This window comes from Flavobacterium sp. UBA7663 (genome assembly GCF_002483315.1).
Taxonomy (GTDB): domain Bacteria; phylum Bacteroidota; class Bacteroidia; order Flavobacteriales; family Flavobacteriaceae; genus Flavobacterium.
On the sequence record NZ_DLHR01000024.1, the window covers coordinates 100966 to 158636 of the forward strand.

The window sequence follows — 57671 nt, forward strand, 5'->3', positions numbered from 1 at the left end:
GTGTTAAATCGTAAAATTTATCACGAGTCACACCCGAAACATTGAAACGTTTGATGAAAGTCGAACCGTTTTTACCATCACGATACATCATGTTGTAAATGGTTCGTTTGTCGTTTTTATCAAAAACAGCGATGTGAATAATGTCTTTTCCAACGAATTTTTTATCATCTACTTTGGAAACCATCATTTTTCCATCGCGAAGGAATACAATTACATCGTCGATATCTGAACAATCAGCAACGTATTCATCTTTCTTTAAACCGGTTCCGAAGAAACCTTCTTCTTTGTTCACATATAGTTTTGTATTTCTCAAAACTACTTTCGTAGCTTCAATATTATCAAAACTTCTTAATTCGGTTTGACGTTCGCGCCCTTTTCCGTATTTATCTTTTAGTTTTTGGAAGAAATCAATTGTATAATCAATAATATGGTCTAAATGATACTTCACTTGTTCCATTTCGGCTTCCAATTTCGAAATCACTTCATCCGCTTTATCCGAGTCGAAACGTGTAATACGAATCATTGGAATTTGCGTCAATTTTTGCAAATCATCGTCGTTAATTTCACGAACAAATGATTTTAAAAACGGCTCAAATCGGTCATACATATATTTGTACAACGATTCTCTGTCGGAATACAATTTGAAGTCAATATACATTTCTTCACGAATGAAAATCTTTTCTAACGTTGAGAAATGCCATTTATTTTCTAATTCGTCCAACTGAATTTCCAATTCGCGTTTGAGCAAATCAACTGTTCTATTGGTCGAAATTTTCAACATATCAGAAACCCCAATAAACAACGGTTTATGATTTGCAATCACACAGCCTAAAGGCGCCACCGAAGTTTCGCAAGCTGTGAATGCATACAACGCATCAATAGTTTTATCGGGTGAAACACCAGCTGGTAAATGAATTAAAATTTCAACCTCAGCAGCCGTATTGTCCTCAATTTTCTTGATTTTGATTTTCCCTTTTTCGTTGGCTTTCAAAATACTATCAATCAACGTAGACGTATTGGTTGAAAACGGAATTTGGGTAATCACCAACGTTTGTTTGTCTAACTGCCCAATTTTTGCACGCACACGCACACGTCCACCACGTAATCCATCATTATAATTGGAAACATCAGCAATACCTGCGGTTGGAAAATCAGGAAATAAGGTAAAAGGTTTCCCTTTTAATATTTTGATAGACGAATCTATTAATTCGTTAAAATTGTGTGGCAACACTTTGGTCGATAAACCTACGGCAATACCTTCAGCACCTTGAGCTAACAGCAATGGAAACTTTACTGGAAGATTAATTGGTTCGGCACGACGACCATCATATGACATTCCCCATTCGGTGATTTTTGGCGAATACAACACATCGTGACCAAATTTTGAAATTCGGGCTTCGATGTATCGGGAAGCAGCGGCACTATCTCCTGTTAAGATATTTCCCCAGTTTCCTTGCATGTCGATGATTAGGTCTTTTTGACCAATTTGCACCATGGCGTCACCAATACTTGCATCTCCGTGAGGGTGATACTGCATGGTGTGCCCAACGATATTGGCTACTTTATTGTAACGACCATCATCTAACTCTTTCATGGAGTGCATAATACGACGTTGCACCGGTTTAAAACCGTCTTCAATCGCTGGAACTGCACGTTCTAGAATTACATAAGAAGCATAGTCCAAAAACCAATCTTTGTACATTCCTGTAACTTTGGTAATGGTGTCTTCTGGGTTTTCGTTGTTTTCGTAAAAATGATGTCCCGTTGAAACACGAATATCGTCAAAACCTTCCTCGTTAGTAGAATTGTCTTGATTGTCGAAATTTTCGTCTTCGTTTGGAATGATGTTATCTTCTTCTTCGTCTTTCATATTTTTGTAGCACTATGTTACTCAAAGTTTTTCACTAAGTTTCACAATGTTATAATATTAATCTTTTAATTCCGTCTTTTAATGATTTTTTATAAAAATTTAAAAGTAAACCTAATCTACATTCCGAAAGTCTCATATAAGTTAAACATTGCGCTGTATGCTCTAATGTAAACTCTTCAACTACTTTCAATTCAACAATAACTTTATTATTTACAATTATATCAACCCTGTAACCACAATCCATTTTAATATCTTCATAAACAACTGGAAATGCTTTCTCTTGTTTAACTTCTAATCCGCACTTCGTTAATTCATAGGCTAAACATTCTCTATACACTTTTTCCAACAATCCTGAACCTAACTTTGTATGAACTTTGTAGGCACAATCCAAAATGATTCGGCTAATTTCATTTTCTTCAGTCATATCTTTTTCTATCACAATGTTTAATATATCTTGGTGTGACTTTGTGTTAAACTTTGAGAAACTTTGTGCTCCAAATAACTACTTCTCCACTACATCCAACTCCACTTTCAAATTGTTAATGATAAACTCTTGTCGGTCTGGGGTATTTTTACCCATGTAGAACTCTAACAAGGTTTCAATAGAAGTGGCTTTATCTAACATCACAGGATCTAATCGAATGTCTTGCCCGATGAAGTGCTTGAACTCATCTGGCGAAATTTCTCCTAATCCTTTGAATCGGGTGATTTCTGGTTTTGGCTTTAGTTTTTCAATGGCGTTTACGCGTTCTTCTTCGCTGTAGCAATAAATCGTTTCTTTTTTATTTCGCACACGGAACAAAGGCGTTTGTAAAATATACAAATGTCCGTCTTTAATCAACTCAGGGAAAAACTGTAAGAAAAACGTAATCAACAACAAGCGAATGTGCATTCCATCGACATCGGCATCGGTTGCAATTACGATATTGTTGTAACGCAAATCGCCCATGTCTTCTTCGATGTTTAATGCTGCTTGCAATAAATTGAATTCTTCGTTTTCGTACACAATTTTCTTAGTCATTCCATACGAGTTCAAAGGCTTACCACGTAAACTGAACACTGCTTGTGTATTCACATCACGACTCTTTGTAATCGAACCCGAAGCCGAATCTCCCTCAGTAATAAAAAGCGTACTTTCTAAACTTCTTGGGTTTTTAGCATCGGTTAAATGCACACGACAATCGCGTAATTTTTTATTATGCAGACTGGCTTTTTTTGCGCGGTCTTTGGCTAATTTTCTAATTCCTGAAAGTTCCTTACGTTCGCGCTCCGCTTGTAAAATCTTTCGCAATAAGGCATCGGCAACTTCTGGATTTTTATGTAAAAAATTATCTAACTTCGTTTTGATGAAATCATTCACAAACGAACGAACCGATGGCCCATTCGGACCAATATCGGTAGAACCTAATTTGGTTTTGGTTTGCGATTCGAAAACCGGTTCTTCTACTTTAACCGAAACTGCAGAAACAATCGATTTACGAATATCGGAAGCTTCAAAAGGCTTGTTGTAAAACTCTTTGATGGTTTTTACAATTGCTTCACGAAAAGCACCTAAATGCGTTCCTCCTTGCGTAGTATTTTGTCCGTTGACAAACGAATGATATTCTTCTGAATATTGTGATTTACTATGAGTGATAGCTACTTCAATATCGTCGCCCAACAAATGAATCGTTGGATACACCATATCGTCTTCGTGAATGGCTTCTTCTAATAAATCTTTTAAACCGTTATCAGAAAAATACTTTTCGCCATTGTAATAAATGGTTAATCCCGTATTTAGATAACAGTAATTTTTGAGCATCTTGATGATGTACTCATTTCGATATTTGTAGTTCTTGAAAATCGCCTCATCAGCAATAAACGAAACTTTGGTTCCTTTACGCTTGGTTGTTTCTTGAACATCTTCTTCTAAGGTTAGATTTCCGGCAGAGAATTCCGCTGCTTTTTGTTGGTTATCACGTACCGATTCTACTCGGAAATAATTGGAAAGTGCATTTACAGCTTTTGTTCCGACACCATTTAAACCTACTGATTTTTTGAAGGCTTTGGAATCGTATTTTCCACCCGTATTCATCTTGGAAACTACATCAACGACTTTTCCTAACGGAATACCTCGACCATAATCGCGCACCGTAACGAGTTTGTCTTTGATGGTAACCTCGATGGTTTTTCCGGCACCCATGACAAATTCATCGATACAGTTATCCAATACTTCTTTTAATAAAATATAAATACCATCATCGGGCGAAGAACCATCACCTAGTTTTCCGATATACATACCGGGACGCATACGAATGTGTTCTTTCCAATCGAGGGAACGTATATTGTCTTCGGTATATTGATTTTGCTCTAACATAGACAGAATTTGGATTTTGTGCAATATAGCACATATCTCCAAAGATTGGAAGCCAGAAACCGAGAAGTTATTGACAAATTGTGGTTGACAAGGGCAAGTTCAAGAACAAAAGAGGAAAGAGAAAAGATAAATTATTTATCAATCTTTAATTTCCTGAAATGACGGAAAAGGTAAAAATTTGTAATTAATAATAAATAAAAACCAATTTTTATTTGACCGATTCTATCAATAAAAACATAACAATTAGCAAACAAAATTAATACAACGAAGAAAGTGTTTAATAGATATAATTTCGATAAAAATCTATCTCTACTTAAGAATATTAAAAAAACACCCAAAAATGAAAATATTACTAAAAAAATTGACAAAAAAATTGATGAGATTATCAAAAACTCCATAAAATTGAATGCTTTTTTGGGCGATTCTGATTCAAAAATAAACCTAGATTGAAAACACAAATCAATTACACTTTCACTTTCTTCAGTAAAGTAAAATTCCAAATCAGATAAACTATCATAGATTATTTCCATTTTATTCACTTCTACAAAGCGCTCAACAAATTCAGTCTCTTCAGGAGCATTATCATTCATTTCACATTGCTTTACGAATGGCAAAAACAAGAATAAAAGAGATAGAATTGAAAGAATTCTTAACTTATATTTTTTGATGATTTTCATAACCTTTTATTTAAACAAGTAATTGCTTTCGTACTCAAAACCTTCTTTTCGTAATAGCTTTCTAAAATCGGCACGAGTAGGTGTTAAAACTACGTGAAGCGTGTCGTTTTCTTTCATTTCGGTTACAAAGGGAATTTTTAATTCAGCCTTTAACTTTGTAAAATCTTTTTTGGTTCCGAGTTGGATGTGTTTTGCTCCAATAGTGGATAATTTTAAAATACTCGTTTGATATTTACCATCTACTTCCTTATTTAAAACTAACGAAGATTTATATTCTTTAGCGATTTCGTTTTCGGCAAAAGAAAAAATAGTATCCAAACGTTCTATTTCAAAAGCAATCGTATCACCTTTAATAAACGTTTTATAGGCTTTATTTTCTGATTTATCGTAAACTTGATTGTTTCGCAATTCAAAATCTGGAATAGAATCTAATTCTGATTTTAAAGCGGTTAAAGTTTCTATTTCTAGAATATAAGCGCATTTGGGTTGCACTACTAAACGATGTGAATAATCCATTGTATACGTTCTAACAAACTTTTTTGGAAATGCTGTTATCTCATCCACATTTGTGGGTTGGGCTTCAGAAAAATAAATAAAACTGTTGTTCAATCCTGAATCTTTACAGGAAACCATAGCCAAAGCAAATGAGGCTAGAATAAGATGTTTTTTCATGATAGTTTGTTTTGTTTTGCAAATACAAATGTTGTGCCACAAAAAAACCGCTGAATTGCTTCAGCGGTTTTTGTTTATTTTCTTTAGCTCGGTTCTGAATATTAGTTATAAATTGAAATTCCAATTTAAAATTAAATTAAGTGAATTTGTTTTTATTGTTCCATCGCCATAAACATCAACATCGCTTGTATTTACCAAACCCAAATTTTCTCTAATCTCTAATTTTAATTCATTTTTGTCATTCAGTTTAAATAATTTTCCAAATCCAAAAACCAATCCTGCATCAATTTTCTTATTCATATCTGTTGTATTTGTACTATCATTAAACTTTTTGGAAGTAAGCTTAGAATTTAACAAATAACCTAAAAACACACCTCCATTAACATAGAAATCGTCTTTTTTACCAAAATAATAATTCACATAAACGGGCAACACTAAATAGTTGTATATAGATTTAGAATCACTTTTAATCATTGAAGGAAATCCATATTCATCAAGAAGATAAATATTTCCATTATCTTTAGCCGTCTTATTTTCATAGTTTAAATTAGCTGAAATTGACAAGTTTTCTTTTATGAAATATTCAGCGGAAACTCCCAGTAAATAAGAAATCCCTGGATCTAAATCTTCAGCCAAATCATTTCCTCGAAGACTAGCATAATTTAAACCTCCATTAACTCCAAATTTAATTTTATCTTGAGCTACTAATAATAATGGAAAGCAAATAAAAATAATTACAAAAAATAATTTCTTCATATTTACACATTAAATCTAAAGTGCATTACATCGCCATCTTTTACAATGTATTCTTTACCTTCTACTCTTAATTTTCCTGCTTCTTTTACTTTAGCTTCTGAACCGTAGTTTGAGAAATCTTCAAATGCAATAACTTCTGCACGGATGAATCCTTTTTCAAAATCGGTGTGGATTACTCCAGCTGCTTTTGGTGCTGTATCTCCGATGTTGATAGTCCAAGCACGAACTTCTTTAACACCTGCTGTAAAATACGTTTGTAATTTTAATAATTTGTAAGCTGCACGAATTAACACTGCCGAACCTGGCTCAGTTAATCCCATATCTTCTAAGAATACTTGACGCTCTTCGTAGCTTTCTAATTCGGTAATATCGGCTTCTGCTCCTACTGAAAGAATGATTACTTCTGCTTGTTCGTCTTTTACTAATTCACGAACTTGGTCTACATATTTGTTTCCATTTACTGCCGAAGCTTCGTCAACATTACAAACATATAAAACTGGTTTTGTAGTGATTAATTGGAATTCTTCCATCATATCAACTTCATCTTGATTTTGAGGAATTACTGTACGAGCCGATTTTCCAGCTAATAATGTTTCACGAATTCTATCTAACAACGCTTTTTCAGCTTGTGCTTCTTTATTTCCAGTTTTTGCTGCACGATTGGTTTTTTCCAAACGTTTTTCAACTGTTTCTAAGTCTTTTAATTGCAATTCGATATCGATTGTTTCTTTATCGCGAATTGGATTTACATTACCATCAACGTGTACGATATTATCGTTATCAAAACAACGTAAAACGTGAATAATTGCGTTACATTCTCTAATGTTTCCTAAGAATTGATTTCCTAAACCTTCTCCTTTACTTGCTCCTTTTACTAAACCTGCAATATCTACGATATCAACAGTTGCCATTTGAACACGCTCTGGTTTAACCAATTCCTCTAAACGAGCAATACGTGGATCTGGAACGTTTACTACACCAATATTTGGCTCAATAGTACAAAACGGAAAGTTTGCACTTTGCGCTTTAGCGTTTGACAAACAATTAAATAAAGTTGATTTTCCAACATTTGGCAATCCTACAATTCCTGCTTTCATTATGAATGTATTTTTAAAAGTGTGCAAATATAGTTTAAAAGTTGGAAAGCCACAAAGTTTGAGCCCAAGCAAAATTAACTTTAAAGCACTGAAACTGAATAAAGATAAAAGTGGAAAATATATAACATTATCAATTTCAGATGTAACACAAGAGAGAAGAAGAAATTTATCTTTATAACTTATTAATTTTTAACATTATACATTATGAAATCAATCCTATTTGGAATTTTATTTATATGCGCAACAGGCACTATAAACAGTCAGAACAAAAACGTAAAAGACGAAACGAAAACTACAACTACAACAGTTGTAGATTCTAAAGGCGAAAAAACGTATGTAAAAAAAGAAAACACTCGCGAAGTTCAAAATATTGAATTGAAAGAACAAAATCCAAAAAATATTAATATGGATTTAAAAGATTCTGCTGTCATGGTTAAATCTACAACTACAATAACTAATCCTGATGGTTCTACTAGAACTGTAGATATTGATCGTTCTTCTTATTATTTATTGAATGGCAAAAAATATAATGTTGCTTTAGACAGTAGAGGTTACCGAATTTTATCTGAAGATAAAAAAGAAGAAGCTTTTTTGCGTAAAACATCAACTAATAGTTTTATTTATCGCAATAAAAACAAAATTGCAATTGGCTATTTTGATGTAGAGGGAAATTTAATTTTAGAAACTTATGATCCAAAAACGGATACTGTTTCTTACGAAAAATATAATGTAAGTAAATAAATTTAAAGTTTTTACTTCAAAAAAGTCCTAGAGAAATTTAGGGCTTTTTTTATTCTTCGGTTTCATCTTTATCAGATTCATCACCTTTCGATAACCTTTCAATTATCATTTTTTCTTCATCTGTTGAAACGAAACCCGATTCTACATCCCAATAATTCGTAAAAAATAAAGTCTTTTTATTAATCAATGACTTGTCTTTGAAAACATTTCTATCGCTGTATTCAAATGTTTTTTTATCAAAATCAGTAACAACCATATGATTTTTAACTTCAATTCTTCTTGATTTCTTTTTATAGTATTTTTCAAAACCAATTACTTCTTTCGAATTCGCTAAATAATAGAAATCACCTACTAATCGAAATGTATTTTTAAACTCTAATTTATACACTTTTCTACTAGCAAACATGCTTTCTTTATAAGCCAAAAGTCGATCTGGAGTTACATAAGAACTTACTTCTAATATTATTTTTTTATTACTATCATACACTACTAAAAAATCAGATAGAATTCCTTTAGATTCAGAAAACGGAACAATTTTAATTACCAAATAATCTTCATTAGAAGGATAGGTTTTTACAGAAAAATCATAAAGTTTTTTTGCCTTTGAATCCAATACTTCATCTAAATATTTGAATTGGTAATAATTTTCGATAATATTATTCAAATCATATCCTAAAACATCAGCATCAATATCACCATCTAAAACACCTATTGCTCTGTTTTGTTCTATTAAAATATCCGTTTTAATGCTTTTCGAATTGCCTAAAATTTGAAAATTAATTAATCCGTCATTAAAAAAAACAATTTGATTATCTCGCTTGTAAAACTCATGTAAATAAACTTTTAAATTGACAGGAATTGTCATTTTGTTACGCGAATTTTCAATTAATCGCTTTAAAATTTCTTGCGGATGATCTTTAGTAATGATATATTCTTCTAATTGCTGCGTATTAGGTTCCATATACACTACATTTTCCTTTTTGTTTAATGTAGAAAATTTTACAACAATCGTTTTATAAGTGGAGTGAACTAATTCTAAATCAGAAGATCTGGTAAGACTTACTATTACTTTACCTTCTTTATTTGTTAAAAAACCTTGACGAGTTCTGAGAGCTGTGATGGTTACTTCATCAATAGGCAAATCGGTATCGAAATCTTTTACAATTACCGTAAATTCAAGGTTTTGCGAAAAGACTATAGTAGTGAAAAAACATAATAAAAAAGTAAGTTTTTTTATCATAAATTTCAGATTATCAATCAAATATAGCAAAAAAATAATTATAAAACTCTTATTTAGTGAAGTTTCTAAAGCTTTTAAAAACAAAAAAGAGAACCTTCAAATGAAAATTCTCTTTTTTATATTACTTGAAAATTATTTATTCGTTATGTAAAAACGATTGTCTGTTCAACAAAGTTTCTTCGCTTTCCACATGATTATCATCTGGCACACAACAATCTACTGGACAAACGGCAGCACATTGTGGCTCTTCATGAAAACCTTTACATTCAGTACATTTTCCTGGCACAATGTAATAAATATCATCAGAAATTGGTGTTTGAGCAGCATCTGAATCCACTTCTGTTCCATCAGGTAAAATTACTTTACCACTTAATTTTGTACCATCTTTCCATCTCCAATCATCAGCACCTTCATAAATTGCTGTATTCGGACATTCTGGCTCGCAAGCCCCGCAGTTGATACATTCGTCTGTTATTATAATTGCCATGTTTGCTTTTGTATTTAGAAATTAGAATTCAGAAAAACTTGATATTCTAATATAATGATTAATTTTGCGCTACAAAAATACAATGTAAACCAAATATAAACAAGTTACAAATGTTACAAATTGAAATAAAATCGAGTTTTGTTGAATTAGGGAATTTCTTACGTCAATTTTCTGAAGAAGGAAACGTTAAAGCGGCATCGGTTTTACAAAACGATTTGTTCTTTGATGACTTTGCCTCTTTGATTGTACTTTCTCAATCTCACAACGGTTGGTTTACACCTGAGCAAGTACAATTTAGTGTTCAATCTTGGGCGAAAGCCTTAACCGAAGACAACCTAAATCAGTGGCTTTCTAACTACGATTTCTCGAAAATTGAAACCAAAAAAGTAGGATTGATTTTAGCTGGAAATATTCCGTTAGTGGGTTTTCATGATTTTCTTTCGGTATTAATTTCGGGGCATAATGTATTGGTAAAAACCTCATCTAATGACCAACACTTATTAAAATTTTTAGCAAAATATTTAATTTCGATTCAACCAGAACTTAACTCAAAAATAACGTTTGTTGAAGGAAAATTAGAAGGTTTTGATGCTGTAATTGCTACAGGAAGCAACAATACATCTCGCTATTTTGAATATTATTTCAAAGACAAACCGAGTATCATTCGTAAAAACAGAAATTCAATTGCCGTTTTAGACGGAACTGAAACTTTTGAAGATTTAGTGGGTCTAGGCGAAGATATTTTTAGATATTTTGGTTTAGGATGTCGCAATGTTTCCAAACTTTTTGTTCCAAAAGGGTATAATTTTGATAATTTCTTTAAAGCGATGTACGAATATCGTGATGTGATTCAATATGAAAAATATGCGAACAATTACGATTACAACAAAGCGGTTTTCTTGATGAGTAATTTCCAATTATTGGATAACGAGTTTTTAACGATTAAAGAAGATGTTAGTTATGCCTCGCCTATTTCATCAGTTTTCTATGAATTTTATGAAAACTTGGAAGAAATTACAACTCGATTGAATGCTGATGCAGAACAAATTCAATGCGTGGTTTCAAAAAACTTAATTCCAAATTCGGTTGCTTTCGGACAAACGCAACAACCAAACCTTTGGGATTATGCAGATAATGTGGATACTTTGGCTTTTTTAAATAATTTGTAATATGAAAATTTCAAAAATTATCAAAATTCAAAAAGAGAAAGAAATACACAAACACGAACCCAATTTTAATTTGGAAGCAAAAGTGAATTCAAATCGAAAAACTTTAAAAAAGAAGAAATAAGATTCCGAAAACGTTTTTGTTAATAACATCTCATAATTATTGTAGTATTTAGTCCTATTTTTTATTTAAGATTTCCGAAATTTGACCTTATAAATAAATAACTACAACTACAATGAAAAAACACAACTACAGTGCAGGTCCATGTATACTTCCACAAGAAGTATTCGAAAAATCAGCACAAGCTATTTTAGATTTTAACAACTCAGGATTATCTATTTTAGAAATTTCACACCGCAGTAAAGATTTCGTAGCCGTTATGGAAGAAGCTAGAGCTTTAGTTTTAGAGCTTTTAAACTTGGAAGGCAAAGGATACGAAGTATTATTTTTAGGAGGTGGAGCCAGTTTAGAATTTTTAATGGTGCCTTACAACTTAATGAAAGTTGACGGAAAAGCCGCTTATTTAGATACTGGTACTTGGGCAAGTGGCGCTATTAAAGAAGCCAAACATTTTGGAGAAACCGTAATTGTAGCTTCATCAAAACCAGAAAATTACAATCATATTCCAAAAGGATATACCATTCCATCTGATGCAGATTATTTTCACTGCACTAGTAACAATACTATTTTTGGAACCCAAATGAAATCTTTTCCAGACACTAATATCCCTTTAGTTTGTGATATGAGTTCGGATATTTTTTCTCGTGTTTTAGATTTTTCAAAATTTGATTTAATCTATGCTGGAGCTCAAAAAAACATGGGACCAGCTGGTGCAACATTAGTAGTTGTAAAAAAAGAAATCTTAGGAAAAACTGGAAGAACAATTCCTAACATGTTAGATTACCAACAACACATCGACAAAGAAAGCATGTACAATACGCCTCCAGTATTCCCTATTTATGCTTCACTTTTAACGTTACAATGGTTGAAAAACTTAGGTGGAATTGCTGCTATCGAAAAAATCAACGAAGCAAAAGCAAATTTACTTTACACTGAAATCGATAGAAACCCATTATTCAAAGGTGCAGCAGTAAAAGAAGACAGAAGCAACATGAATGTAACTTTCTTATTGAATGATGATGCACATCAGGAAAAATTTGATGCTATGTGGAAAGCAGCTGGAATTTCAGGTTTACCTGGACACCGTTCTGTTGGTGGTTATCGTGCGTCTATGTATAATGCGCTTCCATTAGAGAGTGTTCAAGTTTTGGTTGATGTGATGCAAGAATTAGAAAATAAAATTTAGTAATTAGTGACTAGTAATTAGTAACTAGCATAATAATAAAAATAATAAATAAAATGAAAGTTTTAGCAAACGACGGAATTTCAAAAAGTGGTATCAAAGCTTTAGAAAAAGGAGGTTTTGAAGTAATTACTACGAAAGTAGCTCAAGAACAAGTTGCCAACTATATCAACACACATGATGTAAAAGTAATTTTGGTTCGTAGTGCTACAAAAGTTCGTAAAGATATTATTGATGCTTGTCCAGGATTAAAAATCATTGGTCGTGGTGGTGTTGGAATGGACAATATTGACGTGGCTTATGCTCGTGAAAAAGGTTTACATGTAATCAACACGCCAGCTTCATCTTCTGAAAGTGTTGCTGAGTTGGTTTTTGCACATTTGTTTACAGGTGTTCGTTTTTTACATGATTCCAACAGAAATATGCCTCTAGAAGGTGATACCAATTTTGACGGATTGAAAAAAGCCTATGCTAACGGAATCGAACTTCGCGGAAAAACATTAGGAATTATTGGTTTTGGTCGTATTGGACAAGCAGTAGCAAAAATGGCTTTAGGATTAGGAATGAAAGTTATTGCTGCTGATAAATATGTTAACGAAGCGGTTATCAGAGTAGATTTCTACAACGGACAATTCATCAATGTTGAAATCGTTACCGAATCATTAGAAGACATTTTTAAACATTCTGATTTTATTACTTTACACGTTCCAGCTCAAGATGGTTATGTAATTGACAAAGAAGAATTTCAATTAATGAAAGAAAATGTAGGAATCGTAAATTGTGCTCGTGGCGGTGTAATTAACGAAGTAGCATTGATTGAAGCTCTAGATGAAGGAAAAGTATTGTTTGCTGGTTTAGATGTTTTTGAAAAAGAACCTACACCAGAAATCCAAATTTTAATGCATCCGAAAATTTCGTTAACTCCTCACATTGGAGCTGCTACAGAAGAAGCACAAGACAGAATTGGCACAGAGCTTGCCGAGCAGATTATCAGTTTATTAAAAAATAACTAAAATTTATTATCTTTAACTGAACTAAAAACTAAAAACCTATGTTTGATCAACTCTCAGAATTAGTAAAACAATTTGGTGGCGAAGCTGTCGTAAACAATCCAGCAGTGCCTAATGAACAAAATGATGCTGTAATGCAAGAAGCCGGAGGATCTATCCTTTCGGGTTTAAAAGATATGGTAGCTAGTGGAAACATTAGCGATTTAACTGGAATGTTAAGTGGAAAAACCCCAATTGATGGAAACAACCCAGTAGTACAACAATTAACAGAAAAAGTAACTGGTAATTTAGGTGAAAAATTTGGTTTATCATCTGATGCTGCTGGAAGCGTTGCTGGTGGATTGATTCCTCAAATTTTAGGTGGATTAGTTAACAAAGCAAAAGACCCTAACCAACCCGGATTTAATATGAACGACTTAGTAAGTGCTATTTCTGGTGGTCAAGGTGGCGGATTAATGGATGCTGTTACTAAATACGGCGGTCAATTTGGTTTAGACCAAAATAACGACGGAAAAGTTGATATGGGTGATGCCATGGCAGCTGTTACAAAAAAAGGCGGATTAGGTGGTCTTTTAGGAAAATTATTTGGAAAGTAAAATCTTTTATATAAAAGTTAAAAGCATCGGCAATGTCGGTGCTTTTTTTTATCTTTATACTTTCAAAATTCATGAGCTATGAAACGTATCTTTTTACTTTTAACTGCTTTATTTTTTATCCTGATAGCTTGTACAGCTTCTCAGGACAATAAAAGTTTTGATAACAAACCAAAACTAGAAAGCGATACAATTCGTATATCAAATGAAGAGATTGAGTATGAAGTCCTTATTATTGATGTCGGATTTCCGTCCTGGTTTAACAGTTATGCAAAACCTAGAAATTACTATTCTCAATCCTATTTAGAATCAAGAAATAGAATTTGGGTATTAGAATGGAACAGAAGAGCCATGTTACCTTTACAATACAATCCAAATTTATATGAAATGACAATTAATTATGATAGTACTACCAATTATGGTTATGAAGTAAATTATATGATATACAACTATTTGGTCTACTTTCAACTAACAAACAATCAAAAATTAGGTGGTTTTACACCTAGAATTTAATTTATGAACAAACTAAAAGAACGTTGGAATGTAAATTCAAATTGGCAATTAGTAATTATTTTTATAGTATTTGCTATTACTGGTTCAACCGCAGCCTATTTATCTAAACCTGTAACTTCTGCGTTAGGAATTACAAAAGAAAATTTATCACTTTGGTTGTATTGGCCTTTTAGATTATTAATTATTTTCCCTGTTTATCAAGTAATGTTAGTTATCATTGGAGCTATATTTGGACAGTTCGCTTTCTTCTGGGAATTTGAAAAGAAAATGCTCGACCGCATGAAATTAGGATTTATAGGCAAATATGTTGATTCTAAAATAAAAAAATAAAAGACCGACTAAAAGTCGGCCTTTCATATTATAAAGGAATATTTCCGTGTTTTCGTTTTGGTGAATCAACTGTTTTATTTTCTAGCATACTAAACGCTTTCATCAGTTTTCTACGAGTATCTCTTGGCAAAATTACCTCATCAATGAATCCACGTTGCGCTGCGGTGTATGGATTAGCAAATAACTCGGCATATTCTGCTTCTTTTTCTGCTAATTTAGCTACTGGATCAGCTGCTTCACTAATTTCTTTTTTGAAGATAATTTCTGATGCTCCTTTTGCTCCCATTACCGCAATTTCTGCACTTGGCCAAGCAAAATTCATATCAGCTCCAATGTGTTTTGAATTCATTACATCATAAGCACCACCATACGCTTTACGTGTAATAACAGTAACTCTTGGCACTGTAGCTTCGCTGAATGCATATAATAATTTTGCTCCGTGAGTAATAATTCCGTTCCATTCTTGATCTGTTCCTGGTAAAAAACCTGGTACGTCTTCTAACACTAATAACGGGATATTGAAACAATCGCAAAAACGAACAAATCTTGCTGCTTTAATCGAACTATTTACATCCAAACAACCTGCTAAAACCATTGGCTGATTGGCAACAATTCCGATACTTCTTCCTCCTAAACGAGCAAAACCAACAATAATATTTTCAGCAAAGTCTTTATGGATTTCAAAGAACGAATCTTCATCTATAATTCCACCAATTACTTCGTGCATATCATAAGGTTTGTTAGCACTATCAGGAACAAGCGTATCTAATTTTTCACGAACCTCATCACCTACTACATAATGTAATTTAGGAGTTGTTTCTCTATTATTTTGAGGCACATAGCTCAATAATCTTTTAATATCTTCCAAACATTCAATTCCGTTTGGTGAAGTAATATGACAAACTCCTGATTTTGATGCATGAGTTGCTGCTCCACCTAATTCTTCAGAAGTTACTTCTTCATTAGTAACCGTTTTTACAACGTTTGGTCCAGTAACGAACATATAACTATTGCCTTCAACCATCATAGTAAAATCGGTCATAGCTGGAGAATAAACGGCTCCACCAGCACATGGTCCCATAATAGCTGAGATTTGAGGAATAACTCCAGACGCCTGAACGTTTCTGTAGAAAATATCTGCATATCCACCTAAAGAACGAACTCCTTCTTGAATACGAGCACCACCTGAATCGTTTAGTCCAATCATTGGAGCACCACTGCGAAGTGCCATATCCATTACTTTACAGATTTTTTCTGCATGGGTTTCTGATAACGAACCTCCAAAAACCGTGAAATCTTGTGCAAAAACATAGACTAATCTTCCATCGATAGTTCCGTAACCTGTAACAACTCCGTCACCGTAATAAACTTCTTTTTCCATTCCAAAATCGGTTGTACGGTGTGTAACCAACATACCAATTTCTTCAAAAGAACCTTCATCTAAAAGGTATTCAACACGTTCTCGTGCTGTTAATTTCTTTTTAGCATGATGCGACGCTATTCTTTTTTCGCCTCCGCCTAATTTGGCTAAAGCTATTTTATCGTTTAATACTTTAATTTTATCTTCCATTTTACTTTTTGTTTCAAGTTTAAGGTTTCAAGTTTCAAGTTAAGATTTTGTCTTACTCCTTAATACTTAAATCTTAATACTTTAGTTAGGCAATCTTAACACTTTTTGATCTTCAACGTATTGTTGAAACGCAATCATAGCGGCAATTTCAGCTTCAGTATCTAATTTTGATTTTAGTTTTTCAGCATCGTAATACGCTTTCACAAATCCTGTATCGAAATCTCCTGAACGGAACGCTTCATGCTCCATTACAAATTTCCCGAATGGTAATGTTGTTGCAACTCCTTCAACCAAATAGTTATCAATTGCTTTAATCATCAATTCAATCGATTCTTCACGAGTATTTCCGTAAGTAATCAATTTTGAAAGCATTGGATCGTAGTAAATTGGCACATCCATTCCTTCTTCGATTCCGTTATCCACACGAATTCCTTCTCCTTCTGGCAATTTGTAAGTACTTAAAAAACCAACATTTGGCAAGAAATCATTCATTGGATCTTCTGCATACACACGAAGTTCCATAGCGTGACCTTTGATTTGTAAATCTTCTTGTTTCATTGGTAACGCTTCGCCACGCGCTACACGAATTTGCAATTCTACTAAATCCAATCCTGAAATTAATTCTGAAACAGGGTGTTCCACTTGCAAACGAGTATTCATTTCTAAGAAATAGAAATTATGGTCGGCGTCCATTAAAAACTCAACTGTTCCAGCTCCTAAATAATCGCAAGCTTTAGCAACTTTTACAGCCGCTTCACCCATTTCTTTACGTTTTTCTGGAGTCAAAATTGCTGAAGGCGCTTCTTCTACTACTTTTTGATGACGACGTTGGATGCTACATTCTCTTTCGAAAACATATACAATATTTCCATGACTATCTGCCATTATTTGAATTTCGATGTGACGTGGTTTCGTAACATATTTTTCAATAAAAACGGAACCATCTCCAAAAGCATTAGTAGCTTCTGAAATTGCTCTATCCATTTGAGAAACGAAATCTTCTGCTTTTTCAACCACACGCATTCCTTTTCCACCACCACCAGCTGAAGCTTTAATCAAAATTGGAAAACCAATTTCAGTTGCAATTTTCTTTGCTGCTTCGATATCGGTGATAGCATCTTCGGTTCCAGGAACCATTGGAATATTATAATGTTTAACCGCTTCTTTAGCTGCTAATTTACTTCCCATCATTTCAATCGCTTTCGATTTTGGTCCGATGAAAATGATATTATTTTTTTCACAAGCTTCTGCGAAAGTTGAATTTTCACTTAAAAATCCGTATCCTGGATGCACCGCATCAACACCTAACTCTTTACAAACTTCAATAATTTTATCTCCGCGTAAATACGATTGACTTGATGCTGCCTCACCAATTAAAACCGCTTCATCAGCATATTTTACATGTAGAGCATTTCTATCGGCTGATGAGTAAACGGCTACTGTTTTGATTCCCATTTTTTTCGCGGTTTTCATTACTCTAATAGCAATTTCTCCACGATTGGCAACTAATATTTTTTTAATTTCTTTCATGTTATTCGAATTCAATTAACAATTGTCCTTTATCTACAGCGTTTCCTTTTTCAACAGCAATCGATTTGATAACTCCGTCTCTTGGTGAAAGGAAACAGTTTTCCATTTTCATAGCTTCCAAAATCAATAAAGGATCGTTTTCTTTAACTTCTTGTCCAACCGAAACGTTGATTTCTAAAATCAAACCTGGCATTGGAGCTTTAATAGCGTTCACCACTTTTGTTTTTCCGCGCTCAATTCCCATACTTTTGATTAATTCATCTAAAGCATCAGAAATAGCTACTTCGTAAGTATTGTTGTTAACTTTAACGGTATATTTTTTGGAAAGAAAATCTGCCGAAATTATTTCAGCTTTGTAAGGTTTGTTGTCCTTTAGTACATGAAACTTCGAATTTTCTACTTTGACAGCGTCTAATTTTTGAAGGTCACTTTCCGTAACTTCAAACGAAGCAGTGTTGTTTACTAAAAGTTTATAATTTGTGCTCATATGAGATTATTTTTAGTCGACGTAAACTTACAAAAAGAAAACGTTTTCGAAACTGATAATTCTCATAAATTTGGAAAATAAGTATAGTTATTCGCTTTTCATATATAATTTAATTACAGCGTATAATTTCTCCTTTTCAATTGGTTTTGAAATAAAATCGGTAAAACCTAACTCTTTAATTTTATTAATTTCATCTTCAAAAGTATAAGACGTTTGGGCAATTATTGGGATGGTTACATTAAACTTACGGATTTCTGTAAAAGCTTCGTAACCATTAAGATTTGGCATTTTTATATCCATTAAAACCAAATCGATTTCTGAATTTGTTTTGCATAACTCAACCGCTTCTACACCATCTTTTGCACGAATGATTTTAAAATTAAAGCTTTTTACAATTTTCTCAATCAGTAAAAAATTGATATTATCATCTTCCGCAATTAAAATAATTTCTTCTTTTCCTAAATCTAATGGAAGTTTACTTTGAGTAACAAAATTATTTTCAAAAACGGCATCATCTGAAAAGTGTAATGGAATAGAAAAATAAAATGTAGAACCAACACCTTCTTGTGAATTAAAATCGATTTTACCTTCTAACATTTCCACGTATGCTTTTGAAATTGCTAAACCTAAGCCAAGCCCTTCATTAGCAGAAATTCCTTTAGCACTAATTTTACTAAATCGTTTAAAAACATTTTCTTGAAATGGAATTGGAATTCCAATACCTGAATCTTTGATACTGAATGTTATTTTTTTAGTATTTTCATCAATAGAATAATCCAAAATAATGAAACCTTCTTCGGTAAATTTGTAAGCGTTATTGAGTAAATTAGTAATGACTTCTCCTAACTTTACCTTATCAGAAATAATATTTTTGTGTAGTTTATGTTCAGGCTTGTTTAATTTGAAAACAACTTTTTCGTTACTATATAATTTTTCGTATGACATAAAAATTTGTTGAACAAATTCGGCTAAATTAAAAACCTGCAAATTAGGCTTAATTAACTGAGAATCAATTTTAGACATTTCAACCAAATCGTCAATTATTTCTAATAAATTTTTACCACTTTGTTGAATAACTTTGATGTATTCTTCTCTATCATTTTTAGATAAATCTGAATTTATAAGCAAATCTGAAAAACCCAAAATGGCATTCATAGGCGTTCTGATTTCATGTGATAAGTTCATTAAAAATGCTGATTTTAATTTATCACTTTCTTCAGCTTTATTCTTAGCAATTTCGAGTTCTCTGGCTTTAATTTGATTTTCCTCAAATAATTTTCCGATGTATCTAAATTCGCCTCTAATATTTTTTAAAGACTGAATAGAATTTTGGTCACCCGTTTTTAAAATCTTTTTTATAAAACTTAATGGTAGCCTGGACCATTTATTAGCATAGTAGTAATAAATTGCCCAAGAAATAATAATAGCAATAGTAATAACAATTAAAATGAATTTTGTAATCCAAAAATCTATATTGTAAGCCCTTTTATATAGAAGTTGCTGAATGGTATTGTTCTTATGATCTTTTAAAGGAATCGTAAAAAAAACAGCTTTTGTATTTACTATAGGTGGTTTATAAAACTCAATATTTGATGTACTTATTTTTTCAAAGTTGGCAAAATACTCATTATCCAATAATCGCACCATGAAGAAACAACCCGATGGTTTTGTTTTGTTTTTATAAGGATCATCTGATGGATGAATTGTAGCACCGTAAACTTCAATAACGCCCTCTGGAATTTTTAAATAAAACTTGTCTGATTTTTTTTTCAATAATTTTGTAATGGCTTCTTGAGGAATAAACTCTAGTGTTTTAATTTTTGGTGTTGAAACTTTCGTTATAAAATCTCCATTTGTATCATAAACACAAACGTATTCTACCTTATAAGTATCCAAAATAACCGCAATAGAAGTATTGAACCATTTCAGATCATTTGTCTTCATAAAATCAACAAATTCATCCCAATAAGTAACATCTGCAGCTAAAGAAGTGAAATTTTCAGAGTTTAATTTTAATAGTGAATTGATTTCGTTTTTGTAAATTTTATTACTTGAATCATAAATGTTCTTTTCTTGAACTTTCATGTAATAATAGAGAGAACCTACTAAAACTAATAGTCCAAAAGACATAAGAGAAAGCAAGCTTATCACTTTTGCATAGGTAGAATCAACATTTTTTGAGAAAAAAAACTTCATACCAACATTTATTAGATGTTAAATTTATGATTTTTTTTCAATAAAAGTCAAATAATACCGACAAAATAATCTTTTTTTTAATACAAAAACTACAAAACCAACAAAGAAGAGTTTCTCAAAATTTGAATTGGTTTACTGTACCAAAACAATTCGAAATCATCAAATTGTTGTTCAAAATCTGATTTTAATTGCGAAAAAGTCATTTTGTTTTCAGCATAAACCGAAATTTTATCTAAGGTTGCAACCAACCACTTTCCTTCAGCTGCATTTACAGAAATATCATAGGTTTGAGTTTTATTGTGAAACGTTAATTTCATCATTTCCCATGAATTTCCTTTTTTAGCTTTTGTGAAGATTTCAGTTTGAGGTTTTCCTCCTATCCAAACAATTTTAGCATTAGGCTTAGTTGAAAAATTTTGTTCTTTTTCAAGACAATTATAAATAAAATCCGAAGGAATTTTTGTTTTTGGAATCTTGAAATCAAACCAATCTTGCAAATCATAATCAAAACAGATTCCGTGCATATAATTGAACAACGATTTCTTTAATCCGAAGCTAAATTTATCGTGATTGATTCCGGTTTTATCTTTGAAATTGATGTCGTTATTAGCAAAAGTGATTTCGTTCTGTTCTGGAATTACTCCGAATTCTTCTGGAAACATTCCCACAGGCGAATGCGCTGTCATAGCAAATTGATGCCAAAATCCACTTTGCAAAACGCCTAGTTCAAACAACTGACGCACCATTTCCAAACTATCGACCGTTTCCTGAATGGTTTGCGTTGGATAACCATACATCAAATAGGCGTGAACCATTATTCCCGATTCGGTGAAATTTCGGGTAACTTGTGCTACTTGTTCAACGGTTACTCCTTTTTTGATTAATTCTAAAAGTCGGTCCGAAGCCACTTCTAATCCACCAGAAACCGCAATACATCCCGATTCTTTCAATAACAAACATAAATCAGCTGTAAAACTTTTTTCAAAACGAATGTTGGTCCACCAAGTGACTACTAATTTGCGTTTGATAATTTCTAAAGCTACTTCTCGCATTAAAGCTGGCGGCGCTGCTTCATCTACAAAATGGAATCCGTTTTCGCCTGTTTGAGCGATTAATTCTTCCATTCGGTCCACCAAAATTTTGGCTGCAATGGGTTCGTATAACTTAATATAATCGAGAGAAATATCGCAAAACGTACATTTTCCCCAATAACAACCGTGAGCCATAGTGAGTTTATTCCAACGACCATCGCTCCATAAACTGTGCATAGGATTTGCAATTTCTATGACCGAAATGTATTTATCTAAAAACAAATCAGAATAATCTGGAGTACCAACTTCTGCTTGTTTGTAATCGTGACGTGTAGTGTTGTTTTTATAAACGACTTGGTTGTTTTCTAATAAAAATGTTCTTTTTAAAGGCTTCTCGACTTGACTCGATGTGACAAAATCATATAACAATTCAACTGGAAGTTCACCATCATCCAACGTAATAAAATCGAAGAATTCAAAAACTCTTTTATCTTTTAATTCGCGAAGTTCAGTGTTTGGAAAACCACCTCCCATTGATAATTTTATATTGGGATAATTAGTTTTTAAAAACTGGGCACATCGGAAAGCGCTGTATAAATTACCAGGAAAAGGAACGGAAATTAAAACCAATCTTGGTTGCACTTCTTCAATTCTCTGTTTCAGAATTTTGATTGTGATTTCATCTATGAAAGTTAATTCATTTTGTAAATGATTATATAACTCATCGAACGAATTCGCGCTTCTTCCTAAACGTTCTGCATAGCGACTAAATCCGAAATTTTCATCTATACATTCTACGATGAAATCGGATAAATCTTCTAAATATAAAGTCGCTAAATGCTTGGCTTTGTCTTGCATTCCCATTGAACCAAATGCAAATTCCATGTCATCTAATTGCTCAAAACGAGAAGCTTCAGGCAGAAAATTTCCTGAACAAATTTGACGCGCTAACGACGGATTTTTTCCTTGAAGAAAAGCGATTACGGAATCAATGGTTTTGATGTAATCATCTTTTAAAGCGAATATTCGTTGTGAATTCGATCCAAATTCTTGAAACTTGAAACCTGAAACTTGAAACAAATTTTCCAAACCTTCTTTTGAAAACAATTCTAAAATCACTTCGATACCTAAATCCATTTGGTAAGCCGTAATATCTTTTGTATTTAGAAAACCTTTGATATAAGCCGTTGCTGGATACGGTGTATTCAGTTGGGTGAAGGGTGGTGTGATTAAGAGGATGTTTTTCAAAGTAAATATTTTAAGCAAAAATAAGGCTTTTTATGAAATCCTAAGAGCTTGTTAAAGGCAATTTAGAAATATAAATTTTTAGTATTTTAGCAGAAAAATAATTGCTAAAATGCCAAACGACTGTATTACGTATCAAAATTCGGAATATTTTTCAAAACTAATCGTAGATTATTTAGACCAAAAGGCTGAATTAAAGTCGTTATACAATCGATTTCCAACTTTAGAAAACTTTAGACTTCAAATTGAGGAAAAAAGCAAAAATTTCCCAATAGAGAATCGAGAGATTTTATCTAAAGCTATAGCAAATCAATATCAAAAGTTTGAAATTTCTGAAGCAACTTCTAAAAATATTGAACTCTTAAAGAAACCAAATACTTATACTATTACAACAGGTCATCAGCTAAATTTATTTACTGGTCCATTATTCTTTCTCTATAAAATCATTTCAGTTATTAATTTAACTAAAGAATTAAAGAATGCTTATCCAGAAAACAATTTTGTACCTGTTTATTGGATGGCAACTGAAGATCATGATTTTGATGAAATTAATTATTTCAATTTCAAAGGCAAGAAAATTCAATGGAAAAAAGAGAGTAAAGGTCCTGTTGGAAGATTAAACACTTCTGGATTAGATGAAGTATATGAGCAATTTTCAAACGAATTAGGCTTAGGAAATAATGCGAAATATCTTCGTGAATTATTTAAAAAATCATATTTAGAACACGACAATTTAGCTGATGCTACGCGTTACTTAGCAAATGAATTATTTAAAAACGAAGGTTTAGTTATCCTTGACGGAGACGATTCTGAACTAAAAAAACTATTTATTCCTTTCGCTAAAAATGAATTATTACATCAAACTTCATTTAAAAGAGTAAATGAAACGCTTCCGTTACTAAAAGAATATAATGTTCAGGTGAATCCGAGAGAAATAAATTTATTCTACATACAAGATGACTTAAGAGAACGCATCATCTTTGAAAAAGGAAATTTCAAAATCAACAATACACTCCTATCATTTTCAGAAAGTGAAATTCTAACAGAATTAGAAAAAAATCCCGAAAATTTTAGTCCAAATGTGATTTTACGACCCTTGTACCAAGAGGTTATTTTACCAAACCTTTGCTATATCGGCGGTGGAGGTGAATTAGCGTACTGGTTAGAATTAAAATCAAATTTTGAAGCAAACACTATTACTTTTCCAATTTTGTTGCTTAGAAACTCTGTATTAGTTGCTACAAAAAAACAGGTTGAAAAAATGGAAAGATTGAATCTGAATTGGGCAGATGTATTCCAAAACCAGCAAATGTTAATCAACGAGAAAACTAAAGCAATATCAGAATTTACGATTGATTTCAGCGAACAAAAAGAATTTCTAAAAAATCAATTTAAAGTTTTATATGAAATTGCAAATAAAACTGATAAGTCATTTTTAGGAGCTGTAAAAGCACAAGAAGTGAAGCAATTAAAAGGACTTGATACGTTAGAAAAAAAATTACTCAAAGCTGAGAAAAGAATTTATAAAGAAAAACTAGACCGAATTATTTTACTTCAAAACGAATTATTTCCAAATCAAACTTTACAAGAAAGAAAATCAAATTTTTCAGATTTCTATGACGAAGCAAATGAATTTGAAGCTTATTTCTCACTTTTAAAGTCTCATTTACAACCTTTAAAACAAAATTTCAACATTGTTATTATTTAAAAATATCGACTAAAAACACTTTTATTCGATAAAAAACAATATATTTAATTTTTTAACATTAAATTAAGGCAAAAATTCAATTTTATAACAATTTACCTTTTTAATGTTAAAAAAATATTATATTTGCACACCTAAATTAATAACAAATCTTATGAAAAAAATTACATTTTATTCTATTTTATTAATTACCCTTATATCATTATTTGCATTTAAAAATAGTCTTATTGACACCGATTTAATCAAAATTCAAGGTGGAACTTTTAAAATGGGTTCAAAAGATTCTGATGGATTAGCTGATGTTGATGAACAAAAAGAGCATAGTGTTAATCTTAATACATTTGAAATTAGCAAATTTGAAGTGACCGTTTGGGAATGGAAACAATTTATCAAAGCTAATAAAATGAAAATGCCTGTTAAACCAACTTGGGGATGGCAAGATAATTACCCTATTAATGGAATAACTTGGAACGAAGCGATTGCTTACTGCAATTGGTTAAGCAAGATAGAAAAACTTCAACCAGTTTATTCTAAAAAAGGACCAAACTTTGTTTGCAACTTTAAAGCAAATGGATATAGATTACCAACAGAAGCAGAATGGGAATTTGCTGCAAAAGGAGGTTCTCTTTCGAAAGGATTTAAATTTAGCGGAAGCAACACTTTAGATCAAATTGCTTGGCACAAAGGAAACAGTAAAGGAACTCCTCACACAATTGGAACAAAACTACCAAATGAATTAGGTCTATATGACATGAGTGGAAACGTATGGGAATGGTGCTGGGATTGGTACAATAAAGATTTCTACAAACAAGAAAAAGGAGACAACCCTAAAGGACCAGAAATGGGAGACAGAAGAACCGTAAGAGGTGGTTCTTGGGATAGCCAACCAAATTATGTTAGACCAGCAAACCGAATTTCTACAGAACCAAATAAAACACATGAGTTTTACGGTTTTAGAGTAGCTAGAACAATTATAAAATAATAAAAAACAATATTGCAAAACCTAATTAAAATGGTACCTTTGCAAAAAATTTAAAAAATGGCAACAAACAGAACTTTTACAATGATTAAACCAGATGCTGTAGAAAACGGACATATTGGTGGAATCTTAAACATGATTACAGAAGGTGGTTTCAAAATTGTTTCTTTGAAATTAACTCAATTAACTATTGCTGATGCACAAGCGTTTTATGCTGTTCACGCCGCAAGACCATTTTTTGGTGAACTAGTTGAATTTATGACAAGAGGTCCAATTGTAGCTGCTATCTTAGAAAAAGATAACGCAGTGGAAGACTTCAGAACTTTAATTGGAGCTACTAATCCTGCTGATGCAGCTGAAGGAACAATCCGTAAAAAATATGCTACTTCAATTGGAGAAAATGCAGTTCACGGATCTGATTCTGATGAAAATGCAGCTATTGAAGGTGCTTTCCATTTTTCAGGAAGAGAGCAATTCTAATTTTTAGAATTAATCATATAAAAAAAATCCCGATTCAATGAATCGGGATTTTTTTCATCGTAGAATTAAATTCATTACTAATTCTTTCCTTAGTTCTTCATTTATCATTTTTATGATTTTGTCTTTTCCGTAACTTAATTCCTCTCGTAAAACAGCTGAAGATAAAGCTACATAAAGAGTAGAACCTTTTAATTGAATTTCCGTTGTATAATTATTCACACCATTTCCCATTAAATTTTTCCAGGCATCACGAACGTTTACAACATCCATACCAGCTTCCAACTTATTTTGAGAAATAAATTGTTTCAACACATCTCCTATCGGACTTTCTTCATTAAATCGTTTTGCCATTTTACTTTACTGAAAATTTTACTGGTCTTTTATAATGATATTCTAAATCTTGTTCGTTCTTAACAACTAATTTATCTTTTGTCAACTCAATAATTTCTTCGTTCCAACTAGCATAAGTAGTTTTATACTGAATGGCAGCATCTCCATCTTTCAAAACTACAACAACATCTTCCTGAATATCATTAGTTAAATAAGTTCCATCTAATTGAGGCATCACTTTTTTTCTAAAACCTTTATTGCCTTCTATTTTAAAAAAATCGATAGTTTCATTTACTTTATATTCTTTCTCATCACCATCTGGAAGTTCTACTTTTTCAATTTCCCAATAGCCATTTAAATTCGAAATATCAGCATCCGTAATCTTCTGTTTACACGAAAGAACTGAGCCTAAAACAATTAAAAAAAGAATTTTCTTCATACTATATTTACCAAATTAGACCATAAAATTACAATTAAAAATCATTTGAATTAAACTATTCTGTATTTTTATTGTCTAACTTGTATAAGTCCTAAAATTAATTTAGCTATGAAAAAAATATCACTACTTTTTATCATGATTACTTCATTATGGAGTTGCAATTCAGATGATGGAAATTCATCTAACGAAGAAGCTATGTACTTTCCTCCAATTGGTTCTTCAACATGGGAAACCAAAACAGCAGCATCACTTGGATGGGATGAAACACAAGTACAACCTTTGTTGGATTATTTAGAATTAAAAAACACTAAAGGTTTTATTATTCTTCATAATGGAAAAATTGTAATGGAAAACTATTTTAATGGTCACAGCGCTACTGACACTTGGTACTGGGCAAGTGCAGGAAAAACATTAACCGCAACCGTTACTGGAATAGCTGAACAAGAAGGCTATTTAAATATTAATAATAAAGTTTCGGATTATCTTGGTACAGGTTGGACAAGTGCTCCGCTTGCTAAAGAAAATCTAATTACCAACAAACATCTTTTAACGATGTCATCGGGTTTAAATGATGCCTTAGGTGATGATGTTTCTCCTGCTAATTTACAATACGTAGCTGATGCTGGAACACGTTGGGCATACCATAACGTATATGTCAAATTACAAGATGTAGTAGCTACATCTACTGGACAAACTTGGTCAAACTATTTTAATACTAAATTAAGAGATAAAATAGGCATGACTGGTGGTGTTTGGATTCAAAGTGGAGGCTTGAGTGTATATTGGAGTACAACGAGAAATATGGCCAAATTTGGTTTATTAGCGCTAAATAGAGGAAAATGGGAAAACAATCAGATTGTTCCACAAATCTATATGCAAAATGCTACAACAACTTCTCAAAATATTAATTTAGCCTATGGGTATTTATGGTGGCTAAATGGAAAATCAAGCTATCACATGCCACAAAGCCAATTTCAATTCAACGGAACTCTTATTCCATCTGCTCCTAGTGATATGTATTGCGCTTTAGGTAAAAATGATCAAAAAATTTATGTAATTCCTAGTAGAAAACTAGTTATTATAAGAATGGGAGACGCAGCAGATGGTAGTAATTTTGCGCTTTCAGATTTTGACGAGACTTTATGGGAAAAAATAAGTGCTGTTATCAACTAACAGCACTTATTTTATTTTTTTGTTTTCTTCTTACCGCTTGTAAACTTAATCAGCAAGTACATAAATATGGCAAAGGAAGCCAATCTTAATGTAAGAAATATAAAATCATAATCGCTAAATGGGATGGCAACTAAAGCCATAATTACAGCTGCTAAAAATAACTGTACGGTTCTGTATTTTAAAAGTTCCATTACTTTTCTATTTCTTATTTAAAAAATGAATCTACAAATTCGTATTTATTAAATACTTGCAAATCTTCAATTCCTTCTCCTACTCCTATATATTTTACTGGTATTTGAAATTGATCAGAAATTCCAATAACAACTCCTCCTTTTGCTGTTCCATCTAATTTTGTAACCGCTAAGCAAGAAACTTCTGTTGCTGCTGTAAATTGTTTGGCTTGTTCAAAAGCATTTTGACCTGTAGAACCATCTAAAACCAAAAGTACATCATTTGGCGTATTTTCCACAACTTTTTGCATTACTTTTTTCACTTTAGAAAGTTCGTTCATTAAACCAACTTTATTATGTAAACGACCAGCCGTATCAATTATTACAACATCGGCATTTTGTGCCACGGCACTTTGTAATGTGTCGAATGCAACTGAAGCAGGATCACTTCCCATTTGTTGTTTTACGATTGGCACACCTACTCTATCTGCCCAAATTTGCAATTGATCAATAGCAGCTGCTCTGAAGGTGTCTGCCGCACCAAGAACTACATTATAACCCGCTTTTTTAAACTGGTATGCTAATTTACCAATAGTAGTTGTTTTACCAACACCATTAACACCAACCACCATAATAACATAAGGCTTTATGTTTGCTGGAATTTCAAACTGAGTGGCTTCACCTGAATTAGTTTCCGATAATAAACCTGCAATTTCTTCACGAAGAATACCGTTTAATTCGTCAGTTCCCAAATACTTATCTTTTGAAACACGCTCTTCAATACGCTCTATAATCTTTAATGTAGTATTAACACCAACATCTGAAGAAACTAAAATTTCTTCTAAATTATCCAATACTTCGGCATCCACTTTGGATTTCCCAGCAACAGCTTTAGTAAGCTTAGAAAAAAACGATGTTTTCGATTTCTCTAAACCTTTATCTAAAGTTTGCTTCTCTTGCTCGTTTAATACGGGCTCTTTCTTTTCCGAAGAGAATATTTTTTTAAAAAAACTCATACTAAAAATAAGGGGTTAAGTTTTAACTGATTTTGTATTTACTACAAAATCAATTATCTGACAAATGTAAAAATAAAAAAGCTACTTTCAAACGAAAGTAGCTTATCTATATAATTGTTTTATGAATTATTTCTTTTTCAAGAATTCATCAACTAATTCAGGAGCCATCACAGATTCAACGAATGTGTAAGCGCCAGTTTTTGGAGATTTAACCATTTTAATAGCTTTGGTTAATCTTTTAGAAGCTGTTTGTAAAGTTGCTACGGTTTTCTTTGCCATGACTTATCTTATTTAATTTCTTTATGTACAGTTACTCTTTTTAAGATTGGATTAAATTTTTTAATCTCTAATCTATCTGGAGTATTTTTTTTGTTTTTCGTAGTAATGTAACGAGACGTTCCTGGAACTCCAGAAGTTTTGTGCTCTGTACATTCTAAAATAACTTGGATTCTATTACCTTTCTTTGCCATTTTGATATATATTATTGCGGATTATACAGATTTTACAAATCCGTTTGCTTTTGCATTTTTCAATACAGCAGCAATTCCATTTTTATTAATAGTTTTTAATGCAGCAGTTGAAATTTTCAACGTTACCCATCTATCTTCTTCAGGAATGTAAAAACGTTTTTTTACTAAATTAACAGAGAATTTTCTCTTTGTTTTATTCATAGCGTGAGAAACATTGTTCCCTACCATTGCTCTTTTACCTGTAAGTTCACAAACTCTTGACATTATTATTCAGCTTTATTTCGTTATCTAAAATCAGGGTGCAAAGAAACAAAATCGATTTCATATACACAACTATCTTTTATTATTTTTTTAAAATTTCTTTATAAATTAATTCTAATGCTTTACTAACCGCCCTATCAATAACCTTTTCGCGAGGTTGACCAAAATTAAATTCTTCAACAAAAACCCCATTTGGAGTAGCAACAGCAATGAAAACCGTTCCTAATTCTGCCACTTCATCTCCTTTTGTTGGACCAGCATTTCCTGTGGTTGCTATTGCATAATCAGAAGTCATTATTTTTTGCGATGATTTTGCCATTTCAACAGCAACTTCTGCGCTTACAACTCCATATTTAGCAATAACCTCATTAGCAATCCCTAACACATTTATTTTAGTCTGAGTAGCATAACTTACAACACTTCCCTTAAAATAATTTGATGCCCCAGAAACAGAAGACAAAGTTGCGGCTATTTTTCCGCCCGTACAACTTTCCGCTGTTGAAATTGTTATCTTTTTTTCAGTCAATAACCTTCCTAAAACTACTTCAATAGGTTCATCTTCATTGTACCCTACAATTATATCATGAATCAACAAATCGAGCTTTTCAACTTGCTGTTTTATTTCATTTTTCAGCAATTCTTCATTCGTTCCTCTAGCGGTTAATCTCAAGCGAACTTTTCCAGGACTTGGCAAATATGCTAATTTGATAAAATCAGGTAAGTTATCTTCCCATTCTTCAATTTGTTCAGCAATCATGCTCTCGCCACGACCATAAGTCATAATCGTTTGATGAACAATATAAGGACGTTCAAATTTTTGAACCAAATTTGGAATTACTTCGTTATCAACCAAATACTTCATTTCGTAAGGAACACCCGGTAAAGAAATAAAAACTGTATTCTCTTTCTCCATCCACATTCCTGGCGCTGTTCCTGCTTGATTAAAAAGTACTTTTGCTTTTGTTGGAACTAATGCTTGTTCTCTATTAATTTGCGTAATTGGACGCTTATAAAAACCTTCAATTATCGATTTTACATGTAACAAAACTGCTTCGTTTTCCACTAAAGCATCTTCAAAATAATCGCAAAAAGTTTTCTTGGTAATGTCGTCTTTCGTTGGACCTAATCCACCTGTAACAATAACCACATCGACTTTATTTTGAAGCGAATTAAACGTGTCTAAAATATGTTGTTTATCATCAGAAATAGACAACATTTCATGTGATGCAATTCCAATTTTATCTAAAGCTTTGGCAATGTAGGATGAATTTGTATCAACAATTTGTCCAATAAGAATTTCATCACCAATAGTTACAATAGCGGCTTTCATTTTGAATGTTTTAATAGATTTTGGGGAAATAAAAAACAGAATATTACAGTTTGAAATCTTTTTTAATTTCTTTTACTGCTAAATCAATTCTACTTTTTAACGATTTGAATACTTCTTTAATTTCTTTTCTTTTACCTTCTGCTTTTGCCCAAGTCATGATTTGAATGTTCTCTTCATAGGCTAAGTCCATTCCAAGTAAATCTAAAGTGGGTTTTATTTTATGGCAAGAAGCATAGGTTCTGGTGTAGTCTTTTTCTTCAATTGCTACTTTGATGGATTTTATTTCTGCTGGAACCTCTTCAAAAAACAAGGTTACGATTTGCAATGCAAATTCAATATCATTTTCAGAAATTTCATAAACCTTCGCTAAATTGTATTGTAATGCCATAACTATCTGATTTGAATTTTAAACATCGATTTTCCTTCAATAAAACCTTCCAAAACATCACCTTCGGTAACTTTTGCAACACCTTTTGGAGTACCTGTAAAAATAATATCTCCAATTTTTAAGGTAAAATATTGTGAAACATAAGCAATTAACTCATCTATTTTCCACAACATCAAACTCGTGTTACCTTCTTGAACGGTGGTTCCATTTGATTGTAATTCAAAGTTAATATTTTCTAACGAAGAATAATTTTTTTTCGATGTAAAGCTTCCAATTACCGCTGAATGGTCAAATGCCTTTGCTTTTTCCCAAGGCAACCCCTTCTCTTTCAGTCTACTTTGCACATCTCGAGCCGTAAAATCGATTCCTAAACCGATTTCTTCATAATATTTATGAGCAAATTTAGCGTCGATATGTTTCCCAACTTTACAAATCTTAACCAAAATTTCCACTTCATGATGAATATCATTACTGAAAGCCGGAATCACAAATGGATTCTTATTTGGTAAAATTGCAGAATCTGGCTTCATAAAGATAACAGGTTCTGTTGGTCTTTCATTATTAAGTTCCGAAATATGGTCGGCGTAATTACGTCCTATACAGATTATTTTCATATTATTCATGTTGGAAGATGGAAGTCGGAAGATGGAAGCAAACTTCTCCCAGCTTCTAGCTTCAAACTTCTAGCTTTTTGTGTTTAACTTTCTCAATTTAATAGCCGTCAAAACTTTTTTAGTATATAACGGAAAATCAGCGTTTTGAATCCATCCAAAATAACCAGGTTCTTTATCAAAAACATCATCTACCAAAGCACCTTTGTGTTTTCCGAAAGTAAAAATTTCTTTTCCTTCATTATTCAAAGCAATAAATCCAGCGAAGTCGACTGATTTTTTACGAGTTGTAAATTCAGATAATGATTTCATATCATTTTCTAAATTCTCATAGCGATCTAATTGCGATTTTAATATTTCGTAGGTTGCCATCGTATCCGCTTCGGCACTGTGTGCGTTTTCTAAACTTTGTCCGCAATAGAATTTGTATGCTGCACTTAAAGTACGTTCTTCCATCTTATGGAAAATTGTTTGTACATCGACAGAAACTCGGTTTTTCATATCAAAATCAACTTCAGCACGCAATAATTCTTCGGCTAAAAGCGGTATATCAAATCGGTCCGAATTAAATCCAGCCAAATCAGAATCTTTAATCATGTTATGAACTTGCGTAGCTAACTCTTTGAATGTTGGTTCATTAGCTACTTTTTCATCGGTAATTCCGTGCACAGCAGTGGTTTGTGGCGGAATTGGAATCGTCGGATTTACCAACCAAGTTTTACTTTCTTTATTTCCGTTTGGATATACTTTAAATATTGAGATTTCTACAATTCGGTCTCTAGCAACATCAATTCCAGTGGTTTCAAGGTCGAAAAAGCAGATAGGGCGTGTTAATTTTAATTCCATAGCGATTTTATATGTGACAAAGATAGAAAAACCCGACAGCTTTTAAAAACTATCGGGTTTACTTATAAATTTATTTTAAACTTAAAAATCTCTATTCACATCAAAAGCTTCTAAGTAATCCGCAACGCGTTTTACAAAACTTCCTCCTAACGCTCCATCAACTACTCTGTGGTCATAAGAGTGTGATAAGAACATTTTTTGACGGATTCCGATGAAATCACCTTCTGGAGTTTCAATAACCGCTGGCACTTTTCTGATAGCACCTAAAGCTAAAATACCTACTTGTGGTTGATTGATAATTGGTGTTCCAAAAACAGAACCAAAAGTTCCTACATTCGTAACGGTATATGTTCCGCCTTGCGTATCGTCTGGTTTTAATTTCCCTGCTTTTGCACGGTTTCCTAAATCATTTACTGCTTTTGCCATTCCAACTAAGTTTAATTGGTCAGCGTTTTTAATTACAGGAACAATTAAGTTTCCATTTGGTAAAGCAGCTGCCATTCCTAAGTTGATATTTTTACGTTTAATGATAAACTCACCATCAACCGAAATATTCATACCTGGGAAATCTTTCAATGCTTTTGCTACTGCTTCCATGAAAATTGGTGTGAAAGTTAACTTCTCACCTTCTCTCTTTTCAAAAGCAGCTTTCACTTTATCTCTCCATTTTACGATGTTTGTCACATCTACTTCAATGAATGATTGTACGTGAGCTGAAGTTTGCACCGAAGCTACCATGTAACCCGAAATCAACTTACGCATTCTGTCCATTTCTACAATCTCGTCACCACCGTTTACAGAAACTGGAACAGCTTGTGCTACAGGTTGAGAAATTACAGCTGGAGCTTCTGCTTTAGGAGCATTTGCTACTGGTTGAGCAACAGGCTGACTTCCTCTATTTTTGATATAATTTAATAAATCTTCTTTATTTACACGGCCATCTTTACCAGAACCCGCAATAGATTCTAATTCTGCTAAAGATATTCCCTCTTCTTTAGCAATATTTTTAACCAAAGGCGAAAAGAATTTTTCCGATGCCGAAAAATCAGCTGGAGCAACAGTTTCTTTAGCTACTTCTACAGCTTTAGCTACTTCTGTAACTGCAACTGGCGCTTCTGCTTTAACTTCTGGAGTTGCTGCAACAGCACCACCTTCCGTTTCGATAATAGCGATAGTTTGTCCTACTTGAACTACATCATCGGTATTAAATAAAATTTCAACAAGTGTTCCTGCAACTTCTGAAGGCACTTCGCTATCTACTTTATCAGTAGCGATTTCAAGTACTGCTTCGTCCATTTCAATTTTATCACCAACTTTTTTTAACCAGTTAGTAACTGTTGCTTCTGCAACACTTTCACCCATTTTAGGTAATTTCAATTCAAACTTTGCCATATCTTTAAACTAAAGTTGTGTTTTTGTATTTGGTTTGCAAAAATACTAATTTTTCATTCGTTTTTTAAACAATTCAATAATTTTTTACAACAAAATTATTTGTCCTCTATCGTTCGAATTATTACTTCCTATTAAGTAATTCGAACTCAAAATATAATTCTTAAAACTTAGATTTTTACTCTTATTTAACTGCATAAAAGTAATAATTTCAGCAAAACCAAAAGTAGTCGTATCAAATATTATTTCAATGTTTTTATTCGATTGGTTCTCAAATTGATTAAAATCAGATAAATAAGTTGCTTTTTTTGGTAGGTTCAACTCTAAATTTTCTCTTGAAAAAACGACATATTCATCAAGAATCCGAACTTCATTCTTCTGTTGATTCTTCTTCAAAAGACTAAAAACAAAACTTCCCACTTGCATCATTACATCAAAAAACCATGATTTCTTAAAGTGCTTTTTATAGAAAAATTGCATCGCTTCACGGAAACGTTTCATATACGTACCATCTCGAACTGTACTTTCTCCTTTATAATGAATCACCGAAGTTTCGTGAAAATAATAATTCGATTTACCTGTTTTCAAAACCAAATAACTCAAATCGATATCATCCGAATACATAAAGCAATCCTCATCAAACCCACCAACTTCGAGATACAATTCACGCTTCATTACCATAAAAGCACCAACTAAAATATCAACTTTTCCTGATTCATTTTCCGATAAATGTTGCGCGTAATATTTCCCAAAATAATTCGAGATTTTATACAATCCAAAAATCTTTGTAAAAGCCACCCAAGGCGTTGGAACACCACGTTTGCTTTCGGGAAGGAAATTTCCTGCACCGTCAATTAATTTACAACCGATAATTCCAGTGTTCAGTTGCCTGTTTTTAGTGTTCAGTATTTTTGAAAAAGTATCTTCTGCAACAACAGTATCGGGATTTAAGATGCAAACGTATTCGCCTTTGGCTTGAGCAACTCCGATGTTATTTCCTTTTGGAAAACCTAAATTATCTTTATTTTCAATGAGTTTGATGTGCGGAAATTTGGTTTTCATCATCTCACAACTGTCATCAGACGAAGCGTTATCAATGACAATAATTTCTCCATCAATGCCTTCCAATGCTTTTTGAACACTGAGAACACATTGCTCTAAAAAGTAGCGGACGTTGTAGTTGAGAATGATTACGGATAGTTGCATGATTTATTGAAAATCTTTTTTGTTGTTCCAAAAATACACTAATTCGACCTTTTTATCTTTCTCAATAATCTTATAAAACAATGATGTTTGTTTGGATATAACTGTTTTGTAAACATTTTTATGAATTTGACCAATTAAAGGATTAATCGATAATCTTTTTAAATTTTCATCAACTAATATGACAAAATCATCAACTTCTTTTTGATTCCATTTTAAAAAAATAAAATCAATTTCTTCCATGTAAGTTTCAACAGCTAAAGGAACCCAAACAACCTTATATTCCATTCAAAAAAGGATATTTCTTTTTCAAATTAGACATAACTTCTTCATGAGTAAAAACAAGACCTTTGTCTGCTTGTTCAATACCCAGCTCAATTGCTTTTTGTACATGTTCTGGCAATTGCTCCCAAGCATCATTACTCGCAATAACTTCACTTTTAGGAGTTACTTCGTAAGCTTCTGCTGGTTCTTCTATTTTATTTTTCTTTTTGGAAGTCATAAAATGCATTTTCACAAAGTTAGGAAATAATCTATAATCTTTAGATACAATAAACTATTTTTGCATTTCTAAATTATATTATGAATTACTTATCAGTCGAAAACATCTCCAAATCTTATGGCGAACGTATTCTTTTTAAAGACGTTTCGTTTGGAATTAATAAAGATCAAAAAATAGCTTTTATCGCTAAAAACGGTTCGGGAAAAACCACCATTATGAACATGATTAATGGTTTGGACGAACCTGATACTGGTCAAGTGGTGATTCGAAAAGAAATCAACATGGCGTTTTTGTCGCAAAACAATAATTTGCAAGACGAATTAACTATTGAGGAAAATATTTTTGCTTCGGATAATGAAATTTTGAAAGTAATTGAACGCTACGAAAAGGCCTTAGAAAATCCGAATGATGAAGAAGCGTATCAAAGAGCTTTTGATGATATGGACCGACATAATGCTTGGGATTTTGAAACGCAATTCAAGCAAATTTTGTACAAACTGAAGTTGGAAGACTTGAAAATGAAAGTCAAAAACATGTCGGGTGGACAAAAAAAGCGTTTGTCGTTAGCCATTATTTTAATTAGTAAACCTGATTTATTAATTTTAGACGAGCCAACCAATCACTTGGATTTAGAGATGATTGAATGGTTAGAAGATTATTTTGCAAAAGAAAATATCACGCTATTTATGGTAACGCACGACCGTTTCTTTTTGGAACGTGTTTGTAATGAAATCATTGAATTAGATAACGGAAAAATATACCAATACAAAGGCAATTATTCGTATTATTTGGAGAAAAAAGAAGAACGTTTGGCTTCTGAAAATGCGAGTATCGACAAAGCACAAAACTTATTCGTAAAAGAATTAGCTTGGATGCGTCGTCAACCAAAAGCTAGAACTACCAAATCGAAATCACGTCAAGATGACTTTTACGTAATTAAAGAAAAGGCTGAAAGTCGTAGAAAAGAAAATGTAGTAGAGCTCGAAATCAACATGGAGCGCATGGGAAGCAAGATTATCGAAATGGTAAAATTGAACAAAAATTTCCCTGATAGAACCATTTTAAAGGATTTTAGCTATTCGTTTCAACGTGGTGAACGCATAGGAATTATTGGCAAAAATGGAACTGGAAAATCGACTTTCTTAAATATTTTAACCCAAACAATTCAACCGGATTCTGGTAAAGTAATTATTGGCGATACGATTAAAATTGGCTATTACACACAAAGTGGTATCAACCCAAAACCAGGTCAAAAAGTTATTGATATCATCAAAGAATATGGCGAATACATTCCGTTGACGAAAGGAAAAATTATTTCGGCTTCGCAATTATTGGAACGCTTTTTATTTGATGCCAAAAAACAATACGATTTTGTAGAAAAATTAAGCGGTGGCGAATTGAAACGTTTGTATTTATGTACGGTTTTGATTCAAAATCCGAATTTCTTGATTTTGGATGAACCTACGAATGACTTAGATATTGTAACTTTAAATGTATTGGAAAGTTTCCTTTTAGATTTTCCTGGATGTTTATTAGTGGTGAGTCACGACCGTTATTTTATGGATAAAATTGTGGATCACTTATTTGTTTTCAGAGGCGAAGGTGAAATTGAAGATTTCCCAGGAAATTATTCTGATTTTAGAAGTTATGAAGATTCGGCTGAACCAAAAAATTTAAATTCGGTTAGTACTGAAAAAGTAAGTTGGAAAGAAAAAAATACTGCTTCAGCTGGTTTGAACTTCAATGAACAAAAGGAATTCAATAAATTAGAACGCGAAATCAAAGATTTAGAATATAACAAAAAACAAATCGAACAAGAATTCGCTGACGGAAAAGTTTCGGATGATAAGATTGAAGCAAAAGCCAACGAATTACAAAAAATCATTCAGTCTTTAGAAGATAAAGAAGAACGTTGGTTTGAATTGAGTTCTAAAATGGAATAAAGTTTCACAATGTAACACCACGTTTTACACAAAGTTTCACTAAGTTTTTTTTCTTATAAATTCTTTGTGTTACTTTGCGCCAAACTTTGAGAAACTTAGTGCTACAACAAATAAAATCTTACATAAAATTCCTTTTCCACTCCAAAAACGAACATGGAGTGCATTCGCCATTTGTATTTGATTTGGTTACGAAATGTTTTTATGATGCAACAAAATATCAAGAATACGAAGTATTAAAATCGTATAGAAAATCGCTTTTAGAAAATAAAAACACGATTGAAGTAACGGATTTTGGTGCAGGTTCGCGAGTTTTTAAATCGAATGTTAGAGAAATTTCAAAAATTGCACAAACCGCTGGGATTACGCCAAAAAATGCTGAATTACTTTTTAGAATTGTTCGTTATTTTCAACCAAAAAACGTTTTAGAAATTGGTACATCATTAGGATTAGCTACTTCTGCCCTTTCATTAGGAACTGAAAAAGCAAAAATCATCACTCTAGAAGGTTGTCCGAATACGCAAAAGCAAGCTCAAATTCAATTACAAGGGCAAAATTCAAATTTTCAAAACGTTGAATTTGTCAATACAGAATTTTCAAGCTATTTCAAAGTCATTCACCCATCACCCATCACCCATCACCTAATCTATTTCGATGGCAATCATTCCAAAAAAGCTACTTTAGATTATTTTGAAGTGTTGCTTCCAACCATTTTAAATGATTCTGTTTGGATTTTTGATGATATTCATTGGTCAGCCGATATGGAAGAAGCTTGGGAAATCATAAAAAATCATCCAAAGGTTTCGGTTACAATTGATACGTTTCAATGGGGAATTGTCTTTTTTAGAGCCGAACAAGAAAAAGAACATTTTATCATCAATCCGAATAAAACGATTAGTTCGCATTTGTTTGAAAGAATTCGTTTTTAGTTGTAACAAAATTTATATTTTCGCACTAATAATCAAACAGCTATAAATTGGTTATTATGGAAAATCTTTCTTTTTTTAAATCAAAATATTTCAAATTTATACTCCCTTTTATTATTGTATTGGGAACAATTTATTTGTTTAAATCAGGATATAAATTTGGTCAATGGTTGTATTTAATGATAAATTAAATCATTGTTTTGCTTTATTTATGTAACAAATTCCTTTCTTTTTCTACTTATTAGAGTATTACATCAATAATATTGTCATCTCGAGCGAAGTCGAGAGGCTAAATTCTAATTTCATTATGGCAAATCCGTTAATCAAAATAACCAATATCAAAAGAGATTTTCCTTTAGGAAACGAAATCGTGTATGTATTAAAAGGCATCGATTTGGAAATCAATAAAGGTGAATATGTAGCTTTAATGGGACCTTCAGGTTCTGGAAAATCAACTTTGATGAACATTTTAGGTTGTTTAGACACACCAACTTCTGGAACATACATTTTGAACGGAAAACACGTTAGTGAAATGCAAGACGATGAATTGGCAGGAATTCGTAATAAAGAAATTGGATTCGTTTTTCAAACGTTCAACTTAATGCCACGAACAACGGCTTTGGATAATGTGGCTTTACCAATGGTTTATGCCGGTCATTCCAAATCAGAACGTGTGGAGCGCGCTACTGAAGTTTTAACACAAGTAGGCTTGAACGACAGAATGGATCACAAACCAAATCAACTTTCGGGTGGTCAACGTCAGCGTGTAGCGGTGGCGAGAGCTTTGGTAAACAAACCTTCTATCATTTTAGCCGATGAACCAACCGGAAACTTAGACAGTAAAACTTCAGTGGAAATCATGAATTTATTCAACGAAATTCACGCCAACGGAAACACTGTAATTCTAGTAACTCACGAAGAAGATATTGCAGCTTATGCACACAGAATCATTCGTTTACGTGACGGAATTATTGAAAGCGATACGATAAATCCAAATATTAAAAAGTAAATTCACTTTCAATCCCGATTTACTTAAATGGATAATGTAGAAAAAATATATCCTGCAGTTAACGCAAAATCATTTGTTACATTTTTTTGGTTTATACTTGGACTTGCGATATCTGTTGTTGCTTCTATTTTTGCATATGTCTTAATTAGAGATGGATATTGGAAAATATCTTTTTTTGCTTTACCCTTTATTTTATTAACACCTTATGTAATATTTTTTAGTATAAAATCTAAAATAATACTAACTAGTGATTCTATAATAAGAAAAGTTCCCTTTAGCAGAAAGGAATTAAAATATTCTGAAATTAAAACATTTAGAATTTACGATACAATTGGAAATGGATATGGTTCAGTTTCTTATTTTGAAACTAAAAAACCAAATTCAAAAAATCTTTTTACTTTAAAAACAATTTTTGTGTCGGATGTAGAAAATTCTCATCCAAATAAATTTACAAAGGGTAAACAATTTACTTTTCATGATACAAATGATATTTACTTATTTCTTGAAGAGAAAATTTCTAGTAACCAAGTTGATTAAGTAATGTTTTATTATTGAAAAATCTTTTTCAAAATAACTACCTTTGCTCAAAATTGCCAAAATGACTTTTTCCGACTACTCTAAAGAATTTTCATATAACTTAAAACTTGCCTACCCTATTATTTTAGGAATGTTAGGCCATACCGTTGTGGGAATTGTGGATAATATCATGGTCGGGAAATTAGGTCCAACCGAATTAGCTGCGGTGTCTTTAGGAAACAGCTTTGTTTTCATTGCCATGTCTTTAGGAATTGGATTTTCAACTGCCATTACACCATTAGTAGCTGAATCAGATGGGAAAAATGATGTAGCTGGTGGTCGTTCTGCATTTCATCACGGATTGTATTTGTGTACGATTTTAGGGGTAGCTTTATTTACCTTAATTTTCTTTTCGAAACCATTAATTGCTTACATGGGACAACCCGAAGCAGTAGTGGAAATGGCAAAACCGTATTTAGATATCGTTGGTTTTTCGTTGATTCCGTTAATTATGTACCAAGCGTACAAACAATTTGCAGATGGTTTGAGTGAAACTAAATATTCCATGTGGGCAACTATTATTGGAAATATAACTAATGTGGTAATTAATTATTTTTTAATCTACGGAATTTGGATTTTCCCAAAATGGGGCATCGTGGGAGCAGCTGTAGGAACTATTGCTTCTCGTTTTGTGATGTTGGGTTTTATGCATTATATGATGAATCTAAAACCAAAATTCCATCCTTATTTTAAAGGTTTTAGCTTAAAAGAAATCAAAAAAGAAGTCAACCAAAAAATTATTAAAATTGGAATGCCTTCTGCCATGCAAATGTTCTTTGAAGTGGCTTTGTTCACTGGAGCCATTTGGTTATGTGGCATGATTGGAACTACAAGTCAGGCAGCAAATCAAATTGCATTGAGTTTAGCTTCTTTAACCTTTATGTTTGCCATGGGATTAAGCGTTACCGCAATGATTCGTATTGGAAACCAAAAAGGATTAAATGATTATGTTACCTTACGAAAAGTAGCGATATCCATTTTCTTATTAGCTATCGTTATCGAAATTGTTTTTGCTTTACTATTTGTGGCTTTACACACCACTTTACCTTATATTTTTGTAGATATTAACGATGTTACAAACCTAACAGAAAACCTAGAAGTAATTGCTATTTCGGCCAATTTACTTTTGGTGGCAGCTGTTTTTCAAATTTCTGATGGCTTGCAAGTGGTGGTTTTAGGAGCGCTTCGTGGATTACAAGATGCTAAAATTCCAATGTATATTACGTTTGTTGCGTATTGGGTAATTGGATTTCCTATCTCCATTTATTTAGGATTAGAAACTGAATTAAAAGCAGTTGGTGTTTGGATTGGACTTTTAGCTGGATTAACAGCAGCCGCTATATTTTTGTATATTCGCTTTAATTATTTGACTAAAAAACTGGTTCAAGTGCAAGCACAAGAGCAAGTTCAATTACAATAACAAGAAGAAATTAAAATCATAAAAACATGACCTTACCAAAATTTGTAATCGGAGATAATACCGATTTTCCAGAAGATATTTTCGTAATCCATTTAGAATATCCAAGATTTGTTATCAATTTAAAAGATGACGAAGTAGAATTTTTAGAAGACATTGAAGAAGAAGACGAAAAAGAATTAGAATCGGAAATGGAACATTTAATTACCATTGCCGGAGAATTCTACGATAGAGAAATTGAACGTTACGAACAGGAATAATCTTTGATTATTATTCCCGTAGAGACAGGTCAATGACTTGTCTCTACTATTATTTTTTAAAATACTGTTCCAACAAACTCATAGCTGCGGCAAAAGGTGATAATTCATTATTTTGCACGGCTTTTTTATTTTTCTCTAAGAGTTGAATAACATTCGGATGATTGTAAAAGTGTGATTTCAGTTGTTCATTAATCGTTTCCATCATCCAAAATTGGTTTTGATTTTGACGTTTTTCTTCGAAATAATGATTTGCTTTTACCAGTTCGAAGTACTCTGAAATGATGTCCCAAATCGCATCAATTCCCGTTTTCTCATAAGCACTACAAGTGGTTACTTTGGGAATCCAACCCGAAGATTTTGCAGGAAATAAATGCAACGCTCTGTTGAATTCGGTTTTGGCTAATTTGGCTTTCGCAATATTATCGCCATCGGCTTTATTGATTACTATAGTATCCGCCATTTCCATAATGCCACGTTTGATGCCTTGTAATTCATCGCCAGCACCTGAAATTTTCAACAACAAAAAGAAATCCACCATACTGTGAACGGCGGTTTCACTTTGCCCTACTCCAACGGTTTCAATAATTATCGTATCAAATCCACAAGCTTCACACAAAATAATAGTTTCACGGGTTTTTCTAGCAACTCCACCTAATGTATCTCCCGAAGCACTTGGTCGGATATAAGCATTTTCATCTTTTACCAATTCTTCCATACGGGTTTTATCGCCCAAAATACTACCGTGACTGATGGACGAACTTGGGTCAACCGCTAAAACAGCAACTTTCTTTCCGATGGAAGTTAAATATTTTCCAAAAGCTTCAATAAAAGTACTTTTTCCAACACCTGGGACACCGGTTATTCCAATTCGAACCGAATGATTTGCATGTGGTAAACAACCTTTAATCACTTCATTCGCTTTGGCTAAATGCTCAGGATTTGTACTCTCAACTAAAGTTATAGCACGACTCAAAGCCGTTTTGTCACCTTTTAAAATTCCAGCAATCAATTCTTCTGCCGAAGGTTGTTTTCTTCGGAATTGTTGAATTTGAGTCGCTACAACCGTACTCAAGGTTTCAGGTTGTTCCACACCGTGAATTTCTGAAAGTGCCGATTTTTTATTTGGTGTCTTCAAAAGGAATTTTGCTTTGTGTAAAAATACAAAAAATGTAGGAATATAAAACATCGAAATCTCAAGGTTTAATTACCTTTGTATTCTTGATTTTAGGAAATGGAAAACATCATTCTTTTATTTTTGTGTTTAGTTTTAGGCGTTGCGCTTCAAAAAGTGCCGCAATTTCCTAAAAATGCGTATCAAAGTTTGAATCAATACGTGATTTACGTTTCGCTTCCGGCTTTGGCGTTATATTATATTCCGAAAATTACGATTTCACTCGCTTTATTTTATCCGTTAGGAATTGCGTGGTTAGGTTTCGGATTATCGTTTGTGTTTTTCTATACTTTGGGAACGTATTTTAAATGGTCGAAAAAGTTAATCGGTTGTTTGATTTTGACTGGTGGATTGAGCAATACTTCCTTTGTAGGCTTTCCCATTATCGAAGCTTTGTATGGTGCAGATGGATTGAAAACCGCCATCATCGTTGACCAACCGGGTTCATTCGTAGTCGTAACGACTCTAGGAATTTTAGTTGCTGCGACTTTTTCAAGAGGAAATCTAAGTACTTCTGAAATCTTATTGAAAATTGTAAAATTTCCGCCTTTTATTGCTTTTACGATTGCTCTTTTCTGTACCATATTCACTTTAGAATTTCCAGAAGCGTTGCAAAACTCCTTTTTAAGAATTGGAAATACGGTAACTCCAGTCGCTTTGGTAGCCGTTGGATTGCAATTAAAAATTGACACACGAAGTAAACATTGGTCGTTTTTAACCTTAGGATTACTTTTCAAATTGATTTTAATGCCAGCTTTTTTCTTTTTGCTATACAAAATTGTATTAGGTGGAAAAGGTTTAGAAATTGATGTTTCTATTATGGAATCTGCCATGGCGCCAATGATAACGGGTGCTATTTTAGCCTCTAACTACGGATTAAAACCGAAATTAAGTAGCATGATGATTGGGATTGGAATACCGTTGTCTTTAGTTACTATTGCCTTTTGGTATTGGGTTTTGAATAGTTTTTAAAAAAATAAACACATAGACACATTAGTGCTACTTTGCGTTTAGTTAGTCGTTTCACTTTAAATAGTTAACATAGTCGAAATCGTAAAAATTTAGTCAACTTATATGACTTATATGTTTAATTTCCTATGTGACTATGTGTTAAAAACAACACACATTTATTATCTTTACACATCAATTTTACACTATGAATCCTGAAATAATACTTGCGCTTGAAAACATTGTAGGTTCGGCTTATATTTTTACTGATGAAGCTACTCGTAAAACCTATGGACATGACGAAACGGAAGATTTGAGTTTTCCGCCTCATGTTGTTGTGAAACCGTCAAATACTGAAGAAGTTGCGCAAATTTTAAAAGTTTCGAATACGTATAAAATTCCGACAACGCCAATTGGTGCTCGTACCGGTTTGAGTGGTGGTGCTTTATCTATTTATGGTGGAATTGGTATTTCAATGGAGCGATTGAATCAGATTATTGAAATTGATGAACAAAATTTACAAGTTACAACTCAACCTGGCGTAATTACGCAAGTTTTACGTGAAGCTGTTGCCGAAAAAGGCTTGTTTTATCCCGTAGATCCAAGTAGTATGGGAAGTTGTTTTATTGGTGGAAACATTGCCGAGAATTCTGGTGGAGCAAGAGCTTTGAAATATGGTGTTACCAAAGATTATGTACTGAATTTAGAAGTTGTTTTACCAACAGGAGACATCATTTGGACAGGCGCTAATACGTTGAAAAATTCGACTGGTTACAACCTTACGCAATTGATGGTAGGAAGTGAAGGAACCTTGGGTATCGTGACAAAAATTGTATTGAAATTATTACCTCAAAACAAACATAACGTTCTGCTTTTGGTTCCGTTTTATAAAGCAGAGCAAGCATGCGAAGCGGTTTCAGCTATTTTTAGAGCTGGAATTGTACCAAGCGCTATAGAGTTTATGGAACGCGATGCAATTGATTGGACATTGAAATTTGTCGATGGTTTGAATGTGGAAGTCAAAGATAACGTTCAAGCGCATTTGTTGATTGAAGTGGATGGAAATTATCCTGAGATATTGATGCAAGAAGCCGAACAAATTTTGACAGTCGTAGAACAATTTGAAATCGACGAAGTGTTATTTGCCGATACAGATGAACAAAAAAATGCACTTTGGAAAATGCGTCGTTCTGTGGCGGAAGCAGTAAAAGCGAATTCGATTTATAAAGAAGAAGATACGGTTGTTCCAAGATATGAATTACCAAAACTATTAAAAGGCATCAAAGAAATAGGTTCGAAATATGGTTTTCAATCCGTTTGTTATGGGCATGCGGGCGATGGTAATTTGCACGTAAACATCATCAAAGGAAACATGACCGATGACAATTGGAAAACGGAAGTTCCAAAAGGAATTCGTGAAATTTTTGAATTGACTGTTGGTTTAAAAGGAACTCTTTCTGGTGAGCACGGTATTGGTTTAGTTCAAAAAAACTATATGGACATTGCGTTTTCAAAAGTACATTTGGAATTAATGGAACGCATAAAAGCGATTTTTGACCCAAATAATGTATTGAATCCTGGGAAAATTTTTCCGGATGGGGAATAGTTCTAATAATTTTATAGAAATTAGCTTCTTTTAAAGCCTAATTTTATAAAACCATTTTCCATTTCCATCTCTATAAATAATAATTCATTTATAAATGAATATTTTAACTCATCTTTTTTTTCTTCATCAATCAGTATTAATTTATTATTAAATTTATCTAATTGATATTTACCTTTTATACTATCCATCATTGGAAAATTCATAGTAAAGTTACCTTTGTCATCAAAAACGTAGGTTATTGGAAAAATTAATAGGTCTGACATTTTTTTAAAATTATCAGCTTCATTTTTACGTGAAGAATCCTTATAAGAAATTGAATCGGTAATTTTATTATAATAAGCAATTTCATCCTCATATGAAATTACCTTCCAACTGCCTTTAATGTCTTGAGATTGACAATTAAACCCTAAGATTGCTATAATTAAAAGGAAAATTTTTCTCATACTATAATTACTATATATTTTATCTTACTTCCCTAAAAAATCTACCAAACTCGCATCTGCATTTTTAAACGTTGGCGCTTGTTCATCAATCCTTGCCACGCGTTTTTTGTTTAATTTTAGGGTAATATCGGCTTCAGTAGTAAATAACAAAGCGGATAAAAACGGATTGTTGATGTGCGGAATTAACTCTGCTTCTAAATCGTCTAATTTGCAGATTTTTACTAATTCTTGCTTTTCAGTCGTGTAAATTTTATACGTCATTGACAATTTTAAGATATTGTCTTCTACGATGGTTTTTACGTAAATGTTCTGTAATTCTGGTTTCCCAACGGTTTTAGCTAGTGTTAATTTCGCAAATGTTCCATTGGCAATACTGGTTCTAACTTGGTTAAAAAATTCGGTATAAGTGATGCTATTTTCGTTCATGTTATAAGTCTAAAGCTTTTACAATTTTTTCATCAAAAATCATAGAAAACAATTTATTGTCCTTGTCTTTATTCAAAAATTTCCATTGCTTTTTAGTCAATTCGTCAGCAACAGCAATTAAGGTTGAACGCATTTCAATACGAAACGTATTTGTTGCTTTATCATAGGTCACTTTTTCAGCATTCATTGACGATTTAAAAATATCCGTCATAGATTCCGCATCTTCCATTGGCTCTTTAAACTGCATGGTCATCACATTATTATGTCCAATAAGACAAAACGTTTTTCCTTCAATTTTCTTGATTTCACCAAATGAAAAACCAGGTTCCACTTCTACTAATTTGATAGAAAATTGTTCGTTTTCCATCATTTGACCGAACATCTTTTTCATTTGTTCTTGAGGAATAATATCAAAAACTTTTGGATAAGTAGTTTCAAAAATTGCATCAAAATTCATATTTACTCCTGCTTTATACGACTTAAGCGCTTCGGTTTTTAAAGACGTCATGTCTTGCGCTAAAACAGTGATAGTTTGAAAAATGAAGAATACGAAGAATAGAATTTTAGATTTCATTTTTTGAGTTTTTTAATTTTGTCAAAGATAGTTAGTTTTGATGAAACACAAATAAAATTAAACACATAGACACATAAGATTTACTATGTCTTTATTTTTAGGCGTTTCACTTAGCATAATTCACATAGCAAAATAATTAACCTATGTTACTATGTGTTTCAAAATTATAAAAACTATTCCCTACATTTGGGTAACATTAAACCTTAGATCATGGAAACCCGAAATTATTCTAAAGTCTACCGTATTTTACATTGGTTGATTGCTTTTACTTTTCTTTTGTTGTTGCTGACTATTTTTTTACGCAAGACCTGGATGGAAAAAAATCATGTGGCTGGAATAATTCAGGCGTTTTTAGCGGATAATGGTTATGCGGCTTTATCGCAAGACGATGCTATTGTGTTGGCTAAAAAAATTAGAAAACCCATGTGGAATTGGCATATTTATTTTGGTTATGTGTTAACCGGATTGTATTGCATTCGATTGGCAGTACCATTTTTTGGTGAAATGAAATTTGCTTCACCTTTTAAAGCGGGTTTAGACATGAAAACCAAATTTCAACATTGGGTATATCTTGTGTTTTATGTGTGTACTGCGATTTCGTTAGTAACCGGTTTGTTTATTGAATTTGGTCCTAAAAATCTAAAAGACCCGATGGAAGAAATACACGTACTTTCGTTATACTATTTGCTTGGATTTATTGTATTGCATTTTGGAGGTATTTTATTTGCTGAATTTACCACACAAAAAGGATTGATTTCAAGAGTAATTAGTGGCAATAAAAAAGAGTAAATTATAGTGGCAAGCGCTAAATGTTAAAGCCACACCCCCGTAAAAATACCTGATTACCCCCGTAAAAATACCTGGTTTGAAAATCAGGTATTTTTACGGGGTTTTTTGTGGATTTTTCTTCCTAAAATTGTATGGTAAGAATCTCACTAAACTCATTTTTCATTTTTAAAAACCAAAAAACCAGCAAACACTGGAAAAAATAATTGAAAATGTACAGAAAATCTGTAATTGGGTTTGGGAATGGATTTTTATATTGTAAATGTTTTGTATGTATTTGATGATATATACAAGTTAGCGGTAATTAAAAAAACACAACAACAAGACAAACACATAAAATAAGAATAAAATGAATATAAAAAGCGCTCTATTATCGATGACGATTTCTCTACTCCTTTCAATAACTAGTTACTCACAAGAAATTTTTGAATTAACAGTTGAAAGGAAATTAACATCGGCCGACTGCACTATGGGTTACTTAATTGCAAACGGAAAAGTGATATGCTATACTCTTGAGTTACCTTGGAAAGACAATTCAAATAATATTAGTTGTATTCCAGAAGGGATTTACAATGGAATTTTAAGATATGACAAAACTGATGGGTGGAGAATTCAATTAGAAAAAGTCCCCAATAGAACTGGTGTACAAATTCATATGGGTAATTATACAACACAAATTGAAGGATGTATTTTAGTAGGCACAGATGCCAAAGTTGATAATTGCAGCGTACTTAATAGTTCAACAGCCTATACAAAATTAAAAGAAGCATTTTATGGGACAAATAATCCTAATAGTACACCAAATAAAAATATCATCGTAACATTTAAATAAAAAAATATGAAAAAAATTAACTTTTTATTATTAGCTTCTTTCATTGCTACCTCTGCCTTTTCACAGGTAACTCCAAATTCTAACCGATTTGACGTTGAAAACTATATTGCCATTGACAATAATGGCAAGTATTATCCATATACTGCTCATGGCTTTTATGAGAACGCTGCAAGTGGTGCTACTGCTAGAATTTACATATTACCTATACTCAAACTTGATTTAACAAAAATCAAGTTCATCGACCAACAGGGTAATGAAACTAATCAAAGTGATGAAAATATTCGTTCTATGATTATTCCAGTTTCTCGTGATTTAGCATTGCCAAATGAAAGCCAGAAGGCAGCTATTGATGCTGCAATAAACGGACATACTACAATTAAGGCTTTCTTTCCTCCTATCGCCAGAAATTCAGCAGGATTACCTTTAATAAATCCTGTTGTAAATTCGAATCCCATATTATATAATCAAATCATTTCAATGGCGAATAATTATGACATCAATGCTATGACTCCACAACAAAATCTTATCAATGACTATAATACTCGATATAAAGCTCAAATAATATCATTAGCAGAATTAGAGATAATTGTGGAAGTTGGAAGTGAAGTTGTTTATTCTAAACGTATTCCAGGAACATGGATTACAACTGGTGGTACTATTAGTAAAATTACTATTGACAATCCGACAGAATACATTAAAAATGTAATCGCTGGTGGTAATGGACAAATATTATTCAGTTATAAATTCAAAGATTCTAAAAGTAGCACTATTAGTGCACATATAGATGCTACTTCCATCGTTAATCAAGTATTGAGCGAAGCTTATCAAAGTAGTGTCAGCCAAAAATCAAGTGGTTGGTCATTTTTAGGTTTTGGCAGTAGTAAAAAATCAATGAAAACATCATTTGACCAGCAAGTAAGTCAACAATATAATGCTAACAGTATTGCAAATACATCCATAGAGATGTATGATGCTGACGACCAAATGATAAAGCAATTTGAAAACATTTTCTTCCCAACTTTATCTCAACAAGAAGCAATACAAAACCATATTAACGCAGCCGAAAAGGCAAAAGCTGAAGGTAATACTGCATTACAAAATTTGCACTTAAAGTATGCAGAATCATTACAAAACAACAATCCAAATTTGACGCCCAACATTGAGGCAGCTGTTGCCGCTTTGGGCAAAAATGATTATGTTGGTTTTATAGCAAATGGAGTAAGATGGGGCAGTAATTCGGGTGGCGGTAATACTTCATTTAGACGAGTGTTAAATAGTTCTGAAATGACAAGTATGGCGGCAAATTACAATCAAACCAAAGTAATTTCTATACAGCATTCAGTTACTCAACCTGTGGCAGCTGCAGAAGAAGTGAATTTTAGGGCTTCCTTAGGCATGATAGACGCTATTTCATTCCAAAATAATCTTCCAATGTATAATGGATATAATGTTTCTATGCAAAATATTAATGGTGCTTTTATTGGTCCTATCACAATAGGTGGGGCACTTCATCAGAATAATATTGCTGCTGGGACTTTAATGACAAAAATAGGCTCCTATCCAGTATATAGTGGTCAGACATTAACAGACGCATTAAGTCACTATAATCCAGGAGATAGAGTTTACATTACATTAATAGTACCAGCAGCAAACCCAAATTATTATCAAGAGCAAAGAGTGCAAGTTACCCTAGGAGCATATCCAAAGACAAATTAACTACCGCTAACACGGGTTTGGAAAAAATGGCGGTTCAATGCACCGCAGACACATTTGTGATTAATCAAACTTTGGTTCTTCGCATCTACATTTGTGGTGAAAATCGCCACCTTCGCCAAGACCTAAACCGAAACCTTTAGCAGAAAGTTTTCACAATCATAATAAAAATAATGGAAAAATTAATTTCAAAAAAATTATTAACTTCGATTGGATTTAATGATGACTTTAAATCTACACGATTGCTTAATGAAGCAAAGACCACACTTAATAGTCGAAAAAAATTCAGCTATGAAACCTCCATTTTTTTATCTCACAAGCATAGTGATACTGAAATAATAAAGCAAGTTATTACCCTTTTAAATGAACTGGGAGTTTCTGTATATGTAGATTGGCAAGATTACGAAATACCAAAGACTACGGATGGCTCTACTGCTACAAGAATAAAAAATAAAATTATTGAAAATGATAAATTTATACTTTTGGCTACTGAAGATGCTATTAATTCAAAATGGTGTAATTGGGAATTAGGTTTTGGAGATGCTAGCAAGTTTCCAAAAAATATAGCAGTTATGCCAATTACGAATAATGAGGATAGTATTTTTTCTGGAAGTGAATATTTACAAATATATCCTGTTATCACTTCAGAATATTATTTTACTAGTGGAAGTTATTATGTAGAATACAAAGGAACTAAAATCAAATTACAGGACTGGTTAAAACAGAAATAACTATGAAGAAAAAAATATGTTTCGTAATAATGGGGTTTGGAAAAAAAACTGACCCTTCTACTGGAAAAACTTTTGACTTGGATAAGACTTATAAAAACATTATCCAACCTGCAGTTTTATTGTCAGAATATGAATGCGTTAGAGCAGATGAAATTCAAGATAGTGGTATAATAGACAAAAGTATGTATGCTTTATTAATACAATCAGATTTAGTTATTGCTGACATTTCAACATATAATCCAAATGCTATTTATGAATTAGGTATTAGACATGCTGTAAAACCTTTTTCAACAATTGTAATAAAAGAAGAAGAAGGAAAATTACCTTTTGATTTAGATCATACCAGGACTTTTAAATATTCTCATTTGGGAGAAGATATAGGAACTGATGAAGCTAAACGTTGTGTTAAAGATTTAAGCGACCTAATTAATGTCGTCTCTAAAAATCAGAATACCGATAGTCCTTTATATGAATACTTTAGTGCTATTCAACCACCAAAATTATCAGATGAAGAATTTAATGCAATCATTACAGAACTTGCAGACAAAGAAAAACATATATTCGCAATAGTTGAAAATGCTAAAAAATTAATGTCCGAAAATGATTTTATTAATGCATATAAATATTGGGATAAAGCAAGTAAAATTATTGAAAGTGAAACTTTTTTTATACAACAAAAAGCATTATGCCGCTATAAATCGAAAGAACCTTCTGAACAGATGTCACTATCAGATGCATTAAATATTATTGAAGATTTATTACCTTCAAATGACCCAGAAACATTAGGAATAACAGGGTCTATCTACAAAAGACTTTATTTAATCAACAAGGATATTGAATTTCTCAACAGAGCAATTGATAATTATGGTAAAGGCTGGAAAATAAGCGAAAACTATTATACAGGTGAGAATTATGCATTTTGTTTAAATATGAAATCATCAATTATTGATGATGCTAAAGAAAAAATTTACTGTGAGATAGAAGCTCAAAAAACAAGAGAAAACATAGTAAAAAACTTAGAAGAAATAATAATTGATGATAATTTTGAAAATAGAATAGATTTAAAATGGATATATGCTAGTTTAGCAAATTGTTATTATATATTAAATCGTAAAAGTGAAGTTAAAGACATTGAAGAAAAATTCTATGAAGTTGCTTTAGATTGGGAAAAAGAAACATATAAGTCAAGTAAAAATCAAATAAAACAAATATTAAACCTATAAACTATGGCAAAAGATTATAAAATTTTTATCAGTCATTCATGGAAATATCCTGAAGATTTGAAAAACTTGCAAAACCTACTCAATCAACGAGGATACTTTAATGTAGAATTTAAAGAAGCAAGTCAAGAACAACCTATAAATTCTTTAAGTGCTGCATATATTAAAGCTGTTTTAAAGAAAAAAATATTAGACTCTGATGTAGTTTTAGCAATATCTGGAATTTATGCTTCTCATTCAGAATGGATTGAATGGGAAATATTAACTTCTCATAGTAATAACATACCAATAATTGGTGTTGCTCCTTGGGGACAAGAACGAATTTCAACTACTGTAACAAAATATTCTGTCACTGATGTTCGGTGGAATACAGAAAGTATTGTACAAGCTATTAGAACATATGCCAAATAAACCTTCTGCTAACACAGGTTTTACGCTATTGCTTGTTTTGTGCTTTAGTTTATAATTTATTTTACATTTAAAATCAATCTAAACCTCAAACTATAAAATCATAAACTCCCGCCCAACGGGAGTTTTTCATTCCCAAAACCCAGCAAACACAACTACTTTTAAATATTTATCTAAAATAACTAAATTTTTATTGTTTTTCAATAAATTTTTATTGACATTTGCAATGTAATTTTAAACTTTGTAGTTATGTCAAAAACAAACAACTTCGTATTTTGGGGCTTATATGTTATAGCTTGGCTAATTTTTGTGGGCTTGTCTATTGAAGCTGGAGGCTTAATTGTCAATTTCTTTTTCAGTCTTTATAATCCTGAAATCATTGAAAATCTGTATCAAAAGTTAGACTTAATGGCTATGTATAACGACAGTAAATTAGCTTTTTATGGTGTTTATAGCTTTATACTTATCATTTCCATTTTAAAAGCGGTACTATTTTATGCCGTAATTCATCTCATGCACAAAATGGATTTGTCTAAACCGTTCAACACTTTTGTGGCAAAACAAATTTTACATATTAGTTATTATACCCTTTCCATTGGAGTATTAAGTCACATTGCCAGACAAATCGTTAAAAGTTTAACGCATCACGGTTTTGTTCCCGAAAACTTAAACCAATTTTGGGCAGACAGTGGCGCTTTTATTTTAATGGGAGGTGTTATCTACATTATCGCGATTATCTTTAAAAAAGGAATCGATATTCAAAACGAAAACGACTTAACCGTATAACGTATGGCAATAGTAGTAAACTTAGATGTGATGATGGCAAAACGCAAAATGTCGCTCAACGAACTTTCGGAAAAAGTAGACATTACCTTAGCCAATTTGTCCATTTTAAAAACAGGAAAGGCAAAAGCGGTACGTTTTAGTACACTTGAGGCCATTTGTAAAGTCTTAGATTGTCAGCCAGGCGATATTTTAGAATTTGTGGAAGATTAGATTTAGGACTTTTTTAACGCAATTGAATTTGTAAAACTGAAAGAATATTCGTAAGTTTAGGTATTATTAATTTAATCCCTTAACGCTATGTTAGTTCAAATTCACACCGACAAAAACATTGAAGGCGGAAGCCGTTTTACAGAATATTTTACAACCGAAATTAAAAATGAATTAGCACGATTTGACGAAATTGTAACCCGAGTGGAAGTTCATATTACCGATGAAAACGGAAATAAATCAACTCCAAACGACAAAAAATGTGTCATTGAAGCCAAAGTAGAAAAAAAACAACCCATTGCCGTTACCGCTAATGCCGACAGCCCAGAAAAAGCCTTTTTTGAAGCATTAGAAAAAATGCAACGTGTTTTAGACACGACGGTAGAAAAAATAAAAGAACATTAAAATAAGGAATCCCGAGTTTAGGCTCGGGATTTTTTTTGTTTATAAATTAGTGGTTTAACTAATGAGTGTTTACTATTTTGTAAGAATTTTTTATTATATTTGAGTAATAAAATAATGTAAAACTTTCGACAATCTTGCCAATAAGGCATGATACTAGTCCGAAAGTTTCGCATATAAACGAGTTGTGTAACATTTTAGTCTGATGAATAATTTAAAGATATTTTTACTTTTGTTACTTTACAATACTTGTTTTTCACAAGTAATAAATCCTGCGATAAAAACGATTGACACTTCGAAAGTTGCAATACTACCATTTGAAAAGAATTCAAAAACTTATTTTAAAAATTGTACCGAAAGTAAATTATCTATAGATGAATTACTTTACGCTGAAAACGAACTGGTAAAAAAGGTTAATAAATACAATAAAAGAGAAAAAAGAAACCCAACAATACACTTTGGAACAGATTATATAGATCTTGAAAAATATCATAGACAATATTTAGTGTATATAAACAAAAATGGACAAAAAGAAGTTTATGTCAATTGTTTTTGCGAAGAACCAGCCGAAAATTGGAGAGATTATCTAGCAGATGTTGATGACGGTGGAAACTGTTTTTTACAATTAAAAATTAATTTAACAAAAAAGAAAGTCGGACAACTTGAAACGAATTGAAAAAACGTTACACAACAGCGGTTTGCTTCAATGGCTACTTCCGGATTTTCCTACGGAAAATCCGCTGCTGAATGGAATGTTTTATTATATTTGTGATGGCTTGGTGCTGGTTCAACGCCACTGAGAGCAAGCCGCGAAACGTTAGCAGCAATAACCTTAAAATATGTCTTACAATACACCACAAGAATTTGTAAAAGATCTCCAAGATTATTTAAGAAACTCTCCTCAAATCAAAACGAAGAAACATGATGAGTTTACTAAGTTAAATGATCTTGAACACAAGAAAATTGATGCTTTAAAAAATCTTTCAAAAGAAGAACTTATCGAAAGTAACATGTTAATTGACATGCTAGTTAAAAAAGTTTATGATGTATTAGACCCTGAAGAATTAGAGAAAGCGCAAAGCTCAATAGCATTTGGAAAAGTGGTAAACACTTATTGTAACGCCTTATGCGTTAGAAGCCCTGATGGAAAATATGCGGTACTAATTTATGAAGGACTAATGATGTTGCTTCATAAATTTGGAAAACTGATGTTCGCAGCGCAAAATCCTAAAAGTGTATTAACATGTAGTCGCGGTAAAACTAAACTTTTGAAGAAAAAGCACTACCTAAATTTTGCAACAGAGTTAATTGAAACCTATAAAGAACATGGAACAGCTGCTGGGGCAATGGTTAAATTGAATCCAGAAGCTTCTTCAATTCATGCTGTAAATTTGGATTTAAAAGAACTCTTTGTTTTATGCCATGAATTAGGCCATTTTTTCAATGGAGATCTTGAAAACGCTAACAACTTTTACCATTTAAATGACTATAATTGGGATGTCTTTAATGACAATAAAGATCATGAAATGGAATTTCGAGCTGACTTAACTGGCTTTGCAATATTTGAGAAAGCAGCGCTCAAAAGATATAAGGGGATTCCTAGAAACTCTCTAATTACTCCGGTAATGCAATTATTTGACATTCTTGCTCGAATATCAGAAGGAAGTTCTCAATCTCATCCACACCCTATTGATAGAATGGCAAATATAATTCGTCATCATTATAGTGAAGAAATGGCAAATGAATATTTAAAAATGTTTACTTCAGACGATAGTCCGAATAATTTTTTAGATTTACTTTAGTTACTGCTGCTAACAGCGGTTTTGCGCTATTGCTGGTTTTTCTTGTGTTGCGCTTATTTCTTAACGAAAAAATTTTAACTTGGCAGACAGTACGGGGTTCGCTGGCATCAAAACTGACGCAAAGCCGCGAAACGTTAAGTGACAAATTATAAAAACACAATGTTTATAAAAAATGAAATATAAAATTGAAGATATCTCTTTTGAAAAAATCTCTCCAAAAGCATTTGAAAATCTATGCTATGATTTACTTGTGAATTATAATTTTCATAATCTTATTTGGCGTGATGGTGGCGGTGATAATGGACGAGATATTGAAGCAAATTCAAATTATTCAAACCCTTTTACCAAAATTGAGCAAAAATGGTTTTTTGAGTGTAAACACTATTCAGCTGGCGTTCCGCCTGCAGATTTAAATTCAAAAATTGCTTGGGCTGATGCTGAACAACCTAATTTCCTAGTTTTTTTCATAAGCTCTTACATAACAACAGCTGCAAGAACTTGGTTAGAAAAAATATCACCTCAAAAAAATTATAAAATAATATTAATAGAAGGCCCAGAATTGAAAAATAGAATTGTTCAATATTCAGATTTAGTCGAACGCTATTTTTCTGAAAATCACTATGAAAAATTATTTAAGGACATTAAAGATTATAAAGTAAAATTTAATATAAATCCAAGCTACGAAGTCTTAAAGGAAATAATTGAAAATATTGATTTGGATAAATTAGACATAGAAGATTTTGGTTTTATAATCTTTAATTTTTATGATCAGTATAAAGCTTTTGAGGCTAGAAATGATCATTATGGTGATTTTGATGGTCGAATTATAATGCGAGTTTTAGCTTATTTAAAAAAAATTACAATAAATGATAAACTTACATCATTTGAAGAGTACAAAGAAAATTATAATGAACTTGGTGGAGCAGGATTTTTAGATGAAATGTATTGGCTTGATGATGAAGAATATGAAGAAGAAATGGAAAATTACGATTTTCAATATTATGATTTACATCTAAATCACAAAAAAGATCAAGAATTTTGGAATGTCGGTAAATATGTTTTTGTAATATTTGAAGACTCAGCATTTGAAATATTTAAAGACAAGGAAACGGAAATAAGAGTCCTAAAAGAATTTAATCCCGAAAAGCTTACTAACATATCTTTAAATCTACCTAATAATATTGTTGAAAATTATAAAAAGTATAAAGAGAAATTCGCCTCATAACAAAAAAAAATCCCAAGCTCACACTTGGGATTTTCTATTTTAAAACCTGACAGGTTTGTATAAAATTTATTTCAAACTCGCTAAACTTTGTTCTAAAGTC

General features: G+C 32.2%; 64 protein-coding genes (2 of these 64 only partly in view). 31 read left to right on the forward strand and 33 right to left on the reverse strand.

The genetic code is table 11. From position 1 onward, the window contains the following. The 7 genes from B2741_RS10980 to ychF form a co-directional block, all read right to left on the reverse strand. Nucleotides 1-1870: the 5' portion of a DNA gyrase/topoisomerase IV subunit A gene (locus tag B2741_RS10980; RefSeq protein WP_291138799.1), read on the reverse strand. It extends 845 nt beyond the left edge of the window; the window shows 1870 of its 2715 coding nt (coding positions 1-1870); it begins with the start codon at nt 1868-1870; its stop codon lies off the left edge, out of view. Between the two features lie 49 nt (nt 1871-1919). Beyond that, nucleotides 1920-2294 carry a GxxExxY protein gene (locus tag B2741_RS10985; protein WP_291138801.1) on the reverse strand — a complete coding sequence of 125 codons (375 nt, stop codon included), beginning with the start codon at nt 2292-2294 and terminating at the stop codon, nt 1920-1922. 78 nt (nt 2295-2372) lie between these two features. After that, complete coding sequence (locus B2741_RS10990) at nt 2373-4226, reverse strand: DNA topoisomerase IV subunit B (RefSeq protein ID WP_291138803.1); 1854 nt, start codon at nt 4224-4226, stop codon at nt 2373-2375. Between the two features lie 131 nt (nt 4227-4357). Further along, on the reverse strand, nt 4358-4903 hold the full coding sequence (locus tag B2741_RS10995) for a hypothetical protein (RefSeq protein ID WP_291138805.1): 546 nt from the start codon (nt 4901-4903) through the stop codon (nt 4358-4360). 6 nt (nt 4904-4909) lie between these two features. Next, complete coding sequence (locus tag B2741_RS11000) at nt 4910-5575, reverse strand: hypothetical protein (RefSeq protein ID WP_291138807.1); 666 nt, start codon at nt 5573-5575, stop codon at nt 4910-4912. 105 nt (nt 5576-5680) lie between these two features. Continuing rightward, nucleotides 5681-6331, reverse strand: a complete 651-nt coding sequence (locus tag B2741_RS11005; RefSeq protein ID WP_291138808.1) for a porin family protein — start codon at nt 6329-6331, stop codon at nt 5681-5683. 2 nt (nt 6332-6333) lie between these two features. Beyond that, entirely contained in the window at nt 6334-7428 is a 1095-nt protein-coding gene (ychF, locus tag B2741_RS11010) for a redox-regulated ATPase YchF (RefSeq protein ID WP_262319193.1), read from the reverse strand. 204 nt (nt 7429-7632) lie between these two features. Here ychF and B2741_RS11015 point away from each other — a divergent pair, with 204 nt between their 5' ends. After that, entirely contained in the window at nt 7633-8169 is a 537-nt protein-coding gene (locus B2741_RS11015) for a hypothetical protein (RefSeq protein WP_291138811.1), read from the forward strand. Between the two features lie 49 nt (nt 8170-8218). On the opposite strand, the gene B2741_RS11020 is transcribed toward B2741_RS11015, so the two are convergent. Both B2741_RS11020 and B2741_RS11025 read right to left on the reverse strand, forming a co-directional pair. Then, on the reverse strand, nt 8219-9409 hold the full coding sequence (locus B2741_RS11020; protein ID WP_291138813.1) for a hypothetical protein: 1191 nt from the start codon (nt 9407-9409) through the stop codon (nt 8219-8221). Between the two features lie 136 nt (nt 9410-9545). Beyond that, nucleotides 9546-9896 (reverse strand): 4Fe-4S dicluster domain-containing protein, encoded by a 351-nt coding sequence (locus B2741_RS11025; RefSeq protein WP_026726242.1) that lies wholly within the window; start codon nt 9894-9896, stop codon nt 9546-9548. Nucleotides 9897-10006: 110 nt separating this feature from the next. On the opposite strand from B2741_RS11025, the gene B2741_RS11030 reads away from it, so the two are divergent. From B2741_RS11030 to B2741_RS11055, 6 genes are all read left to right on the forward strand, one after another. Then, a complete protein-coding gene (locus B2741_RS11030; protein WP_291138815.1) occupies nt 10007-11065 on the forward strand; it encodes an acyl-CoA reductase in 1059 nt (352 codons plus the stop codon). Between the two features lie 233 nt (nt 11066-11298). Next, on the forward strand, nt 11299-12369 hold the full coding sequence (gene serC / locus B2741_RS11035; RefSeq protein ID WP_291138817.1) for a 3-phosphoserine/phosphohydroxythreonine transaminase: 1071 nt from the start codon (nt 11299-11301) through the stop codon (nt 12367-12369). A gap of 53 nt (nt 12370-12422) precedes the next feature. Further along, nucleotides 12423-13379: a D-2-hydroxyacid dehydrogenase gene (locus B2741_RS11040; RefSeq protein ID WP_291138819.1), complete on the forward strand. Its 957-nt coding sequence runs from the start codon at nt 12423-12425 to the stop codon at nt 13377-13379. Nucleotides 13380-13417: 38 nt separating this feature from the next. Beyond that, entirely contained in the window at nt 13418-13972 is a 555-nt protein-coding gene (locus tag B2741_RS11045; RefSeq protein ID WP_291138821.1) for a DUF937 domain-containing protein, read from the forward strand. Nucleotides 13973-14050: 78 nt separating this feature from the next. Beyond that, the gene (locus B2741_RS11050; protein WP_291138823.1) at nt 14051-14482 is read left to right on the forward strand and encodes a DUF6146 family protein; all 432 of its coding nucleotides are present in this window, start codon (nt 14051-14053) and stop codon (nt 14480-14482) included. Nucleotides 14483-14485: 3 nt separating this feature from the next. Then, a complete protein-coding gene (locus tag B2741_RS11055; protein WP_291138824.1) occupies nt 14486-14812 on the forward strand; it encodes a DUF6787 family protein in 327 nt (108 codons plus the stop codon). Between the two features lie 28 nt (nt 14813-14840). On the opposite strand, the gene B2741_RS11060 is transcribed toward B2741_RS11055, so the two are convergent. From B2741_RS11060 to B2741_RS11080, 5 genes are all read right to left on the reverse strand, one after another. Then, on the reverse strand, nt 14841-16382 hold the full coding sequence (locus B2741_RS11060; RefSeq protein ID WP_291138826.1) for an acyl-CoA carboxylase subunit beta: 1542 nt from the start codon (nt 16380-16382) through the stop codon (nt 14841-14843). Nucleotides 16383-16463: 81 nt separating this feature from the next. Further along, on the reverse strand, nt 16464-17903 hold the full coding sequence (locus B2741_RS11065) for an acetyl-CoA carboxylase biotin carboxylase subunit (RefSeq protein WP_291138904.1): 1440 nt from the start codon (nt 17901-17903) through the stop codon (nt 16464-16466). Nucleotides 17904-17913: 10 nt separating this feature from the next. Next, nucleotides 17914-18399 carry a biotin/lipoyl-containing protein gene (locus tag B2741_RS11070; RefSeq protein ID WP_291138828.1) on the reverse strand — a complete coding sequence of 162 codons (486 nt, stop codon included), beginning with the start codon at nt 18397-18399 and terminating at the stop codon, nt 17914-17916. Nucleotides 18400-18486: 87 nt separating this feature from the next. After that, nucleotides 18487-20595 carry a response regulator gene (locus B2741_RS11075; RefSeq protein WP_291138830.1) on the reverse strand — a complete coding sequence of 703 codons (2109 nt, stop codon included), beginning with the start codon at nt 20593-20595 and terminating at the stop codon, nt 18487-18489. An 89-nt stretch (nt 20596-20684) separates the two neighbouring features. Further along, a complete protein-coding gene (locus B2741_RS11080; RefSeq protein ID WP_291138832.1) occupies nt 20685-22874 on the reverse strand; it encodes a B12-binding domain-containing radical SAM protein in 2190 nt (729 codons plus the stop codon). 109 nt (nt 22875-22983) lie between these two features. Between B2741_RS11080 and bshC the strand changes: the two genes are divergently transcribed. The 3 genes from bshC to B2741_RS11095 all read left to right on the forward strand — a co-directional run bounded on the left by bshC (nt 22984) and on the right by B2741_RS11095 (nt 26035). Next, complete coding sequence (gene bshC / locus B2741_RS11085; protein WP_291138834.1) at nt 22984-24579, forward strand: bacillithiol biosynthesis cysteine-adding enzyme BshC; 1596 nt, start codon at nt 22984-22986, stop codon at nt 24577-24579. A 151-nt stretch (nt 24580-24730) separates the two neighbouring features. After that, nucleotides 24731-25558 carry a formylglycine-generating enzyme family protein gene (locus B2741_RS11090; RefSeq protein ID WP_291138836.1) on the forward strand — a complete coding sequence of 276 codons (828 nt, stop codon included), beginning with the start codon at nt 24731-24733 and terminating at the stop codon, nt 25556-25558. Nucleotides 25559-25615: 57 nt separating this feature from the next. Continuing rightward, the gene (locus tag B2741_RS11095; protein ID WP_133607821.1) at nt 25616-26035 is read left to right on the forward strand and encodes a nucleoside-diphosphate kinase; all 420 of its coding nucleotides are present in this window, start codon (nt 25616-25618) and stop codon (nt 26033-26035) included. 54 nt (nt 26036-26089) lie between these two features. Here B2741_RS11095 and B2741_RS11100 read toward each other — a convergent pair whose 3' ends face one another. Together B2741_RS11100 and B2741_RS11105 are read right to left on the reverse strand one after the other, a co-directional pair. After that, the gene (locus B2741_RS11100) at nt 26090-26386 is read right to left on the reverse strand and encodes a DUF721 domain-containing protein (protein WP_291138838.1); all 297 of its coding nucleotides are present in this window, start codon (nt 26384-26386) and stop codon (nt 26090-26092) included. A 1-nt stretch (nt 26387) separates the two neighbouring features. Further along, complete coding sequence (locus B2741_RS11105; protein WP_291138840.1) at nt 26388-26804, reverse strand: lipocalin family protein; 417 nt, start codon at nt 26802-26804, stop codon at nt 26388-26390. Nucleotides 26805-26912: 108 nt separating this feature from the next. Here B2741_RS11105 and B2741_RS11110 point away from each other — a divergent pair, with 108 nt between their 5' ends. Beyond that, entirely contained in the window at nt 26913-27977 is a 1065-nt protein-coding gene (locus B2741_RS11110) for a serine hydrolase domain-containing protein (RefSeq protein WP_291138842.1), read from the forward strand. A 205-nt stretch (nt 27978-28182) separates the two neighbouring features. On the opposite strand, the gene ftsY is transcribed toward B2741_RS11110, so the two are convergent. The 12 genes from ftsY to B2741_RS11170 all read right to left on the reverse strand — a co-directional run bounded on the left by ftsY (nt 28183) and on the right by B2741_RS11170 (nt 36163). Then, nucleotides 28183-29163 (reverse strand): signal recognition particle-docking protein FtsY, encoded by a 981-nt coding sequence (ftsY, locus tag B2741_RS11115; RefSeq protein WP_291138844.1) that lies wholly within the window; start codon nt 29161-29163, stop codon nt 28183-28185. A 126-nt stretch (nt 29164-29289) separates the two neighbouring features. Continuing rightward, nucleotides 29290-29442, reverse strand: coding sequence for a DUF4295 domain-containing protein (locus B2741_RS11120; RefSeq protein ID WP_113988621.1), 153 nt, complete (start codon nt 29440-29442; stop codon nt 29290-29292). A gap of 8 nt (nt 29443-29450) precedes the next feature. After that, complete coding sequence (gene rpmG, locus B2741_RS11125; protein ID WP_008253902.1) at nt 29451-29633, reverse strand: 50S ribosomal protein L33; 183 nt, start codon at nt 29631-29633, stop codon at nt 29451-29453. Nucleotides 29634-29654: 21 nt separating this feature from the next. After that, nucleotides 29655-29897 carry a 50S ribosomal protein L28 gene (rpmB, locus tag B2741_RS11130; RefSeq protein ID WP_008253904.1) on the reverse strand — a complete coding sequence of 81 codons (243 nt, stop codon included), beginning with the start codon at nt 29895-29897 and terminating at the stop codon, nt 29655-29657. A gap of 79 nt (nt 29898-29976) precedes the next feature. Further along, nucleotides 29977-31224 carry a CinA family nicotinamide mononucleotide deamidase-related protein gene (locus B2741_RS11135; protein ID WP_291138846.1) on the reverse strand — a complete coding sequence of 416 codons (1248 nt, stop codon included), beginning with the start codon at nt 31222-31224 and terminating at the stop codon, nt 29977-29979. Between the two features lie 43 nt (nt 31225-31267). Further along, on the reverse strand, nt 31268-31612 hold the full coding sequence (locus B2741_RS11140; protein WP_133607835.1) for a histidine kinase: 345 nt from the start codon (nt 31610-31612) through the stop codon (nt 31268-31270). Nucleotides 31613-31614: 2 nt separating this feature from the next. Next, nucleotides 31615-32226 (reverse strand): fumarylacetoacetate hydrolase family protein, encoded by a 612-nt coding sequence (locus B2741_RS11145; protein ID WP_291138848.1) that lies wholly within the window; start codon nt 32224-32226, stop codon nt 31615-31617. Nucleotides 32227-32295: 69 nt separating this feature from the next. Further along, nucleotides 32296-33069 carry a 3'-5' exonuclease gene (locus tag B2741_RS11150; RefSeq protein WP_264550378.1) on the reverse strand — a complete coding sequence of 258 codons (774 nt, stop codon included), beginning with the start codon at nt 33067-33069 and terminating at the stop codon, nt 32296-32298. Between the two features lie 81 nt (nt 33070-33150). Then, on the reverse strand, nt 33151-34461 hold the full coding sequence (locus tag B2741_RS11155) for a dihydrolipoamide acetyltransferase family protein (protein ID WP_291138852.1): 1311 nt from the start codon (nt 34459-34461) through the stop codon (nt 33151-33153). Nucleotides 34462-34545: 84 nt separating this feature from the next. Beyond that, on the reverse strand, nt 34546-35664 hold the full coding sequence (locus B2741_RS11160; RefSeq protein ID WP_291138854.1) for a glycosyltransferase family 2 protein: 1119 nt from the start codon (nt 35662-35664) through the stop codon (nt 34546-34548). 3 nt (nt 35665-35667) lie between these two features. Next, complete coding sequence (locus B2741_RS11165; protein ID WP_291138856.1) at nt 35668-35949, reverse strand: type II toxin-antitoxin system RelE/ParE family toxin; 282 nt, start codon at nt 35947-35949, stop codon at nt 35668-35670. Continuing rightward, nucleotides 35939-36163 carry a hypothetical protein gene (locus tag B2741_RS11170; protein ID WP_264550382.1) on the reverse strand — a complete coding sequence of 75 codons (225 nt, stop codon included), beginning with the start codon at nt 36161-36163 and terminating at the stop codon, nt 35939-35941. The genes B2741_RS11165 and B2741_RS11170 overlap by 11 nt, the downstream gene beginning before the upstream one ends. 80 nt (nt 36164-36243) lie before the next feature. Between B2741_RS11170 and B2741_RS11175 the strand changes: the two genes are divergently transcribed. From B2741_RS11175 to B2741_RS11200, 6 genes are all read left to right on the forward strand, one after another. Beyond that, nucleotides 36244-38106: an ABC-F family ATP-binding cassette domain-containing protein gene (locus B2741_RS11175; RefSeq protein ID WP_291138858.1), complete on the forward strand. Its 1863-nt coding sequence runs from the start codon at nt 36244-36246 to the stop codon at nt 38104-38106. 98 nt (nt 38107-38204) lie between these two features. Then, on the forward strand, nt 38205-39032 hold the full coding sequence (locus B2741_RS11180; RefSeq protein ID WP_291138906.1) for an O-methyltransferase: 828 nt from the start codon (nt 38205-38207) through the stop codon (nt 39030-39032). A gap of 304 nt (nt 39033-39336) precedes the next feature. Next, nucleotides 39337-40038 (forward strand): ABC transporter ATP-binding protein, encoded by a 702-nt coding sequence (locus B2741_RS11185; protein ID WP_264550385.1) that lies wholly within the window; start codon nt 39337-39339, stop codon nt 40036-40038. A gap of 27 nt (nt 40039-40065) precedes the next feature. Then, nucleotides 40066-40575, forward strand: coding sequence for a hypothetical protein (locus B2741_RS11190; protein WP_291138861.1), 510 nt, complete (start codon nt 40066-40068; stop codon nt 40573-40575). Between the two features lie 61 nt (nt 40576-40636). Continuing rightward, on the forward strand, nt 40637-42034 hold the full coding sequence (locus B2741_RS11195) for an MATE family efflux transporter (protein ID WP_291138863.1): 1398 nt from the start codon (nt 40637-40639) through the stop codon (nt 42032-42034). A 26-nt stretch (nt 42035-42060) separates the two neighbouring features. Continuing rightward, nucleotides 42061-42291, forward strand: a complete 231-nt coding sequence (locus B2741_RS11200; protein ID WP_264550387.1) for a hypothetical protein — start codon at nt 42061-42063, stop codon at nt 42289-42291. Nucleotides 42292-42340: 49 nt separating this feature from the next. Here the strand turns inward: B2741_RS11200 and meaB are convergent, their stop codons facing one another. Then, on the reverse strand, nt 42341-43477 hold the full coding sequence (meaB, locus tag B2741_RS11205; protein WP_291138865.1) for a methylmalonyl Co-A mutase-associated GTPase MeaB: 1137 nt from the start codon (nt 43475-43477) through the stop codon (nt 42341-42343). A 45-nt stretch (nt 43478-43522) separates the two neighbouring features. Here meaB and B2741_RS11210 point away from each other — a divergent pair, with 45 nt between their 5' ends. After that, complete coding sequence (locus tag B2741_RS11210; protein ID WP_291138867.1) at nt 43523-44434, forward strand: AEC family transporter; 912 nt, start codon at nt 43523-43525, stop codon at nt 44432-44434. Between the two features lie 184 nt (nt 44435-44618). Then, entirely contained in the window at nt 44619-46016 is a 1398-nt protein-coding gene (locus tag B2741_RS11215; RefSeq protein ID WP_291138869.1) for an FAD-binding oxidoreductase, read from the forward strand. Nucleotides 46017-46036: 20 nt separating this feature from the next. Here B2741_RS11215 and B2741_RS11220 read toward each other — a convergent pair whose 3' ends face one another. Genes B2741_RS11220 through B2741_RS11230 form a run of 3 tightly spaced genes read right to left on the reverse strand, consistent with a single transcriptional unit; the run spans nt 46037 to nt 47459 of the window. Continuing rightward, entirely contained in the window at nt 46037-46459 is a 423-nt protein-coding gene (locus B2741_RS11220) for a hypothetical protein (protein WP_291138870.1), read from the reverse strand. Nucleotides 46460-46483: 24 nt separating this feature from the next. Beyond that, nucleotides 46484-46885 carry a hypothetical protein gene (locus B2741_RS11225; RefSeq protein WP_291138872.1) on the reverse strand — a complete coding sequence of 134 codons (402 nt, stop codon included), beginning with the start codon at nt 46883-46885 and terminating at the stop codon, nt 46484-46486. A gap of 1 nt (nt 46886) precedes the next feature. Then, nucleotides 46887-47459: a hypothetical protein gene (locus B2741_RS11230; RefSeq protein ID WP_291138873.1), complete on the reverse strand. Its 573-nt coding sequence runs from the start codon at nt 47457-47459 to the stop codon at nt 46887-46889. Nucleotides 47460-47669: 210 nt separating this feature from the next. Here B2741_RS11230 and B2741_RS11235 point away from each other — a divergent pair, with 210 nt between their 5' ends. From B2741_RS11235 to B2741_RS11290, 12 genes are all read left to right on the forward strand, one after another. Then, a complete protein-coding gene (locus B2741_RS11235; protein WP_291138875.1) occupies nt 47670-48248 on the forward strand; it encodes a cytochrome b/b6 domain-containing protein in 579 nt (192 codons plus the stop codon). A 346-nt stretch (nt 48249-48594) separates the two neighbouring features. After that, a complete protein-coding gene (locus B2741_RS11240; RefSeq protein WP_291138877.1) occupies nt 48595-49077 on the forward strand; it encodes a DUF5675 family protein in 483 nt (160 codons plus the stop codon). A gap of 6 nt (nt 49078-49083) precedes the next feature. Beyond that, nucleotides 49084-50793 (forward strand): hypothetical protein, encoded by a 1710-nt coding sequence (locus B2741_RS11245; protein ID WP_291138879.1) that lies wholly within the window; start codon nt 49084-49086, stop codon nt 50791-50793. Between the two features lie 170 nt (nt 50794-50963). Then, the gene (locus B2741_RS11250) at nt 50964-51521 is read left to right on the forward strand and encodes a toll/interleukin-1 receptor domain-containing protein (RefSeq protein WP_291138881.1); all 558 of its coding nucleotides are present in this window, start codon (nt 50964-50966) and stop codon (nt 51519-51521) included. Nucleotides 51522-51523: 2 nt separating this feature from the next. Then, a complete protein-coding gene (locus B2741_RS11255) occupies nt 51524-52744 on the forward strand; it encodes a tetratricopeptide repeat-containing protein (protein ID WP_291138883.1) in 1221 nt (406 codons plus the stop codon). A 3-nt stretch (nt 52745-52747) separates the two neighbouring features. Then, complete coding sequence (locus B2741_RS11260) at nt 52748-53152, forward strand: TIR domain-containing protein (protein WP_291138885.1); 405 nt, start codon at nt 52748-52750, stop codon at nt 53150-53152. Between the two features lie 246 nt (nt 53153-53398). Then, nucleotides 53399-53935, forward strand: a complete 537-nt coding sequence (locus B2741_RS11265; RefSeq protein WP_291138887.1) for a DUF2975 domain-containing protein — start codon at nt 53399-53401, stop codon at nt 53933-53935. Nucleotides 53936-53938: 3 nt separating this feature from the next. After that, nucleotides 53939-54145, forward strand: coding sequence for a helix-turn-helix domain-containing protein (locus B2741_RS11270; protein WP_133607940.1), 207 nt, complete (start codon nt 53939-53941; stop codon nt 54143-54145). 87 nt (nt 54146-54232) lie between these two features. Then, a complete protein-coding gene (locus B2741_RS11275; RefSeq protein WP_291138889.1) occupies nt 54233-54547 on the forward strand; it encodes an HPF/RaiA family ribosome-associated protein in 315 nt (104 codons plus the stop codon). A 202-nt stretch (nt 54548-54749) separates the two neighbouring features. Next, the gene (locus B2741_RS11280; RefSeq protein WP_291138891.1) at nt 54750-55220 is read left to right on the forward strand and encodes a hypothetical protein; all 471 of its coding nucleotides are present in this window, start codon (nt 54750-54752) and stop codon (nt 55218-55220) included. Nucleotides 55221-55383: 163 nt separating this feature from the next. After that, complete coding sequence (locus tag B2741_RS11285) at nt 55384-56346, forward strand: hypothetical protein (protein ID WP_291138893.1); 963 nt, start codon at nt 55384-55386, stop codon at nt 56344-56346. A gap of 172 nt (nt 56347-56518) precedes the next feature. Beyond that, the gene (locus B2741_RS11290) at nt 56519-57571 is read left to right on the forward strand and encodes a restriction endonuclease (RefSeq protein WP_291138895.1); all 1053 of its coding nucleotides are present in this window, start codon (nt 56519-56521) and stop codon (nt 57569-57571) included. A gap of 66 nt (nt 57572-57637) precedes the next feature. Here B2741_RS11290 and B2741_RS11295 read toward each other — a convergent pair whose 3' ends face one another. Continuing rightward, on the reverse strand, nt 57638-57671 hold the 3' end of the coding sequence (locus B2741_RS11295) for a valine--tRNA ligase (protein ID WP_291138908.1). The gene runs 2597 nt beyond the window's last position; 34 of the gene's 2631 nt are visible here — the last part of the coding sequence; the start codon falls outside the window, past its right edge — the gene reads right to left on this strand; the stop codon is at nt 57638-57640.

Bases quoted from the DNA above. Each gene is read 5' to 3' on its own strand.
- B2741_RS11075 (WP_291138830.1), bottom strand. From the start codon at position 20,595: ATGAAGTTTTTTTTCTCAAAAAATGTTGATTCTACCTATGCAAAAGTG.
- B2741_RS11235 (WP_291138875.1), top strand. From the start codon at position 47,670: ATGGAAACCCGAAATTATTCTAAAGTCTACCGTATTTTACATTGGTTG.
- B2741_RS11095 (WP_133607821.1), top strand. From the start codon at position 25,616: ATGGCAACAAACAGAACTTTTACAATGATTAAACCAGATGCTGTAGAA.
- B2741_RS11090 (WP_291138836.1), top strand. From the start codon at position 24,731: ATGAAAAAAATTACATTTTATTCTATTTTATTAATTACCCTTATATCA.
- serC (WP_291138817.1), top strand. From the start codon at position 11,299: ATGAAAAAACACAACTACAGTGCAGGTCCATGTATACTTCCACAAGAA.
- B2741_RS11275 (WP_291138889.1), top strand. From the start codon at position 54,233: ATGTTAGTTCAAATTCACACCGACAAAAACATTGAAGGCGGAAGCCGT.
- B2741_RS11145 (WP_291138848.1), bottom strand. From the start codon at position 32,226: ATGAAAATAATCTGTATAGGACGTAATTACGCCGACCATATTTCGGAA.
- B2741_RS11225 (WP_291138872.1), bottom strand. From the start codon at position 46,885: ATGAACGAAAATAGCATCACTTATACCGAATTTTTTAACCAAGTTAGA.
- B2741_RS11160 (WP_291138854.1), bottom strand. From the start codon at position 35,664: ATGCAACTATCCGTAATCATTCTCAACTACAACGTCCGCTACTTTTTA.
- B2741_RS11260 (WP_291138885.1), top strand. From the start codon at position 52,748: ATGGCAAAAGATTATAAAATTTTTATCAGTCATTCATGGAAATATCCT.
- rpmG (WP_008253902.1), bottom strand. From the start codon at position 29,633: ATGGCAAAGAAAGGTAATAGAATCCAAGTTATTTTAGAATGTACAGAG.
- B2741_RS11015 (WP_291138811.1), top strand. From the start codon at position 7,633: ATGAAATCAATCCTATTTGGAATTTTATTTATATGCGCAACAGGCACT.
- B2741_RS11155 (WP_291138852.1), bottom strand. From the start codon at position 34,461: ATGGCAAAGTTTGAATTGAAATTACCTAAAATGGGTGAAAGTGTTGCA.
- B2741_RS11200 (WP_264550387.1), top strand. From the start codon at position 42,061: ATGACCTTACCAAAATTTGTAATCGGAGATAATACCGATTTTCCAGAA.
- B2741_RS11100 (WP_291138838.1), bottom strand. From the start codon at position 26,386: ATGGCAAAACGATTTAATGAAGAAAGTCCGATAGGAGATGTGTTGAAA.
- B2741_RS11025 (WP_026726242.1), bottom strand. From the start codon at position 9,896: ATGGCAATTATAATAACAGACGAATGTATCAACTGCGGGGCTTGCGAG.
- B2741_RS11185 (WP_264550385.1), top strand. From the start codon at position 39,337: ATGGCAAATCCGTTAATCAAAATAACCAATATCAAAAGAGATTTTCCT.
- B2741_RS11030 (WP_291138815.1), top strand. From the start codon at position 10,007: ATGTTACAAATTGAAATAAAATCGAGTTTTGTTGAATTAGGGAATTTC.
- B2741_RS11060 (WP_291138826.1), bottom strand. From the start codon at position 16,382: ATGGAAGATAAAATTAAAGTATTAAACGATAAAATAGCTTTAGCCAAA.
- meaB (WP_291138865.1), bottom strand. From the start codon at position 43,477: ATGTTTTATATTCCTACATTTTTTGTATTTTTACACAAAGCAAAATTC.
- B2741_RS11050 (WP_291138823.1), top strand. From the start codon at position 14,051: ATGAAACGTATCTTTTTACTTTTAACTGCTTTATTTTTTATCCTGATA.
- B2741_RS11175 (WP_291138858.1), top strand. From the start codon at position 36,244: ATGAATTACTTATCAGTCGAAAACATCTCCAAATCTTATGGCGAACGT.
- B2741_RS11000 (WP_291138807.1), bottom strand. From the start codon at position 5,575: ATGAAAAAACATCTTATTCTAGCCTCATTTGCTTTGGCTATGGTTTCC.
- B2741_RS11110 (WP_291138842.1), top strand. From the start codon at position 26,913: ATGAAAAAAATATCACTACTTTTTATCATGATTACTTCATTATGGAGT.
- B2741_RS11190 (WP_291138861.1), top strand. From the start codon at position 40,066: ATGGATAATGTAGAAAAAATATATCCTGCAGTTAACGCAAAATCATTT.
- B2741_RS10995 (WP_291138805.1), bottom strand. From the start codon at position 4,903: ATGAAAATCATCAAAAAATATAAGTTAAGAATTCTTTCAATTCTATCT.
- B2741_RS11020 (WP_291138813.1), bottom strand. From the start codon at position 9,409: ATGATAAAAAAACTTACTTTTTTATTATGTTTTTTCACTACTATAGTC.
- B2741_RS11040 (WP_291138819.1), top strand. From the start codon at position 12,423: ATGAAAGTTTTAGCAAACGACGGAATTTCAAAAAGTGGTATCAAAGCT.
- B2741_RS11135 (WP_291138846.1), bottom strand. From the start codon at position 31,224: ATGAAAGCCGCTATTGTAACTATTGGTGATGAAATTCTTATTGGACAA.
- B2741_RS10990 (WP_291138803.1), bottom strand. From the start codon at position 4,226: ATGTTAGAGCAAAATCAATATACCGAAGACAATATACGTTCCCTCGAT.
- B2741_RS11285 (WP_291138893.1), top strand. From the start codon at position 55,384: ATGTCTTACAATACACCACAAGAATTTGTAAAAGATCTCCAAGATTAT.
- B2741_RS11215 (WP_291138869.1), top strand. From the start codon at position 44,619: ATGAATCCTGAAATAATACTTGCGCTTGAAAACATTGTAGGTTCGGCT.
- ftsY (WP_291138844.1), bottom strand. From the start codon at position 29,163: ATGAGTTTTTTTAAAAAAATATTCTCTTCGGAAAAGAAAGAGCCCGTA.
- B2741_RS11250 (WP_291138881.1), top strand. From the start codon at position 50,964: ATGGAAAAATTAATTTCAAAAAAATTATTAACTTCGATTGGATTTAAT.
- B2741_RS11055 (WP_291138824.1), top strand. From the start codon at position 14,486: ATGAACAAACTAAAAGAACGTTGGAATGTAAATTCAAATTGGCAATTA.
- B2741_RS11270 (WP_133607940.1), top strand. From the start codon at position 53,939: ATGGCAATAGTAGTAAACTTAGATGTGATGATGGCAAAACGCAAAATG.
- rpmB (WP_008253904.1), bottom strand. From the start codon at position 29,897: ATGTCAAGAGTTTGTGAACTTACAGGTAAAAGAGCAATGGTAGGGAAC.
- B2741_RS11165 (WP_291138856.1), bottom strand. From the start codon at position 35,949: ATGGAATATAAGGTTGTTTGGGTTCCTTTAGCTGTTGAAACTTACATG.
- B2741_RS11140 (WP_133607835.1), bottom strand. From the start codon at position 31,612: ATGGCATTACAATACAATTTAGCGAAGGTTTATGAAATTTCTGAAAAT.
- B2741_RS11170 (WP_264550382.1), bottom strand. From the start codon at position 36,163: ATGACTTCCAAAAAGAAAAATAAAATAGAAGAACCAGCAGAAGCTTAC.
- B2741_RS11150 (WP_264550378.1), bottom strand. From the start codon at position 33,069: ATGGAATTAAAATTAACACGCCCTATCTGCTTTTTCGACCTTGAAACC.
- B2741_RS11105 (WP_291138840.1), bottom strand. From the start codon at position 26,804: ATGAAGAAAATTCTTTTTTTAATTGTTTTAGGCTCAGTTCTTTCGTGT.
- B2741_RS11230 (WP_291138873.1), bottom strand. From the start codon at position 47,459: ATGAAATCTAAAATTCTATTCTTCGTATTCTTCATTTTTCAAACTATC.
- B2741_RS11280 (WP_291138891.1), top strand. From the start codon at position 54,750: ATGAATAATTTAAAGATATTTTTACTTTTGTTACTTTACAATACTTGT.
- B2741_RS11120 (WP_113988621.1), bottom strand. From the start codon at position 29,442: ATGGCAAAGAAAACCGTAGCAACTTTACAAACAGCTTCTAAAAGATTA.
- bshC (WP_291138834.1), top strand. From the start codon at position 22,984: ATGCCAAACGACTGTATTACGTATCAAAATTCGGAATATTTTTCAAAA.
- B2741_RS11195 (WP_291138863.1), top strand. From the start codon at position 40,637: ATGACTTTTTCCGACTACTCTAAAGAATTTTCATATAACTTAAAACTT.
- B2741_RS11290 (WP_291138895.1), top strand. From the start codon at position 56,519: ATGAAATATAAAATTGAAGATATCTCTTTTGAAAAAATCTCTCCAAAA.
- B2741_RS10985 (WP_291138801.1), bottom strand. From the start codon at position 2,294: ATGACTGAAGAAAATGAAATTAGCCGAATCATTTTGGATTGTGCCTAC.
- B2741_RS11045 (WP_291138821.1), top strand. From the start codon at position 13,418: ATGTTTGATCAACTCTCAGAATTAGTAAAACAATTTGGTGGCGAAGCT.
- B2741_RS11240 (WP_291138877.1), top strand. From the start codon at position 48,595: ATGAATATAAAAAGCGCTCTATTATCGATGACGATTTCTCTACTCCTT.
- ychF (WP_262319193.1), bottom strand. From the start codon at position 7,428: ATGAAAGCAGGAATTGTAGGATTGCCAAATGTTGGAAAATCAACTTTA.
- B2741_RS11220 (WP_291138870.1), bottom strand. From the start codon at position 46,459: ATGAGAAAAATTTTCCTTTTAATTATAGCAATCTTAGGGTTTAATTGT.
- B2741_RS11070 (WP_291138828.1), bottom strand. From the start codon at position 18,399: ATGAGCACAAATTATAAACTTTTAGTAAACAACACTGCTTCGTTTGAA.
- B2741_RS11245 (WP_291138879.1), top strand. From the start codon at position 49,084: ATGAAAAAAATTAACTTTTTATTATTAGCTTCTTTCATTGCTACCTCT.
- B2741_RS11210 (WP_291138867.1), top strand. From the start codon at position 43,523: ATGGAAAACATCATTCTTTTATTTTTGTGTTTAGTTTTAGGCGTTGCG.
- B2741_RS11005 (WP_291138808.1), bottom strand. From the start codon at position 6,331: ATGAAGAAATTATTTTTTGTAATTATTTTTATTTGCTTTCCATTATTA.
- B2741_RS11255 (WP_291138883.1), top strand. From the start codon at position 51,524: ATGAAGAAAAAAATATGTTTCGTAATAATGGGGTTTGGAAAAAAAACT.
- B2741_RS11265 (WP_291138887.1), top strand. From the start codon at position 53,399: ATGTCAAAAACAAACAACTTCGTATTTTGGGGCTTATATGTTATAGCT.